The organism is Ruegeria sp. SAZD013 (genome assembly GCF_059612525.1).
Map to the genome: position 1 here is coordinate 1 of NZ_JBXWQT010000022.1, position 57,237 is coordinate 57,237.

At 58.8% G+C, this 57,237-nt stretch carries 53 protein-coding genes, 1 other RNA gene and 1 riboswitch (1 of these 55 only partly in view); of the genes, 18 read left to right on the forward strand and 36 right to left on the reverse strand.

The features are described 5' to 3' along the window. Positions 1-137: 137 nt before the first annotated feature. The 9 genes from fusA to rplJ form a co-directional block, all read right to left on the reverse strand. Positions 138-2,255, reverse strand: coding sequence for an elongation factor G (fusA, locus tag AC2FLU_RS12515; RefSeq protein WP_480474062.1), 2,118 nt, complete (start codon positions 2,253-2,255; stop codon positions 138-140). 18 nt (positions 2,256-2,273) lie between these two features. Next, positions 2,274-2,744: a 30S ribosomal protein S7 gene (gene rpsG / locus AC2FLU_RS12520; protein ID WP_093964348.1), complete on the reverse strand. Its 471-nt coding sequence runs from the start codon at positions 2,742-2,744 to the stop codon at positions 2,274-2,276. Between the two features lie 15 nt (positions 2,745-2,759). Continuing rightward, positions 2,760-3,131, reverse strand: a complete 372-nt coding sequence (gene rpsL, locus AC2FLU_RS12525) for a 30S ribosomal protein S12 (RefSeq protein ID WP_005621086.1) — start codon at positions 3,129-3,131, stop codon at positions 2,760-2,762. A gap of 434 nt (positions 3,132-3,565) precedes the next feature. Next, entirely contained in the window at positions 3,566-4,435 is an 870-nt protein-coding gene (locus tag AC2FLU_RS12530) for a DMT family transporter (RefSeq protein WP_496808157.1), read from the reverse strand. Between the two features lie 138 nt (positions 4,436-4,573). Further along, the gene (locus tag AC2FLU_RS12535; protein ID WP_496811996.1) at positions 4,574-5,353 is read right to left on the reverse strand and encodes a hypothetical protein; all 780 of its coding nucleotides are present in this window, start codon (positions 5,351-5,353) and stop codon (positions 4,574-4,576) included. A 211-nt stretch (positions 5,354-5,564) separates the two neighbouring features. After that, positions 5,565-9,806: a DNA-directed RNA polymerase subunit beta' gene (gene rpoC / locus AC2FLU_RS12540; RefSeq protein ID WP_480474064.1), complete on the reverse strand. Its 4,242-nt coding sequence runs from the start codon at positions 9,804-9,806 to the stop codon at positions 5,565-5,567. A gap of 51 nt (positions 9,807-9,857) precedes the next feature. Next, positions 9,858-13,994: a DNA-directed RNA polymerase subunit beta gene (gene rpoB, locus AC2FLU_RS12545; protein WP_480520912.1), complete on the reverse strand. Its 4,137-nt coding sequence runs from the start codon at positions 13,992-13,994 to the stop codon at positions 9,858-9,860. Between the two features lie 250 nt (positions 13,995-14,244). Beyond that, positions 14,245-14,622, reverse strand: coding sequence for a 50S ribosomal protein L7/L12 (gene rplL / locus AC2FLU_RS12550; protein WP_209507787.1), 378 nt, complete (start codon positions 14,620-14,622; stop codon positions 14,245-14,247). 79 nt (positions 14,623-14,701) lie between these two features. Next, the gene (gene rplJ, locus AC2FLU_RS12555) at positions 14,702-15,220 is read right to left on the reverse strand and encodes a 50S ribosomal protein L10 (protein ID WP_209507785.1); all 519 of its coding nucleotides are present in this window, start codon (positions 15,218-15,220) and stop codon (positions 14,702-14,704) included. Positions 15,221-15,667: 447 nt separating this feature from the next. Here rplJ and AC2FLU_RS12560 point away from each other — a divergent pair, with 447 nt between their 5' ends. After that, positions 15,668-16,438, forward strand: coding sequence for a class II glutamine amidotransferase (locus AC2FLU_RS12560; protein ID WP_480520914.1), 771 nt, complete (start codon positions 15,668-15,670; stop codon positions 16,436-16,438). Between the two features lie 57 nt (positions 16,439-16,495). Here the strand turns inward: AC2FLU_RS12560 and rplA are convergent, their stop codons facing one another. Next, complete coding sequence (rplA, locus tag AC2FLU_RS12565) at positions 16,496-17,194, reverse strand: 50S ribosomal protein L1 (RefSeq protein WP_480474068.1); 699 nt, start codon at positions 17,192-17,194, stop codon at positions 16,496-16,498. A gap of 1 nt (position 17,195) precedes the next feature. Next, positions 17,196-17,645, reverse strand: a complete 450-nt coding sequence (gene rplK / locus AC2FLU_RS12570; protein ID WP_480474069.1) for a 50S ribosomal protein L11 — start codon at positions 17,643-17,645, stop codon at positions 17,196-17,198. Between the two features lie 446 nt (positions 17,646-18,091). Here rplK and AC2FLU_RS12575 point away from each other — a divergent pair, with 446 nt between their 5' ends. Further along, the gene (locus tag AC2FLU_RS12575; protein ID WP_480474070.1) at positions 18,092-19,303 is read left to right on the forward strand and encodes a peptidoglycan-binding domain-containing protein; all 1,212 of its coding nucleotides are present in this window, start codon (positions 18,092-18,094) and stop codon (positions 19,301-19,303) included. A gap of 96 nt (positions 19,304-19,399) precedes the next feature. Here AC2FLU_RS12575 and nusG read toward each other — a convergent pair whose 3' ends face one another. The 7 genes from nusG to AC2FLU_RS12610 form a co-directional block, all read right to left on the reverse strand. Further along, positions 19,400-19,933, reverse strand: a complete 534-nt coding sequence (gene nusG / locus AC2FLU_RS12580) for a transcription termination/antitermination protein NusG (protein WP_209507773.1) — start codon at positions 19,931-19,933, stop codon at positions 19,400-19,402. 195 nt (positions 19,934-20,128) lie between these two features. After that, positions 20,129-20,326 carry a preprotein translocase subunit SecE gene (secE, locus tag AC2FLU_RS12585; protein ID WP_480474071.1) on the reverse strand — a complete coding sequence of 66 codons (198 nt, stop codon included), beginning with the start codon at positions 20,324-20,326 and terminating at the stop codon, positions 20,129-20,131. A 99-nt stretch (positions 20,327-20,425) separates the two neighbouring features. Further along, positions 20,426-20,584, reverse strand: a complete 159-nt coding sequence (gene ccoS / locus AC2FLU_RS12590) for a cbb3-type cytochrome oxidase assembly protein CcoS (protein ID WP_209507770.1) — start codon at positions 20,582-20,584, stop codon at positions 20,426-20,428. Positions 20,585-20,589: 5 nt separating this feature from the next. Continuing rightward, positions 20,590-22,767 carry a heavy metal translocating P-type ATPase gene (locus tag AC2FLU_RS12595; protein WP_480623692.1) on the reverse strand — a complete coding sequence of 726 codons (2,178 nt, stop codon included), beginning with the start codon at positions 22,765-22,767 and terminating at the stop codon, positions 20,590-20,592. A gap of 3 nt (positions 22,768-22,770) precedes the next feature. Continuing rightward, positions 22,771-23,229, reverse strand: coding sequence for a FixH family protein (locus tag AC2FLU_RS12600; protein WP_480520916.1), 459 nt, complete (start codon positions 23,227-23,229; stop codon positions 22,771-22,773). Positions 23,230-23,231: 2 nt separating this feature from the next. Next, positions 23,232-24,659: a cytochrome c oxidase accessory protein CcoG gene (gene ccoG / locus AC2FLU_RS12605; RefSeq protein ID WP_480520918.1), complete on the reverse strand. Its 1,428-nt coding sequence runs from the start codon at positions 24,657-24,659 to the stop codon at positions 23,232-23,234. A gap of 102 nt (positions 24,660-24,761) precedes the next feature. Then, entirely contained in the window at positions 24,762-25,637 is an 876-nt protein-coding gene (locus AC2FLU_RS12610; protein WP_480520920.1) for a LysR family transcriptional regulator, read from the reverse strand. A gap of 100 nt (positions 25,638-25,737) precedes the next feature. Here AC2FLU_RS12610 and AC2FLU_RS12615 point away from each other — a divergent pair, with 100 nt between their 5' ends. Next, positions 25,738-25,896 carry a hypothetical protein gene (locus AC2FLU_RS12615; RefSeq protein ID WP_480474077.1) on the forward strand — a complete coding sequence of 53 codons (159 nt, stop codon included), beginning with the start codon at positions 25,738-25,740 and terminating at the stop codon, positions 25,894-25,896. 152 nt (positions 25,897-26,048) lie between these two features. Here the strand turns inward: AC2FLU_RS12615 and ccoP are convergent, their stop codons facing one another. Genes ccoP through ccoN form a run of 4 tightly spaced genes read right to left on the reverse strand, consistent with a single transcriptional unit; the run spans position 26,049 to position 29,459 of the window. After that, complete coding sequence (gene ccoP / locus AC2FLU_RS12620) at positions 26,049-26,912, reverse strand: cytochrome-c oxidase, cbb3-type subunit III (protein WP_480474078.1); 864 nt, start codon at positions 26,910-26,912, stop codon at positions 26,049-26,051. After that, on the reverse strand, positions 26,909-27,094 hold the full coding sequence (locus tag AC2FLU_RS12625; RefSeq protein WP_496808155.1) for a cbb3-type cytochrome c oxidase subunit 3: 186 nt from the start codon (positions 27,092-27,094) through the stop codon (positions 26,909-26,911). Before AC2FLU_RS12625 ends, ccoP begins: the two co-directional genes overlap by 4 nt. 12 nt (positions 27,095-27,106) lie before the next feature. Next, positions 27,107-27,835, reverse strand: coding sequence for a cytochrome-c oxidase, cbb3-type subunit II (gene ccoO, locus AC2FLU_RS12630; RefSeq protein ID WP_480474079.1), 729 nt, complete (start codon positions 27,833-27,835; stop codon positions 27,107-27,109). Between the two features lie 16 nt (positions 27,836-27,851). Next, entirely contained in the window at positions 27,852-29,459 is a 1,608-nt protein-coding gene (ccoN, locus tag AC2FLU_RS12635; protein ID WP_496808154.1) for a cytochrome-c oxidase, cbb3-type subunit I, read from the reverse strand. A 201-nt stretch (positions 29,460-29,660) separates the two neighbouring features. Here ccoN and AC2FLU_RS12640 point away from each other — a divergent pair, with 201 nt between their 5' ends. Further along, on the forward strand, positions 29,661-30,500 hold the full coding sequence (locus AC2FLU_RS12640) for a universal stress protein (protein ID WP_480520924.1): 840 nt from the start codon (positions 29,661-29,663) through the stop codon (positions 30,498-30,500). A gap of 39 nt (positions 30,501-30,539) precedes the next feature. On the opposite strand, the gene AC2FLU_RS12645 is transcribed toward AC2FLU_RS12640, so the two are convergent. Next, on the reverse strand, positions 30,540-30,794 hold the full coding sequence (locus AC2FLU_RS12645) for a GlsB/YeaQ/YmgE family stress response membrane protein (protein ID WP_209507747.1): 255 nt from the start codon (positions 30,792-30,794) through the stop codon (positions 30,540-30,542). Between the two features lie 73 nt (positions 30,795-30,867). Then, positions 30,868-31,611 carry a transcriptional regulator FnrL gene (gene fnrL / locus AC2FLU_RS12650; RefSeq protein ID WP_496808153.1) on the reverse strand — a complete coding sequence of 248 codons (744 nt, stop codon included), beginning with the start codon at positions 31,609-31,611 and terminating at the stop codon, positions 30,868-30,870. 61 nt (positions 31,612-31,672) lie between these two features. On the opposite strand from fnrL, the gene hemN reads away from it, so the two are divergent. Continuing rightward, positions 31,673-33,028 carry an oxygen-independent coproporphyrinogen III oxidase gene (gene hemN / locus AC2FLU_RS12655; protein WP_496808152.1) on the forward strand — a complete coding sequence of 452 codons (1,356 nt, stop codon included), beginning with the start codon at positions 31,673-31,675 and terminating at the stop codon, positions 33,026-33,028. A gap of 209 nt (positions 33,029-33,237) precedes the next feature. Continuing rightward, a complete protein-coding gene (locus AC2FLU_RS12660; protein ID WP_480474084.1) occupies positions 33,238-35,166 on the forward strand; it encodes an elongation factor G in 1,929 nt (642 codons plus the stop codon). A 24-nt stretch (positions 35,167-35,190) separates the two neighbouring features. Here AC2FLU_RS12660 and AC2FLU_RS12665 read toward each other — a convergent pair whose 3' ends face one another. The 5 genes from AC2FLU_RS12665 to AC2FLU_RS12685 all read right to left on the reverse strand — a co-directional run bounded on the left by AC2FLU_RS12665 (position 35,191) and on the right by AC2FLU_RS12685 (position 41,555). Continuing rightward, complete coding sequence (locus tag AC2FLU_RS12665) at positions 35,191-36,768, reverse strand: ABC transporter ATP-binding protein (RefSeq protein WP_480474085.1); 1,578 nt, start codon at positions 36,766-36,768, stop codon at positions 35,191-35,193. After that, on the reverse strand, positions 36,765-37,871 hold the full coding sequence (locus AC2FLU_RS12670) for an ABC transporter permease (protein WP_480520930.1): 1,107 nt from the start codon (positions 37,869-37,871) through the stop codon (positions 36,765-36,767). The genes AC2FLU_RS12665 and AC2FLU_RS12670 overlap by 4 nt, the downstream gene beginning before the upstream one ends. Continuing rightward, entirely contained in the window at positions 37,872-38,966 is a 1,095-nt protein-coding gene (locus AC2FLU_RS12675; RefSeq protein ID WP_480474087.1) for a microcin C ABC transporter permease YejB, read from the reverse strand. It abuts the gene before it with no gap. Position 38,967: 1 nt separating this feature from the next. Continuing rightward, positions 38,968-40,872 (reverse strand): extracellular solute-binding protein, encoded by a 1,905-nt coding sequence (locus AC2FLU_RS12680; RefSeq protein ID WP_496808151.1) that lies wholly within the window; start codon positions 40,870-40,872, stop codon positions 38,968-38,970. Between the two features lie 170 nt (positions 40,873-41,042). Further along, on the reverse strand, positions 41,043-41,555 hold the full coding sequence (locus tag AC2FLU_RS12685; RefSeq protein ID WP_480555832.1) for a c-type cytochrome: 513 nt from the start codon (positions 41,553-41,555) through the stop codon (positions 41,043-41,045). A 120-nt stretch (positions 41,556-41,675) separates the two neighbouring features. Here AC2FLU_RS12685 and AC2FLU_RS12690 point away from each other — a divergent pair, with 120 nt between their 5' ends. After that, the gene (locus AC2FLU_RS12690; protein ID WP_480495966.1) at positions 41,676-42,509 is read left to right on the forward strand and encodes a prephenate dehydratase; all 834 of its coding nucleotides are present in this window, start codon (positions 41,676-41,678) and stop codon (positions 42,507-42,509) included. A gap of 118 nt (positions 42,510-42,627) precedes the next feature. Here AC2FLU_RS12690 and AC2FLU_RS12695 read toward each other — a convergent pair whose 3' ends face one another. The 3 genes from AC2FLU_RS12695 to nudC are packed head-to-tail and all read right to left on the reverse strand — an operon-like array spanning position 42,628 to position 44,623. Further along, a complete protein-coding gene (locus tag AC2FLU_RS12695; RefSeq protein ID WP_496715505.1) occupies positions 42,628-43,143 on the reverse strand; it encodes a GNAT family N-acetyltransferase in 516 nt (171 codons plus the stop codon). Further along, on the reverse strand, positions 43,133-43,600 hold the full coding sequence (locus AC2FLU_RS12700; RefSeq protein ID WP_480520938.1) for an SRPBCC family protein: 468 nt from the start codon (positions 43,598-43,600) through the stop codon (positions 43,133-43,135). The genes AC2FLU_RS12695 and AC2FLU_RS12700 overlap by 11 nt, the downstream gene beginning before the upstream one ends. A gap of 39 nt (positions 43,601-43,639) precedes the next feature. After that, positions 43,640-44,623 (reverse strand): NAD(+) diphosphatase, encoded by a 984-nt coding sequence (gene nudC / locus AC2FLU_RS12705; RefSeq protein ID WP_496811997.1) that lies wholly within the window; start codon positions 44,621-44,623, stop codon positions 43,640-43,642. A gap of 183 nt (positions 44,624-44,806) precedes the next feature. Between nudC and AC2FLU_RS12710 the strand changes: the two genes are divergently transcribed. From AC2FLU_RS12710 to rsgA, 3 genes are all read left to right on the forward strand, one after another. Further along, positions 44,807-46,675, forward strand: a complete 1,869-nt coding sequence (locus tag AC2FLU_RS12710) for a bifunctional 2',3'-cyclic-nucleotide 2'-phosphodiesterase/3'-nucleotidase (RefSeq protein ID WP_496808150.1) — start codon at positions 44,807-44,809, stop codon at positions 46,673-46,675. A 39-nt stretch (positions 46,676-46,714) separates the two neighbouring features. After that, an RNA gene (gene ffs / locus AC2FLU_RS12715) (signal recognition particle sRNA small type) lies at positions 46,715-46,813 on the forward strand. 158 nt (positions 46,814-46,971) lie between these two features. Then, on the forward strand, positions 46,972-48,000 hold the full coding sequence (gene rsgA, locus AC2FLU_RS12720) for a ribosome small subunit-dependent GTPase A (protein ID WP_496811998.1): 1,029 nt from the start codon (positions 46,972-46,974) through the stop codon (positions 47,998-48,000). A 36-nt stretch (positions 48,001-48,036) separates the two neighbouring features. Here rsgA and AC2FLU_RS12725 read toward each other — a convergent pair whose 3' ends face one another. After that, positions 48,037-48,894 carry an alpha/beta hydrolase family protein gene (locus AC2FLU_RS12725; RefSeq protein ID WP_496811999.1) on the reverse strand — a complete coding sequence of 286 codons (858 nt, stop codon included), beginning with the start codon at positions 48,892-48,894 and terminating at the stop codon, positions 48,037-48,039. A 133-nt stretch (positions 48,895-49,027) separates the two neighbouring features. Further along, a riboswitch (cobalamin riboswitch) is annotated at positions 49,028-49,246 on the forward strand. 91 nt (positions 49,247-49,337) lie between these two features. Here AC2FLU_RS12725 and AC2FLU_RS12730 point away from each other — a divergent pair. Further along, positions 49,338-49,745 (forward strand): hypothetical protein, encoded by a 408-nt coding sequence (locus tag AC2FLU_RS12730; protein ID WP_480520948.1) that lies wholly within the window; start codon positions 49,338-49,340, stop codon positions 49,743-49,745. Here AC2FLU_RS12730 and AC2FLU_RS12735 read toward each other — a convergent pair. After that, positions 49,737-50,249, reverse strand: a complete 513-nt coding sequence (locus AC2FLU_RS12735) for a protein-tyrosine phosphatase family protein (RefSeq protein ID WP_480488864.1) — start codon at positions 50,247-50,249, stop codon at positions 49,737-49,739. The two genes, AC2FLU_RS12730 and AC2FLU_RS12735, sit on opposite strands and share 9 nt — an antisense overlap. A 172-nt stretch (positions 50,250-50,421) precedes the next feature. Between AC2FLU_RS12735 and AC2FLU_RS12740 the strand changes: the two genes are divergently transcribed. The 5 genes from AC2FLU_RS12740 to AC2FLU_RS12760 all read left to right on the forward strand — a co-directional run bounded on the left by AC2FLU_RS12740 (position 50,422) and on the right by AC2FLU_RS12760 (position 54,654). After that, complete coding sequence (locus tag AC2FLU_RS12740; protein ID WP_480555819.1) at positions 50,422-52,185, forward strand: DNA polymerase III subunit gamma/tau; 1,764 nt, start codon at positions 50,422-50,424, stop codon at positions 52,183-52,185. Between the two features lie 189 nt (positions 52,186-52,374). Next, positions 52,375-52,728 carry a YbaB/EbfC family nucleoid-associated protein gene (locus tag AC2FLU_RS12745; protein WP_209507712.1) on the forward strand — a complete coding sequence of 118 codons (354 nt, stop codon included), beginning with the start codon at positions 52,375-52,377 and terminating at the stop codon, positions 52,726-52,728. 61 nt (positions 52,729-52,789) lie between these two features. After that, positions 52,790-53,383 (forward strand): recombination mediator RecR, encoded by a 594-nt coding sequence (recR, locus tag AC2FLU_RS12750; RefSeq protein ID WP_496808148.1) that lies wholly within the window; start codon positions 52,790-52,792, stop codon positions 53,381-53,383. Between the two features lie 81 nt (positions 53,384-53,464). Further along, a complete protein-coding gene (locus AC2FLU_RS12755; RefSeq protein ID WP_480555817.1) occupies positions 53,465-54,028 on the forward strand; it encodes a histidine phosphatase family protein in 564 nt (187 codons plus the stop codon). 137 nt (positions 54,029-54,165) lie between these two features. Further along, the gene (locus AC2FLU_RS12760) at positions 54,166-54,654 is read left to right on the forward strand and encodes a hypothetical protein (protein WP_480555816.1); all 489 of its coding nucleotides are present in this window, start codon (positions 54,166-54,168) and stop codon (positions 54,652-54,654) included. On the opposite strand, the gene AC2FLU_RS12765 is transcribed toward AC2FLU_RS12760, so the two are convergent. Further along, positions 54,651-55,280, reverse strand: a complete 630-nt coding sequence (locus tag AC2FLU_RS12765) for a ribonuclease T2 family protein (protein WP_496808147.1) — start codon at positions 55,278-55,280, stop codon at positions 54,651-54,653. The genes AC2FLU_RS12760 and AC2FLU_RS12765 overlap by 4 nt on opposite strands. A gap of 130 nt (positions 55,281-55,410) precedes the next feature. On the opposite strand from AC2FLU_RS12765, the gene AC2FLU_RS12770 reads away from it, so the two are divergent. Together AC2FLU_RS12770 and AC2FLU_RS12775 are read left to right on the forward strand one after the other, a co-directional pair. After that, positions 55,411-56,172, forward strand: coding sequence for a DUF1013 domain-containing protein (locus AC2FLU_RS12770; RefSeq protein WP_480474102.1), 762 nt, complete (start codon positions 55,411-55,413; stop codon positions 56,170-56,172). A 51-nt stretch (positions 56,173-56,223) separates the two neighbouring features. Continuing rightward, complete coding sequence (locus AC2FLU_RS12775; RefSeq protein WP_267363610.1) at positions 56,224-56,613, forward strand: hypothetical protein; 390 nt, start codon at positions 56,224-56,226, stop codon at positions 56,611-56,613. A 55-nt stretch (positions 56,614-56,668) separates the two neighbouring features. Here AC2FLU_RS12775 and AC2FLU_RS12780 read toward each other — a convergent pair whose 3' ends face one another. Continuing rightward, positions 56,669-57,237, reverse strand: partial view of a permease gene (locus AC2FLU_RS12780; protein ID WP_496808146.1) — the 3' portion only. The gene runs 463 nt beyond the window's last position; 569 of the gene's 1,032 nt are visible here — the last part of the coding sequence; its start codon lies off the right edge, out of view; its stop codon occupies positions 56,669-56,671.

Below are 57,237 nucleotides of genomic sequence, written 5' to 3' on the forward strand. Positions count from 1 at the left end.
GTCTTGCCGTGGTCAACATGCCCAATCGTGCCGATGTTGACGTGCGGTTTTGTACGCTCAAACTTTTCCTTTGCCATGATGGCCTCCTTTTTCTGTAATGAAGGGAGCCCCGGAACGGCGCTCCCTCAAATCGTCGCTTATGCGTATTTCGCCTGGATCTCGTCCGAGATGTTCTGCGGAACCGGATCGTAGTGGTCGAACTGCATGGTGAACTGGGCACGGCCCGACGACATCGAACGCAGGGTGTTGATGTAGCCGAACATGTTCGCCAGCGGAACAAACGCGTCGATCGCGATTGCGTTGCCGCGGGATTCCTGACCCGACACCTGGCCCCGACGCGAAGTCAGGTCACCGATGATACCGCCGGTGTATTCTTCCGGGGTGATCACTTCGACCTTCATGATCGGTTCCAGCAGCTTCGCGCCAGCTTTGCGCATGCCTTCACGCATACACATACGGGCCGCGATTTCGAACGCCAGAACGCTCGAGTCGACGTCGTGGAACTTACCGTCCAGCAGGGCAACCTTGAAGTCGATCACCGGGAAGCCAGCCAGAGGGCCGCTGTCCATGACCGAGTTGATGCCTTTTTCAACACCGGGGATGTATTCCTTAGGAACGGCACCACCAACGATGCGGCTTTCGAACGAGTAACCTTCGCCTGCCTCGGTGGGCTGGATCTCCAGCTTGACTTCAGCGAACTGACCCGAACCACCCGACTGTTTCTTGTGGGTGTAGGTGTGTTCGACCGGCATCGAGATGGTTTCACGATAAGCCACCTGAGGCGCACCGATGTTGGCTTCGACCTTGAACTCGCGCTTGAGACGGTCCACCAGGATGTCCAGGTGAAGTTCGCCCATGCCCTTCATGATGGTCTGACCCGATTCCAGGTCGGTTTCCACGCGGAAGGACGGGTCTTCGGCGGCCAGACGGGCCAGACCCTGAGACATCTTTTCCTGGTCGCCCTTGGTTTTGGGCTCGACCGCGATCTCGATCACAGGATCGGGGAAGGTCATGGTTTCCAGAACCACCGGATCCTTCGGATCGCAGAGGGTGTCACCGGTGGTGGTGTCTTTCAGACCCGCCAGCGCGATGATGTCGCCTGCAAACGCTTCTTCGATCTCTTCCCGGTTGTTGGAGTGCATCATCATCATACGACCGATGCGCTCTTTCTTGCCTTTGGTCGAGTTCAGGATCGAGTCGCCCTTCTGCATGGTGCCCGAGTAAACGCGGGTGAAGGTCAGCGAACCGACGAAGGGGTCGTTCATGATTTTGAACGCCAGACCCGAGAAAGCCATGTCGTCATCGGCACGACGTGCGATGTTACGAACTTCTTCCTCGTCGCCGGGTTTGAAGCCCATGTAATCAACAACGTCCAGCGGGCTGGGCAGGTAGTCGATCACAGCGTTGAGCAGCGGCTGAACGCCTTTGTTCTTGAACGCCGAGCCACCCAGAACCGGAACGAAATGCAGCGCCAGCGTACCTTTGCGCAGCAGTTTGCGCAGAGTCGGAACATCGGGCTCTTCGCCTTCCAGATAGGCCATCATCGCGTCGTCGTCTTCTTCGACGGCCGCTTCGATCATCTTGCCGCGCCATTCGTCAGCCATGTCTTTCAGGCTGTCACGGATCGGAGCTTTGACCCAGCTTGCACCAAGATCTTCGCCCTGCCACAGCCACTCTTCCATGGTGACGAGGTCAACCAGGCCTTCCAGCTCGGTTTCGGCACCGATCGGAATACCAACCGGAACAGCACGTGCGCCGGTGCGGTCTTCGATCATGCGAACGCAGTTGAAGAAGTCTGCGCCGATCTTGTCCATCTTGTTGACGAAAACCATACGCGGAACCTTGTAGCGGTCAGCCTGACGCCACACGGTTTCGGTCTGGGGTTCAACACCGGCGTTTGCGTCCAGAACGCAGACGGCACCGTCGAGAACCGCCAGCGAGCGTTCAACTTCGATGGTGAAGTCAACGTGGCCGGGGGTGTCGATGATGTTCAGGCGGTGCTTAGGCGTGTCAGCATTCTGACCGTCTTCGGTGCGTTCCCAGAAGGTGGTAGTTGCAGCCGAAGTGATGGTGATGCCGCGTTCCTGCTCCTGCTCCATCCAGTCCATGGTGGCTGCACCATCGTGCACCTCGCCGATGTTGTGGGATTTACCAGTGTAATACAGGATACGCTCCGAGCAGGTGGTCTTACCTGCGTCGATGTGCGCCATGATACCGAAGTTACGGTATAGTTCGAGCGGATATTCGCGTGCCATTTGGATAAGCCTCTGGGATTACCAACGGTAATGGCTGAAGGCTTTGTTCGCCTCGGCCATCTTGTGGGTGTCTTCGCGCTTCTTCACGGCGGTACCGCGGGACTGTACAGCGTCCAGCAGCTCACCGGCGAGGCGTTCTTCCATGGTGTTTTCATTGCGGCCGCGCGCAGCGGTGATCAGCCAGCGGATGGCCAGTGCTTCGCGGCGCTCGGGGCGGACTTCGACCGGAACCTGATAGGTTGCACCACCAACCCGGCGCGAGCGAACCTCGACCGACGGTTTGATGTTGTCGAGTGCTTCGTGGAACACTTCGACGGGCGCGCGCTTGATCTTGCTTTCGACGCGGTCAAAGGCGTTGTAGACGATGCGCTCGGCGACCGACTTCTTGCCGTCGATCATCAGGTTGTTCATGAATTTGGTCAGAACCTTATCGCCAAACTTGGCGTCAGGCAGGACTTCGCGTTTTTCGGCGGCGTGACGACGTGACATATCAGCCTCTCCTTCTTACTTGGGACGCTTCGCGCCGTATTTCGAACGGCGTTGCTTACGGTCTTTGACGCCCTGAGTATCCAGAACACCGCGCAGGATGTGGTAACGCACACCGGGAAGGTCTTTCACACGGCCGCCACGGATCAGAACAACCGAGTGTTCCTGAAGGTTGTGGCTTTCACCGGGGATGTACGAGATGACCTCGAACCCGTTGGTCAGGCGCACTTTGGCAACCTTACGCATAGCCGAGTTCGGTTTCTTCGGTGTGGTGGTGTAAACACGTGTGCAGACGCCGCGTTTCTGCGGGCACTGCTCCAGGTGCATGGACTTCGAGCGTTTTACTTTGGGCTGCCGCGGTTTGCGGATCAGCTGTTGAATAGTTGGCATTCCGGTTTCTTCCCCGTTTGCAACACACATGACATGCACGCAACTGGCGTGCGGCTAACTTCGCTGCGCTGATGCGTCCACAAGCGCAAAACCCACGAGCGTTCCCATTCCGAGGTGAACGTCGCGGTTGTTTCTCAGAGGGCGCGAACTGCAAAATTGTCCGGGCCTTGACCAGCTCATTACTGGAATCGGCTATGGGGCGGCCCCCGGCACCGAGATGACGCGCGTAATAGGGGGAGTCGGCCCGAGTGTCAACAGCACGATACCGGTTGCCCGGCAATTGGCTGATCCGGGCCGTGCCGATATGGGTGCGCAGGCTCAACCGGGTTCATAAAACCGCCCTGCACCAGAAGCGCCAATGTTGAGCTGAACCCGCAACCGGAGGCCGGGTTTCGCCTTCGGATAACCAGTGTTCAGAGCTTTGTCACGCAGGTTCACGCCGCTTCCCGACGCGCGCGTTCCCGGAACAGCGTAAACAGTCCGGCGGCCACGATCAGTGTCGCACCCAGCATGGTCAGGCCGTCGGGCCATTCATCGAATACGGCCCAGCCCAACCCCAGGGCCCAGATCAGGCTGGAATAGCGAAACGGCGCGATGAACCCGACATCGCCCTGACGCATGACCATGACGCTGAACAGATAGCCCATCAGGACGAACACGGCCGCCGCTGCAACCAAAGAACCCGCAGCGCCGGAAACCGGAACCCATCCTTCGAACACCGAAGCAATCGCGGCGGCCACCGTGATGGAAAGAGACGTCGCCAGTGTCACCACCATTGAAGGAACTTGGGGCGACATGCGTCGCGTCACCAGATCGCGAACCGTGATCGAAGCCACTGCGATCAGCGCGTAGATGGAATACAGGCTGAAGCCGTCAGGACCGGGTCTGACGATCAGAACCATGCCGCCAAAACCAATGGCAATCGCCAATATGCGCCGCCAGCCGACCTGTTCGGAAAAGACCAGCGCCGCGCCCAGCGTCACGGTCAGGGGCAGCGCCTGCAGAATGGCCGTCACATTGGCAAGCGGCATGTTCTTGAGCGCTGTCAGGAAAAAGAAGGTGGCCGACAGTTCGGTCAGGCTGCGCAGCGCAACCAGCCACCGGTCGTGGTTTGAGAAATTGAGGTGCAGCGCCCCCAGATAGCAGGCAAGACCGTAGACAAGGAAAACGGCCAGTACGCCCCGCATGGCCACCAGTTGGAACAAAGGCAGTTCCCGAAGCGCGACCTTGACCAAAGTGTCGTTCAGGGTGAAGGCCGCCATGCTGCCCATCATCAGCAAGGCACCTTTGGTGTTTGGGTTCATGTCAGATATGGCCCTGCGCAGAGTGATCGGGCCATTGGCCCAATCGGACAGCCGCCTGTCAACGCATCAAATCAGATCAGCGCGAGAATTGCCCTCCGACGCGTGCGGAGCGTTTCGAAAACGCCGACTGATCCCCTATCAGAGGCCGGATACCCGGCCGCCTCCGATACCTTCCACAGCCACCCCGGCGCTGAGCGTGTGCGTTGCAATCAACCCACCGGACATGTCCAGAACGCCAAGCTGGTTGCCGTTCTGAAGGGCGACATAAAGCTCGCGGCGTTTGGAGTTGATGCCAAGGCCAAAGCGTTCGATCTGCACCGCTGCGCCGACCGATGGATTGGTCGCGCGGATCGTCCTTAGAACCGTGCCGTTCAAATCCACCTCGGAGATCAGGCGATTGCGGATGAACAGCACATAAAGCGTGCCGGTCGTTTCATCAAAGGCCAGCCCGCCAATCGGCCCCTGTGGCTGGCTGAGGGTTATGTTGCGCACGAATTGCCCTTCGCGGGTCAGTTCCGCGATCATCACCCCGTTCGGATGGTCGAGGAAAAGATGGCCGTCGCCGCCCCGAATGGCCAGCCCGCATTCTTTTATGGGGAACTCGTCAGGTGTGATGCCACCGCATCCGGCCGGAACACGCTGTGCCGCAAAGGTACGCAGGACACGGCCATTTCGGTCAAGCTCCTGTAGCTGGGTACCGGGAAGATTGCGCAGAAAGATCCGCCTTCTCGGCTCATCATAAGCCAGCCCGACGATCGAGCCGGATATCGGGATCAAGCGCGTCGTGCCGTTCGGGATCACGATCTCACGCGATGGCTGGCCCGGCGGCATCCCCACATAGGCATAATCCGTGCAGGCGGCCATCAGGCCGAGACCGAAAACCGAAAATACGCGCGACAGCTTTGTGACAGCTCTCATCATCCACCCCCGTCACCTGTGTGAATTCGAGACGGATGGTAGCACAGTTTAGCCTAAATCAGAAAAACCCTGCTGTTATTGCAGGTCTCATACAGCAAGCGCGATATGCCAGTGGTCTGGAACTGCCCTAAGTGTGGCGCGCGTTTCAACCCTGCAAAAACAAAAGGCCCCGCGAAATCGCGGGGCCTTCCTTAACTTGTCAATCGGGCGATTACTCGCGGCTTTCGGGTGTTTCCACCAGAACATCCAGCTCATCCCCGACCAGATCATCATCCATGATCGGCGCAGCCAGGGCAGCGGCCGCTTCGGCCTCTTCCCGGCGGGCTTCGATCACCACATTGTCGCGCGACTGCGCGATGTGGCGGACGGCCTGAGTTGCCCCACCGGTACCGGCGGGGATCAAGCGACCAACGATGACGTTCTCTTTCAGGCCGACCAGCTTGTCCTTTTTGCCCTGCACGGACGCTTCGGTCAGTACGCGGGTGGTTTCCTGGAACGACGCGGCCGAGATGAACGAACGCGTTTGCAGCGAGGCCTTGGTGATCCCCAGAAGGATCGGCTCGCCCTGTGCCGGACGACCACCGCGAGCGATGGTCTTTTCGTTGGCTGCGTCGAACTCCTGCTTGTCGACATGTTCGCCTTTCAGCAGGGTGGTGTCGCCTGAATCCAGGATCTCCCACTTCTGCAGCATCTGGCGCACGATGACTTCGATGTGCTTGTCGTTGATCTTCACGCCTTGCAGACGATACACATCCTGCACTTCGTCGATCATGTAGTTCGCCAGCGCCTCGACACCCATGATGGACAGGATGTCATGCGGAGCCGGGTTACCGTCCATGATGTAGTCGCCCTTCTGTACGAAGTCGCCTTCGACAACAGGGATGTGCTTGCCCTTGGGTACCATGTACTCGATGGGCTCCAGTGACTCGTCAGCCGGTTCGATGGTGATGCGGCGCTTGTTCTTGTAGTCGCGGCCAAAGCGCACGTAACCATCGGCTTCTGCGATGATCGCGTGATCTTTCGGACGGCGGGCTTCGAACAGTTCGGCCACACGCGGCAGACCACCGGTGATGTCCTTGGTCTTGGCACCTTCACGCGGAATACGCGCAACAACGTCACCGGCTTCGATCTTCTGGCCATCTTCGACCGACAGGATCGCATCCACCGACATCGGATAGTGAACCGGGTTGCCCGCATCGTTGCGGACCGGTTCGCCATCGTCACCGACCAGAATGATCTCGGGCTTCAGGTCGCTGCCACGGGGGGCCGCGCGCCAGTCAATCACGATCTTCTGGGTCATGCCTGTTGCTTCGTCGGTCTCGTCACGGACGGCAAGGCCCGAAACCAGGTCGACGTATTTGGTGGTACCGGCTTTCTCGGCGATGATCGGCAGGGTGTAGGGATCCCATTCGAACAGCTTGTCGCCACGGGACACTTTCGCGCCTTCCTTGACGAACAGCTTGGAGCCGTAGCCCAGCTTGTGGTTGGCACGCTCTTCGCCGTGATCGTCCTTGATCACCAGCTTCATGTTCCGGCCCATGACGAGACTTTCGCCTGCGGCATTCACCAGGATCTGCGGGTTCTCGAAGGATACGTTGCCGGCTTGGCTTGCTTCCTGGAACGACTGCTGACCACCTTGCGCAACACCGCCGATGTGGAAAGTCCGCATCGTCAGCTGTGTACCGGGTTCACCGATGGACTGGGCGGCGATGATGCCGACAGCCTCACCCGTGTTCACCATGGTACCGCGAGCAAGGTCACGACCGTAACAGGTGGCACAGACGCCTTCCTCGGACTCGCAGGTCAGAGGCGAGCGGATACGGGTCGACTGAACGCCAGCCTCATCGATGATGTCCGCCATCCGTTCGTCGATCAGCTGACCCGCGGCCACGAGCACCTCTTCCGTGCCCGGACGCAGGATGTCATCGGCAGCCACGCGGCCCAGAATACGCTCGGCCAGAGAGGCGACAACTTCACCGTCGTTGACCGCAGCTTCGGCCGTGATCGCGCGTTCAGTGCCGCAGTCGATCTCGCGAACGATGCAGTCCTGTGCCACGTCCACCAGACGACGGGTCAGGTAACCCGAGTTCGCGGTTTTCAGAGCGGTATCCGACAGACCTTTACGGGCACCGTGGGTCGAGTTGAAGTATTCAAGAACGGTCAGACCTTCCTTGAAGTTCGAGATGATCGGCGTCTCGATGATGTCACCGTTCGGCTTGGCCATCAGGCCCCGCATACCGCCCAGCTGTTTCATCTGAGTGACCGAGCCCCGCGCACCGGAGTGAGCCATCATGTAAACCGAGTTCGGCTCCATGTCCGACCCGTCTTCGGCCTTGGCGACGTTCGAGATGGTGCTCATCATCGCCTCGGTCACGCGGTCGTTACACTTCGACCAGGCATCGACAACCTTGTTGTACTTTTCGCCCTGAGTGATCAGGCCGTCCATGTACTGCTGTTCGAAATCTTTCACCTGATCGCGGGTGTCATCAACGATGCCCCACTTGTCATCAGGAATGACCATGTCGTCCTTGCCGAACGAGATGCCCGCCCTGAACGCTTCTTTGAAGCCCATCGACATGATCTGGTCACAGAAGATAACCGACTCTTTCTGACCGCAGTAGCGGTAGACGGTGTCGATCACCTGCTGCACTTCTTTCTTCCGCAGCAGGCGGTTGACCAGATCGAACGGCGCCTTGTTGTTCATCGGCAGCAGGGCCCCCAGACGCAGACGGCCCGGAGTGGTTTCATAGCGCTTCTGAACTTCGTTGCCTTCTTCGTCGATCTGCGTGATCCGCGCTGTGATTTTGGTGTGCAGATGCACCTCACCCGCGTCCAGCGCGTGCTGAACTTCGTCGATCGAACCAAAGACCTTGCCTTCGCCCGGCATGCCGGCACGTTCCAGCGACACATAGTACAGGCCCAGGATCATGTCCTGCGACGGAACGATAATCGGCGCGCCGTTTGCAGGCGACAGAACGTTGTTCGTCGACATCATCAGAACGCGGGCTTCCAGCTGTGCCTCAAGGCTCAGCGGGACGTGAACGGCCATCTGGTCGCCGTCGAAGTCGGCGTTGAAGGCCGAACAGACCAGGGGGTGCAGCTGAATGGCTTTGCCTTCGATCAGAACCGGTTCGAACGCCTGAATGCCAAGACGGTGCAGCGTCGGCGCACGGTTCAGCATGACAGGGTGTTCGCGGATCACCTCGTCGAGGATATCCCACACTTCGGGACGCTCTTTCTCGACCAGCTTCTTCGCCTGTTTCACGGTCGAAGACAGACCCTTGGCTTCAAGGCGCGAGTAGATGAACGGCTTGAACAGTTCCAGCGCCATCTTCTTGGGCAGACCACACTGGTGCAGCTTGAGTTCCGGACCGGTCACGATGACCGAACGGCCCGAGAAGTCGACGCGTTTCCCCAGAAGGTTCTGACGGAAGCGGCCCTGCTTGCCTTTCAGCATGTCCGACAGCGATTTCAGCGGGCGCTTGTTGGCGCCGGTGATCACGCGGCCACGACGGCCGTTGTCAAACAGAGCGTCCACGGATTCCTGCAACATCCGCTTTTCGTTGCGGACGATGATGTCAGGCGCACGCAGTTCGATCAGACGCTTGAGGCGGTTGTTCCGGTTGATCACGCGACGATACAGATCGTTCAGATCCGAGGTCGCAAAGCGGCCACCATCCAGCGGAACCAGTGGGCGCAGTTCCGGCGGGATGACCGGGATCACGGTCATGACCATCCATTCAGGTCGGTTGCCCGACTCGAGGAAGGATTCAACAACCTTCAGACGCTTGATGATCTTCTTGGGCTTCAGTTCGCCTGTGGCTTCGGCCAGATCAGCGCGCAGCTGCTCGGCTTCGGCTTCCAGATCGATCTGGGCCAGCATCTCACGGATGGCTTCCGCACCGATATTGGCGGTGAACGCGTCCATGCCAAAGGCATCCTGCGCGTCCATGTACTCTTCTTCGGTCAGCATCTGGCCGTAGGTCAGGTCGGTCAGACCGGGCTCGATAACGACGTAGTTTTCAAAGTACAGAACGCGTTCCAGATCGCGCAGCGTCATGTCCAGCATCAGACCGATGCGGGACGGCAGCGATTTCAGGAACCAGATGTGTGCAACGGGCGCGGCCAGTTCGATGTGGCCCATACGCTCGCGGCGGACTTTTTGCAGGGTGACTTCCACGCCGCATTTTTCGCAGACAACGCCGCGATACTTCATCCGTTTATATTTGCCGCACAGACATTCGTAATCTTTGATCGGGCCAAAGATACGTGCACAGAACAGACCGTCACGTTCAGGCTTGAACGTCCGGTAGTTGATGGTTTCGGGTTTCTTGATCTCACCATAGGACCAAGACAGGATCCGTTCGGGCGACGCCAGCGAGACTTTGATTTCGTCAAAGACCTTCGGGGGCGTCAGCGGGTTGAACGGGTTGTTGGTGATTTCCTGGTTCATTTTGATACCTCAAATTTTGCGGAAGGGGGGACGGGAGGAAGGGCTGAGCCCTTACTCCTCAACCTCCGCATCCAGGAGTTCCATATTCAGGCCGAGGCCGCGGACTTCTTTCACCAGAACGTTGAACGATTCCGGTACGCCCGCTTCAAAGTTATCCTCGCCCTTGACGATCGACTCATAGACCTTGGTCCGACCGGCGACGTCATCCGATTTCACCGTCAGCATCTCTTGTAGGGTGTAGGCGGCGCCGTAAGCTTCCAGAGCCCAGACTTCCATCTCACCAAAGCGCTGGCCACCGAACTGCGCCTTACCACCCAGCGGCTGCTGGGTCACCAGGCTATAGGGCCCGGTCGAACGCGCGTGGATCTTGTCGTCCACAAGGTGGTGCAGTTTGAGCAGGTACTTGATGCCCACGGTGACCGGACGCGCAAATTGCTCACCCGTACGACCGTCGAACAGGATCGACTGACCGCTTTGCGAGAAGCCCGCACGCACCAGCGCGTCGTTGACGTCAGCCTCTTTGGCACCGTCAAAGACGGGGGTTGCGATCGGAACACCGCGGGTCACGTTGCCCGCTGCTTCGACCAGCGTCTCCTCGTCCATGCCGGTAATGCCTTCTTCGTAGACATCTTCGCCATAGGCCAGCTTCATCGCCTCGCGCACCGGGGTCAGGTCGCCGGACCGGCGGTACTCACCCAGAGCCTCATCGATGTTCAGACCCAGACCGCGCGCGGCCCAACCCATGTGGGTTTCAAGGATCTGACCAACGTTCATACGCGAAGGCACACCCAGCGGGTTCAGACAGAAGTCAACCGGCGTACCATCGGCCAGGAACGGCATGTCTTCCATCGGAACAACCTTGGAAATCACACCCTTGTTCCCGTGACGACCGGCCATCTTGTCGCCCGGCTGCAACTTGCGCTTTACGGCAATGAAGACTTTGACCATCTTCATCACACCCGGCGGCAGGTCGTCGCCACGGCGGACCTTCTCGACCTTATCCTCGAAACGGGCGTCCAGAGCGCGCTTTTGCACTTCGTACTGCTCGTTCAGGGCCTCGACGATCTGTGCGTCCTGCTCGTCTTCCAGAGCCAGCTGCCACCATTGACCACGGGTCAGGGTGTCCAGCAGCTCCTCGGTGATCACCGACCCTGCCTTGACACCTTTCGGGCCTTTGACCGCAGTTTTACCCAGGATCAGACCTTGCAGACGCGCATAGATGTTGCGGTCAAGGATCGCCAGCTCGTCGTCCCGGTCACGGGCCAGACGTTCGACTTCCTCACGCTCGATCTGCAGCGCACGCTCGTCTTTCTCGACGCCGTGACGGTTGAAGACGCGCACCTCGACGACCGTACCGTAATCGCCCGGCTTCACGCGCAGCGAGGTGTCGCGCACGTCAGATGCTTTTTCGCCAAAGATGGCGCGCAGCAGCTTTTCTTCCGGGGTCATCGGGCTTTCGCCCTTCGGAGTGATCTTGCCGACCAGAATATCGCCCGGCTCGACATCCGCACCGATGTAAACGATGCCCGCCTCGTCGAGGTTGCGCAGCGCTTCTTCACCGACGTTCGGAATGTCGCGGGTGATCTCTTCCGGGCCCAGCTTGGTGTCACGGGCGGCGACTTCGAATTCCTCGATATGGACCGAGGTAAAGACGTCATCACGCGCGATACGTTCTGAGATCAGGATCGAGTCTTCGTAGTTGTAGCCGTTCCACGGCATGAACGCGACGACCACGTTCTTGCCAAGGGCCAGTTCACCCATATCGGTCGACGGACCGTCGGCAATGACCTCGCCCTTCTGGACGGTGTCACCCACCTTTATCAGCGGACGCTGGTTGATGCAGGTGTTCTGGTTCGAACGCTGGAATTTGCGCAGACGATAGATGTCAACGCCAGCGTCGCCCAGTTCCAGATCCTCGGTGGCGCGGATAACGATACGCTGGGCATCGACCTGGTCGATGATACCGGCGCGTTTCGCCTGGATCGCAGCGCCCGAGTCGATCGCAACCTTTTCCTCGATGCCCGTCCCGACCAGCGGTGCCTCGGCCCGCAGCAGCGGAACCGCCTGACGTTGCATGTTCGAGCCCATCAGAGCGCGGTTGGCGTCGTCATTTTCAAGGAACGGGATCAGCGATGCAGCAACCGAGACCAGCTGCTTCGGCGACACGTCGATCAGGTCCACATTCTCGCGCGGGGCAAGGGTGTAGTCGCCTGCCTGACGGGTCGAAACCAGATCGTTGATGAACTTGCCGTTCTTGTCCAGTGTCGCGTTCGCCTGCGCCACGGTATGACGCATTTCCTCGGTCGCGGACATGTAGTGAACCTCATCAGTCACCTCGGCGTTCTTGACAACGCGGTAAGGTGTTTCGATGAAGCCATACTTGTTCACGCGGGCAAAGGTGGCCAGCGAGTTGATCAGACCAATATTCGGGCCTTCCGGCGTTTCAATCGGGCACATCCGTCCATAGTGGGTCGGGTGCACGTCGCGTACCTCAAAGCCCGCACGTTCACGCGTCAGACCACCGGGGCCAAGCGCCGAGAGACGGCGTTTGTGGGTGACTTCCGACAGCGGGTTGGTCTGGTCCATGAACTGCGACAGCTGCGACGAGCCGAAGAATTCGCGCACAGCAGCAGCAGCCGGTTTCGCGTTGATCAGGTCCTGCGGCATGACGGTGTCGATCTCGACCGACGACATACGCTCTTTGATCGCGCGCTCCATACGCAGCAGACCGACGCGGTACTGGTTTTCCATTAGTTCGCCGACCGAACGCACACGACGGTTGCCGAGGTGGTCGATGTCGTCCACGTCGCCCTTGCCATCGCGCAGTTCGACCAGAGCCTTGACGCAGGCCACGATGTCTTCGCGGCGCAGGGTGCGCAGGGTATCCGGTGCGTCCAGAGCCAGGCGCATGTTCATCTTCACGCGGCCAACAGCGGACAGGTCATACCGCTCGCTGTCGAAGAACAGGGTGTCGAACAGGGCCGACGCCGCTTCGACGGTGGGCGGCTCACCTGGACGCATGACGCGGTAGATATCCATGAGCGCGGTTTCACGGCCCATATTCTTATCTGCGGCCATGGTGTTGCGCATGTAGGGACCAACATTGACGTTGTCGATGTCGAGAACCGGGATATCGGTGATGCCCGCGTCGATCAGTTCCTTCGCGGTACCGCCGATCAGGTCGCCATCCTTGTCATATTCCAGCGTCAGTTCGTCACCGGCTTCGACATAGATCGCGCCGTTTTCTTCGTTGATGATGTCTTTGGCGACAAACTTGCCAACGATGTGATCGAACGGAACCAGCAGTTCGGTGACGGTGCCCTCGTCGATCAGCTTCTTGACCGCGCGCGGGGTGACTTTCTTGCCTGCCTCGGCAATCACCTCACCTGATTTTGCGTCGATCAGGTCATAGGTCGGACGGGTGCCGCGAACACGCTCGGGGAAGAACGGCGTGACCCAGCCCTTCTTCTTTTCCAGCTTGTAGGAAACGGTGTTGTAATACGCGTCCATTATCGCTTCCTGATCCATACCCAGCGCATAAAGCAGGGTTGTCACAGGCAGTTTGCGGCGGCGGTCGATACGGGCGAACACGATATCCTTGGCGTCGAACTCGAAGTCCAGCCAGCTTCCGCGATACGGGATGATGCGGCAGGCAAACAGCAGCTTGCCCGAGGAATGGGTTTTACCCTTGTCGTGATCAAAGAACACGCCGGGCGAACGGTGCATCTGGGAGACGATTACACGCTCGGTGCCGTTGACGACAAAGGTGCCGTTCGGGGTCATCAGGGGCATGTCGCCCATGAAGACATCCTGTTCTTTGATGTCTTTTACCGATTTCGCGCCGGTGTCCTCATCAACATCGAACACGATCAGGCGCAGGGTAACCTTCAGCGGTGCGCTGTAGGTCATGTCGCGCTGCATGCACTCTTCGACGTCGTATTTGGGTTTCTCCAGATCGTATTTCACGAACTCCAGAACAGAGGTTTCGTTGAAATCCTTGATCGGGAAAACCGATTGGAACACGCCTTTGATGCCTTCGCCGTCTGTGGGCTGTTCTGCATCGCCGGAGCGCAGGAAAAGATCATAAGAAGATTTCTGTACCTCAATGAGGTTCGGCATCTCCAGTACTTCGCGGATTTTGCCGTAATATTTACGAAGACGTTTCTGGCCAAGGAACGTTTGAGCCATGTCAGATGTCACCTTTCGATGTTCTCAGCGGGCAAAGACACCGTCGGGCCCCGGCATCTTGCACAATCGAGACAACACGTCCGGATCAATTCGTGGCCACCGTCCCGAAGGCGGCCTCCCGATCCGAAAACCGTGTCTTAGAAAACGCCCCATTCCGTGAGGCCCTTTCTAAGACAGGTTCGGCTGGACCCGGATTTCTCCGGATCCAGCCAAAATTTTCGGCGCATCAGCGATGCGCCTGAGACCAGGCTTAGGCCAGCTCGACTTCGGCGCCAGCTGCTTCCAGCTTGGCTTTGACGTCTTCGGCTTCGTCTTTCGACACGCCTTCTTTGATCTTGCCGCCAGCTTCGACCAGTTCCTTGGCTTCTTTCAGGCCCAGACCGGTGATGCCGCGAACTTCTTTGATCACGTTGATTTTCGAAGCGCCGGCGTTCTTCAGAACGACGTCGAATTCGGTTTTTTCTTCCTCAGCTGCGCCACCGGCGTCGCCACCAGCTGCTGCGACCATTACGGCGCCGCCAGCTGCGGGCTCGATGCCGTATTCGTCTTTGAGGATGGTTTTCAGTTCTTGTGCTTCCAGCAGGGTCAGACCCACGATGCTTTCTGCGAGTGCTTTCAGATCAGCCATTTTATCAGCTCTTTCCGTTTACAATGTGTGTTCCAACGTCAGGGTAGGTACCCTACGCAGATCATTCAGTGCCAACCGCTTACGCAGCTTCCGCCTTCTCTTCGATGGTGGAAAGGATGCTTGCGATATTGCTTGCAGGTGCGCCAATCGCGCCGGCGATGTTCGAAGCAGGTGCGCCAATGCAGCCCACGATCGAAGCAATAAGCTCCTCGCGAGACGGCATTTTCGAAACGGCTTCAACGCCTTTGCGGTCCAGAGCGTTCTCGCCCATAGCACCGCCGAGGATTTCAAATTTCTTGTTATCCTTGGCGAAGTCCTCGGCCACCTTGGCTGCTGCCACGGGGTCCTCGGAATAGGTCAGAACGGTCATCCCTGTCAGCAGGTCGGCCATGCTTGCACACGGCTTACCCTCGAGGGCGATTTTGGCGAGCCTGTTCTTGGCAACACGCACGGAGCCACCCGCGTCACGGGCACGTGCGCGAAGGTCCTGCATCTCGGCAACTGTCAGACCGGCGTAGTGAGCAACCACTACGACGCCAGAGCTTTCGAAGATTTGGCCGAGTTCCTCGACCACTTTCTCTTTCTGGGCTCTATCCACAGTTCTCTCCAAGTTAGGGGTGAGATCTCACCCCGGCTCATATTTGCCGCGGCTTGCGCCCCGGCGTTCAGGTCCGTTGTTACGGGATTGGCCAAAATTCGCCCGAGGGTGGGACCCTCAGAATTCTTTGGTCTTACCCGTCTCAGGCAGGGAATTAAGGGGCCATATGGCACCACCCACCGTCTTGGACGAAACAAAATAAAGCGCACGACGAATCGCACGCTTTATTCCGCAGGTCTACTTAGGACAGATGGCCGGGGTTTCCAAGAGGTAAATTGTGATAAATCAAACGCAACAAGGGATGACCAAAACAACAAGATCCATTGCGCTGACGAGCAATTGATTAGGTCGAATTACAGGGTTGAGCGCAAAATAGTTCGTGACATTGTTCCAACTTTAAGACTATAACCCGACAATTTTTCTCAGAAACAAGACGAAGCAGAAAAAATGTGTAGAATTGCCGCCTATTGCGGACCAAGTATTCCGCTTGAAAACATCGTCATCCGGCCCCAGCATTCATTGCTGGAGCAAAGCCAGCACGCGGCCGAGGCAAAGCTTGCCGTCAATGGCGATGGCTTCGGTATGGCATGGTACGCGGATCAGGATCGTCCCGGCCTGTACAGGGATGTCCTGCCCGCGTGGTCGGATGGTAACCTGGTCGATCTTTGCAGGATGATAAAATCCTCGCTGTTTTTGGCCCATGTCCGCGCCTCGACATTCGGCGAAGTGTCGCGCGCAAACTGCCACCCTTTTACATTTGGCAAATGGTCCTTCATGCACAATGGTCAGATCGGAGAGTTCGGGCGTTTGCGCAGACGGCTAGAATCCTCACTGCCGGACGAGCTTTATGCGGCGCGGCGCGGGTCGACGGATTCAGAGCTTCTGTTTCTGCTGCTGCTGGCCAACGGGCTGGATGATGCGCCGCAGGACGCTGTTGTCGCAACTCTGCGTCAGATCGATGCGCTTGACAGTCATCGGACGCAACCGGATCGCATGGCCGTCGCCTTTTCGGATGGACAGAGCCTGTATGCGTTTCGATATTCCAGCGACCAGCGCAGCCCGTCCCTGTATTTCGGGGAAGGGCTGGACCACGGCGGCAAGGTCATTGCATCCGAACCTCTGGACAAGGGCACAGGAAAATGGACGCCCATTGAAGACCGGAGTTTCTTTACCCTGACCGGCGAAACAGCCAGCCATACCGCGTTGCCGTTCAGCTAATCGAAAACGGGCGGTCCGATTGGACCGCCCGCAACATTGCTTTGGCGTGGATCAGGCTTATTCGCCCGAAGCTTCTGCCACATCAACGGTCACACCGGGGCCCATGGTCGAGCTCAGCGCGATTTTCTTCATGTAGGTGCCTTTGGCGCCCGACGGCTTGGCCCGGGCAACAGCCGAGACGAAGGCGCGAATGTTTTCGGCCAGCTTGGCGTCATCGAACGATGCTTTGCCAACGCCTGCGTGCACAACGCCGCCTTTTTCCGCCTTGAACTGAACTTCACCGCCTTTGGCTGCTTCCACGGCTGCTTTCACATCCATGGTCACGGTGCCAACCTTGGGGTTCGGCATCAGGTTACGGGGGCCCAGAACCTTACCCAGACGACCGACGATCGGCATCATGTCCGGGGTTGCAATGCAACGATCGAATTCGATGGTGCCGCCCTGAATGGTTTCCATCAGGTCTTCTGCGCCAACGATATCCGCGCCTGCTTCTTTCGCTTCGTCAGCCTTCGCGCCACGTGCGAACACAGCAACGCGCATGTCTTTGCCTGTGCCGTTCGGCAGGCCGACAACGCCGCGCACCATCTGGTCTGCGTGACGGGTGTCAACGCCCAGGTTCATTGCGATTTCAATGGTCTCGTCGAATTTCGAAGTTGCATTGGCTTTGACCAGAGCAACAGCTTCGTCCACCGACAGGTTTTCCTTGCCAGCGACGGCTTCGCGCGCAGCGCGGGTACGTTTACCGAGTTTTGCCATCTTACTTCACCTCGATGCCCATGGAGCGGGCCGAGCCCAGGATGATCTGCATTGCGCCTTCGATGTCGTTGGCGTTCAGATCTTTCATTTTGGCTTCGGCGATTTCACGAACCTGCTTCGAGGTCACGGTTGCGATCGTTTCACGACCGGGATTCTCCGCTCCACGAGGGCGGTTCCGCTTGCCAACCGGCTTCAGACCAGCTGCTTTTTTCAGGTAATAAGACGCCGGCGGCGTCTTGATGTCCATGGTGAAGGACTTGTCCTGATAGTAGGTGATCACGGTCGGGCACGGCGCGCCGGGCTCCATATCTGCGGTCTTGGCGTTGAACGCCTTGCAGAATTCCATGATGTTGATGCCGCGCTGACCCAGCGCCGGACCAACCGGCGGCGACGGGTTCGCCTGACCTGCAGGAACCTGCAGTTTCATTGTACCAGCAAGCTTCTTGGCCATTTGGTTTTCCTTTCAACTAAGGTGAAACGCGTCTCACCCAGATTATGTTGCGTGGTCCGGCCCGGGATCGCGATCCCGGTAACCTCCCACGAGAGAATCTCGCCCGAAGACGATGGGGCGGCGTTTACAGGGGATCATGGGGGTTGGCAAGTGGCCCGCCATTCAATTCGGGATCACCGAATCGAGTTTCAAATCGATAAACACCGGCGTCGACGCGCCATGGCGGGAAATTGCTGGTCATTCCGGTCAAACCCAGGAAATCCCAGGTGGCCTGTAAAACGAGGTTTCGCGCTATATTAAGGGTTTATTTTGCTTGAAAAAACCGGAGCGAACCCGGCGCCCGACCGACAGACTGCTGTGGCTTCGTTCCTTGCGCCGCATAAATAACCGCGCCATGCTGTGGCTGTGCTATTATCGGGGAAAACAAATTTGTTCGGAGGTTCGTCATGATTATTCGTTTATTAACTATGCTTGTCGCCGCACTGTCTTTTGCGGCGTCCGTTCCCCAGACCGCACGGGCCGATGCGGGCGACTTCATCGGCGGCGCTGTCGTTGGCGGGGTCGTCGGATACGCGATCGGCAAGGACCAGCAAAAGAAAAAGTCCCGGTCTTCAAGCCAGACCTACCGGTCAGGCATTCCGTCCACCTCGCAAGGGGCGCAGACACAGACCGCGCTCAACTATTTCGGCTATAATGCCGGGCGTGTCGATGGGCAGGTCGGGCATGGGACCCGGTCGGCGATCGAACGCTATCAGGTGTCCATGGGCTATCCTGTGAATGGCTATGACTTCCAGCCCTATCAGTATGACTTTCTGATGCAGGCCTATTACTGGGCGACAAGCGGTGGGCAGGCGGCAACCCAGCTTTCGGGTCAACCGCTTTTGATGGCCTATCGGCAACAGGTGCAAACCGGCTCTGCCTTGGCGGCGGCGCCTCAGACCCAGGCCCCGGCCATCCCGGTTATCACGCCTCAACAGGCCGAACCCGCAACAAGCGCCGCTGAAGCTACGACAGCCAGCCTGCCGAGCCTGTTTTCCGGCGGTACCGGAGGCCCATCGTTAGCCAATCGGTGCAGCGGGGTCATGCTGCAAACGTCGACCAATGGCGGCTATACGACCCTGTCGAACATGTCCGATCCTGACTTTGCGCTCAGCGAGCAATTCTGCCTTGCCCGCAGCTATGCGATGGCACAGGGTGAAGAACTGATGCAGGACATCCAGGGCCTTACACCCGATCAGGTCGCAGCCCAGTGCGCCGCCTATGGCGACATGCTGGCACCGCAAGTTGACGCGCTGTCTATCAACTCGAAATCAGAGGCTGAAACCCAGGTGCGCAAGCTTGCCTTGGATTCGGGTCTAAGCCCTGCTGATCTTGCCGCGACCAGCAAGGTCTGCCTTGCGATGGGATATCGTCAGGACAACATGGATACCGCGGTTGGCTCCGCGCTGATGCTGGTTGCCATGGGTGAACCCGCATACGGAGAACTGGTCGGTCACCACCTGCGCGAAGGCTTTGGTGTCCAGGCGCGCCGCGACCTTGCGATGCAGTGGTATGATGCAAGCCTTTCGGCGCTGGATTCCGGGTCGCAGGCGGTTTTCCTGCCATCCCAGACCGACCGCCCGCAGCTTTTGCGCGCAGCCATGGTTCAGTCGCAGTAAGCCCATTTGAAAACTGTATCGGCCCGTGTAGGGCTGAAACTGAAAACGCCGCGATGCTTTGACATCGCGGCGTTTCGAATTTCTCTGGCAGAACGCTTAGCTTTGCTTGGTGACCTGCGTGAAGTCCAGCTCGACCGGGGTTTCGCGGCCAAAAATCGACACCGAAACCTTCAGCTTTTGCGCTTCGTCGTCCACGCCTTCGACCATGCCGTCGAAATCCTCGAACGGGCCGTCGTTGACCTTGACCTTTTCGCCGATCTCGAAGGTGATCATCAGCTTGGGCGCTTCTTCGCCTTCCTGAACGCGGTTGAGGATCTGGTTCACCTCGGCGTCGCGCATCGGCATCGGGCGACCCTGCGGACCCAGAAAACCGGTGACGCGGTTGATCGAGTTGATCAGATGATAGCCCTGATCCGACATTTCCATATGCACCAGCACGTAACCCGGCATAAAGCGGCGTTCGGTGGTGACCTTCTTGCCCCGGCGCACTTCGATCACCTCTTCGGTGGGCACCAGAACTTCGTCGATATCGTTCTCAAGGCCCTGTTCAGCCACCGACGTGCGGATCTGCTCTGCGATCTTCTTTTCGAAATTCGAAAGAACGCTGACCGAGTACCACCGTTTCGCCATGAACCTGTCGTCCTTGTTTGTCTTCGGGGCATCACATCTTGCGGACACACCCGTCATTTAAATCCTGTCACGTCATCCGGAATAAAAAGCGGCGCGTGACCCGAATCGCCACACGCCCATTCCGAATATGCGTCACCTACTCTGACATCGCGCGAGGTGCAAGGGGCAGTCGTATTTGCCCCCGCCTGAACCGGCTTAGCCGAAAGCGCCCAGAACCAGCTGAAGGCCGCCCCGGATACCCAGATCGACCAAAGCAAAAAACACAGCTGTCAGCGCCGCCATGATGAAGACCATGACCGTGGTCAACAGCACTTCGCGCCGGGTCGGCCAGACGACCTTGGAAACTTCGGCACGGACTTGCTGAATGAACTGGATCGGGTTGGTGGTGGCCATTTGGCGTGTTCTCTCTGCTTGCGGATGGGCCGGACATAGCCGGGCATTGCGGCAATTTCAAGGGCGCTTGGATGAACTCTGCGCATATCGGGCGATTGGTCAGGGTTTGGGTTTGTCGTCCCACTCGTCACTCAGGATGCGGCGCGCGTCGCCATCGGGGTCTTCGTACTGATTGGAACGAACGGTATAGATAAAGGCGACCAGACCAACGCCCCCCAGAAACAGGGATATCGGGATCAGATAGGCAAGCACTTCCATCAGGGTTACCTCAGCCGCAATGCGTTCAGCGATACGGTAATTGACGAGGTCGACATCGCCAAGGCCGCGATCAGCGGTGTTGCCAGTCCGATCACGGCCAGCGGAACGGCAATCACGTTGTAAACGGTTGCGATCTGGAAGTTCTCGCGGATGCGACGGGTGGCCTTGATGGCCGTATCGCAGGCATCCGCAATGGGCAGAAGGTCATTGCCCAGAAGAACGATGTCCGAGGCAACCCGCGCCGCATCCAACGCCGAGGCCGGAGAGATCGACACATGTGCCGCCGCCAATGCAGCCGTGTCGTTCAGGCCGTCCCCCACCATCAGAACTTTGCGGCCCTGATCCCTGAGGTCCTGAATGCGCTGTGCCTTGTCCTGCGGCAAAGCCTCGGCGACCCAATCCGTTATTCCCAGCTTCTCGGCCAAAGATTGCACGGCGCCCTTCGAATCCCCCGAGATCAATAGCACATGCTTGCCTGACGCCCGCAACGCTTCCACCGCCTCGGCCGCGCCTGGGCGCAACGCGTCCGAGAAGCGGAACGCCAAGGGCGCATCGTCGCCAATTGCAAGCCAGGCAGACGTTTCCGCGCCCTGCTGTGCGCCGAGCCATGCGGCCCGGCCCAAACGAACGCGTTGACCGCGGTATTCCCCTTGGGTGCCGTATCCCGGCACTTCGGTTATGTCCCGAACATTTGCAGGCTTGATCCCGGCCTGTCGCGCGGCTTTGGCCAATGACACGGACAAGGGATGCGCAGAGGCCTCGGTCAGGGCCAGCGCAACCTCGACCTGCGCGCGGGCGTGATCGCCAAGATTGACCAGTTCCGGCGCACCCGAGGTCAGCGTGCCCGTCTTGTCGAACACCACGGTGTCGGTCTCGGACAACCGTTCGAGCGCGGTTGCGTGCTTGATCAGCATACCCTTGCGGAACAATCGGCCCGAGGCAGCGGTGGTCACTGCCGGAACAGCCAGACCCAAGGCGCAGGGACAGGTGATGATCAGAACCGCCGCGGCGATGTTCAGAGCGGTGCGCAAATCGCCCGAATAGATGTACCACCCCACAAAGCTGAGCGCCGAAAGGATGTGGACACCGGGCGCATAAAGCTTGGCGGCCTTGTCGGCCAGCGAGGTATAGCGGGACCGCCCCGATTCAGCGATGGCCACCAGATCCGCCATCCGGTGCAGCGACGTATCCTGACCCACTGCTGTGGCGCGCAGGGTTAGTGGACCTGTCAGGTTGACCTCGCCCGCGCTGACCAGCTGGCCGGCTTCGGCAAACACCGGCAGGGTTTCCCCCGTCAACAGCGAACGGTCCAGTTCGGATTGGCCAGACACAATCTGACCGTCCACCGGCATTCGGCCACCGGGGCGCACAAGGATCAGATCACCAACCTTCAGATCGGCCACCGCAACTTCGGCCTCTAGCCCGTCCACGATGCGGATGGCGCGCGGCACTTCCAGAGCGGTAAGCTCTTCTGCCGCGGATCGGGCTGCGGCGCGGGTGCGGTAGTCCAGATATCGGCCCGCCAGCAGGAAGAATGTCAGGGTCAGCGCGGCATCGAAATAGGCATGCTCTCCGCTCAGTGCGGTCTCCCACAGGGATGTGACCAGCGCCAGCAGGATCGCCAGCGTGATCGGCACATCCATGTTCAGCCGCCGCACCCGCAGGGCGCTCCAAGCGTTGGCAAAGAACGGTTGCGCCGAAAAGGCAATGGCGGGCAGCGCGATTGCAGCGGAAATCCAGTGGAACATGTCGCGCGTCGCGTCTGTTGCGCCGGACCAGACCGACACCGACAACAGCATCACGTTCATGGAAGCAAACCCGGCGACGGCCAGTCGCATCAGCAGGTCACGTCCCGCCTTGTCCGCCTGTGTTGCCGACAAAGCGCCGGTGTCAAGCTCGTGCGCTTCGAAACCTGCCCGTTCAAGCACCGGGATCAGATCGGCCGCTCGGGTTTCCGGCGCGGCTTTGATCATCGCCCGTTTCAGAGTCAGGTTGACCCGCGCGTCTTCGACACCGGGATGGGCGTTCAGTTCACGTTCGACCGTCGTGATACAGGCCGAGCAGTGGATGCCCGGCAAGGACAAGGCAATCTGCACATCTTCCGGAATCGGGCGCGCGGGTTCTGCTGGTGCTGCCAGACACCCCGGGCAGGCCGCCGTACCGGATGAAAGCTGCGCCGTCATCGGCTACCCTTTCACATACAGCGGAACGCGCTGCGAAAACTCGGCACCATTGCCGTCACGCGCGACCAGCCGGATATTCCAGTTGCCCTTGCCCAGCGTGGCCGGAGTGGCATAGGCCGCGCCGTCAAAGGTGAAATCCGGTGCGAAATCGTCCCGCACATGGGTTGCGCGGCCAACCACCGCCTGCAATTCGCTGACCTGAACCGGTGCGCCGGTCGCGTCCGTAATATGCAGGATCAGAAGACCACCTTTGGTTTCTGCCCGAACCGTCCAGCCCAATGCCTGCTGCTCTTTCAGGCGATCGTTGAACTCCTGGCTGGCAACGTAGGAATTCTTGACCTCCAGCCCCGGAAACGTCTTCACCGCATTATAAGCCAGCACGAGGTTCACCGCGATGATCACGCCAAAGGCACCGACAAACACCGCCAAAGCGTGCTTTCCGGTGAATTTACGTTCGGCCATGATCAGTTCCCCCGTCCGTTGAACGTAGTGTCTTTGTAAGCACGTTCGCCGCTGCTGAGGTCTTCGACCCAGATCCGCACTGGCGTCGCTTCTGCTGCCGCCGGACCGCTGTCACGGGATGCCACGATATATACACGGGTCAATTGTGCCGTATCCGCCGTGACATTCACAGTATCTATCTTGGTTCCCTCAATTTCCAATCGCATCGACGGATCGCCCGCCAGAGACAATTTGAACAGGCGGTCCTCACCGTGCTTGTTGCGCAGCCTGACGTCATAGGTGTTTCGAATGGTGCCATCCGACAGGGTGACAAAGGTCGGGTTGCGCACGGGTGCTACGGTCAGATCGATGTCAGAGCGAATGAACAGGGCGAACAGCAGCGCAACCCCCACCAGTGACCACAACGAGGTGTACAGGATCGTACGGGGCCGGAAGATGTGTTTCCAGACATTCTTGGGCGGTTGTCCCGAGCGTTCGCGCGGCTCGTCGCTGAGCGCCATATAATCGATCAGCCCGCGCGGTTTGCCGATCTTGGCCATCATGTCGTCACACGCGTCGATACACAGGGCACAGGTGATACATTCAAGCTGCTGGCCATCGCGGATATCGATTCCGACAGGGCAGACATTCACGCAGGCCATGCAGTCGATGCAATCCCCCAACTCGGAATCAGCTGTCCGCTTGCCTTTGCCGCGCGGCTCACCACGCCATTCGCGGTATCCCACGACCAGCGTGTCTTCATCCATCATCGCGGCCTGAATGCGCGGCCAAGGACACGCGTAGATACAAATCTGTTCGCGGGCGAACCCGCCGAAAAAGAAGGTCGTGCCAGTCAGAACCAGCATCGTCGTGTAAGCGACGGGATGCGCGTTGCCCGTCACAAGATCGCGGAGCAACGTCGGCGCATCCGCAAAATAAAACACCCAGGCACCGCCGGTGGCCAGGCCGATCAGGAACCAGGTCATCCATTTCGTCAACCGGAGCCGAGCCTTGCGGAAATCCAGCTTTTCCTGACGATGCAGGCGCAATCGGGCGTTTCTGTCGCCTTCGATCCAGCGCTCGACCAGAATGAAAAGGTCAGTCCAGACCGTTTGCGGGCAGGCATACCCGCACCAGACCCGCCCCAGCGCAGATGTGAATAGAAACAGACCCAGCCCCGCCATGATCAGCAGGCCCGCCACGAAATAGAATTCGTGCGGCCAGATTTCGATCCAGAAGAAATAGAAGCGCCGGTTTGCCAAATCCAGCAGGACGGCCTGATCCGGCAAGCTGGGGCCGCGATCCCATCTGATCCAGGGCGTTACATAGTAAATGCCCAGTGTCACGATAAGGATGATCCATTTCAGGTTCCGAAATGGCCCAGAAACGCGCCTTGGAAAGATCGGTTCTCGTGCGGCGTATAGGCTGGGGGTGGGGTTGGAATCGCTCACAGGCTGGCTCCGGTACTGGCTCTTCTGAGTGTGTGTTCTTCCAGATCACGCGCATAGCAACTTTGACATGGGTCAAAACGCGCATCGTACAGACACCTTTTATCACATTTCCCGTGCCTGACGCCTCAACCACGTCACAAAAGTTCTGACAGCTGGTCTAAGTGGCGAATTTGGCGTCACAATATGGTATCCGCGCGTATCCGGCTCTGCATAAAGCTCAACGATGCGACCGGCCTTGATGTCAGGCTCGACGAAATGTCGCACCGTGACAGTGACCCCCTGCCCGGCCCGCAGACCGTCCAGTACCAGGTTTCCCGGCAGCTCGGTCCGGCCCGCACCGCGTTCAGGACCGGCACCATGTTCGGCCAGCCAGGTCGTCGCCTCGGTGGTGCCGATTTCCTCGAGCCAGGGCAGTTGGGCCAACTCGGTCGGCGTCCATGACGTCTTTTCACCCAGCAGTTTCGGAGCGGCGACGATGACCACCGGCGACTGCAACAGCATCTCTGATTGCACACCGGTCCAACCGCCGGGGCCGTACCGAATGGCAATGTCGATCCCACCCGGTCGCAGTTCAACAACTTCGGCAGTGGGATCGAGGATCAGGTTCACCTCGGGATGGGTTTCGCGAAAAGCCGGTAGACGCGGCATCAGCCAAGAGGCCGCAAAAGAGGATGTCAGCGACACGTGGACCGGGCGGTCCTGACCAGACCGCACCAAATCCCCCACTGCCGCCTCGATCGCGCCAAACCCAAGTTGCAGGGCTCGGGCCAGATGTTCACCATCGGCGGTTAGGGTCAGGGCCTTGCCTGTTCGATCAAGCAAGGCAGCACCCAGATGGTTCTCAAGTACGCGCAACTGCTGGCTAATCGCCGCATGGCTTACGTTCAACGCAGCACCAGCTTCGACGACATTGCGTTTTTCAGCAAATGCCGCAAACGCCCTCAGCGCGGCCAATGGGGGAAGCGACAACCAATTCATATGTAACCCTGACTTACACTATGGAATGGTATTTGAGTCGCATTCAGCACTTCAAAGGTCAATCTTTATTGCAGAGATACCCTTGCAGAGGAGACCAACCATGCTGACCGTTTTTGCCAGATCTTTCATGACCGCAACCCGGATCAATGCGCCGCATATTCGCGATGTGCCAAAACCGGGTCGCCACAAACGCCGTTGGCTGCCGGAAGGTCATTGGTGGATTAAAAACCCGCGCGAGGTGGATCCGAACAACTTTTGACGCAGGTAACAGTAAACCTGAATCTGGACCACAGGTTTAAGTGGCCTTATTGTGGGAAAAAAGCACCGGCTGTTCAGGAAACGCGCGAACAGATGGAACAGCCGGTGCCCCAGCCTTCGGGCGGCGAACCGCCCGAAGGTGTTCTTTAGATCTTACTGACCGCCGCCCAACTGGTGGACATAGGCAGATACGGCGCGAATCTGCGCCTCGGTCAGGCGGGTATCCCAGTTCGGCATGACACCAAAGCGGCTGTAAGTTACGGTTTCCGTCAGCATTTCTTCACTGCCACCGTAAAGCCAGATCGCGTCAGTCAGGTTCGGCGCACCCTGGAAGATATCGCCTGTGCCATCCTCGCCGTGGCAGGCCGCACAGTTGTCTTCGAAGACAACTTTACCTGCCTGCGCTGCCGCATCGTCGGTCTGGGCATTGCTCAGCGACATGACGTACTGGACCACCTGCGTGATTTCCTCATGTTCGAGGATTTCGCCAAATGCCGGCATCTCGGAATAGCGCGCATCGGCGCTTTCTTCGTTCCGGATACCGTAGCTGACGGTGTAAACGATATCGTCCAGCGTTCCGCCCCACAGCCAGGCATCATCCAACAGGTTCGGGAAACCCGGCGCACCCTGCGCACCCGAACCATGGCATTGTGCGCACCAGGTCCGGAACACCGCACCTCCCGAGTTCACGGCATATTGCTGCAGTTCTGCATCCTTGGCGATGTCTTCCAGCGAAGTTTCCACCAGCTTGGCGTTCCAGGGCGCGTTTGCCTCTTCGAAGGCAACCATGTCCTGCTGAACGTTTTCTCGGGTTGACCATCCCAGCACACCGGCTGTCGCGCCGTGGACCAAGGGCCAGGCCGGAAACATGATCGTATAGATCACGCCCCAGAAGATGGTGGCGTAGAAGGTCCATAGCCACCAGCGCGGCATAGGATTGTCGAATTCCTCAATCCCGTCCCAGCTGTGCCCGGTTGTATTTGGATCGCCCGGCTGTTTATCAGGTGTCTTGCTCATTGCCGCGCCTCCTTGGGTGTGGCGGGTTTGTCTTGATGCCGGAAGGGGATGTTGGCAGTGTCCTTGTATTCCTTGCTGGCACCGGGGCGGAAAACCCAGATCAAGATGCCAACGAAGAAGGCAAACAACACAAGCAGCATCCAGCTATCCGCGAACTGTCGAAGAAGTGTGTATTCTTCCATCCCACCCTCCTGTTAACGGCTTGCATCCGGGGTAAAGGTCGAGAAATCGACCAGCGTACCCAGCATTTGCAGATAGGCGATCAGCGCGTCGGCTTCGGTCAGTTCAGGCTGACCATCGAAGTTGCGTACGTTGACCTTGTCACCGTACCGCTCCAGCAGACCGTCGTAGTCACTGTCCGGGTCGGCCTGCGCGCTGAAATCGGCAACCGCGTTTTCCAGCATCTCGTCGGTATAAGGGGTGCCGACAACCGCATTGGTCGCCATGATGTCACCGATATACTTGCCGTCGATCTTGCGATGTTCGAGGAAGCCGTATTTGGGCATCACCGATTCAGGCACCACAGACTGAGGGTCGCGCAGGTGGTCCATCTGCCACTGATCCGAATAGCGGCCACCGACACGCGCCAGATCAGGTCCGGTACGCTTTGATCCCCACTGGAACGGGTGGTCATACATCGATTCAGCCGCCAGCGAGTAGTGGCCATAACGTTCGACCTCGTCCCGCATCGGGCGGATCATCTGGCTGTGGCAGACATAGCAACCTTCGCGGATGTAAATTTCACGCCCTGCCATTTCGAGAGGGGTGTAAGGGCGCATGCCCTCCACCTTCTCGATGGTGTTCTCAAGATAGAACAGCGGGGTGATCTGCACCAGGCCACCGATGGTCACGACCAGAAAGCTGAAGATCAGCAGGAGGGTCGCGTTGGTCTCGAGGATCTTATGTTTGTCGAGAATTGCCATTGCTCCGGCCCTCCCTCTATTCAGCAGGGACCGCGACGGTCAGGCTGGCCTCTTTGGCCGGCGCTTTCCGCACAGTCATCCACAGGTTGTAGCACATGATCACGGCGCCAGCGACGAACAGAACGCCACCCAGAGCACGCACCACATACATCGGGAACTTGGCGGCCACGGTGTCAGCGAACGAGTTCACCAGGAAGCCATTTGCATCCACTTCACGCCACATCAGGCCTTCCATGATACCGGTGACCCACATCGACGCGGCATAAAGCACGATGCCGATCGTGGCGAGCCAGAAGTGCCAGCTGACCATCTGCAGCGAGTACAGACGCTCGCGCTTCCAAAGCACGGGCACCAGGAAGTACAGCGCGCCAAAGGTAATCATGCCGTTCCAGCCCAGCGCGCCTGAATGCACGTGACCAATGGTCCAGTCGGTGTAGTGGCTGAGGCTGTTCACAGCACGGATCGACATCATCGGACCTTCAAAGGTGGACATGCCGTAGAAGCCGACCGAGATGACCATCATGCGGATCACCGGATCGGTGCGCAGCTTGTCCCAGGCACCCGACAGCGTCATCAGACCGTTGATCATACCGCCCCAGGACGGCATCCACAGGATCACCGAGAACACCATACCCAGCGTCGACGCCCAGTCAGGCAGCGCGGTATAGTGCAGGTGGTGTGGACCGGCCCAGATATACAGGAAGATCAGCGCCCAGAAGTGGATGATCGACAGCTTGTACGAAAACACCGGGCGTTCGGCCTGTTTCGGGATGAAATAGTACATCATGCCCAGGAAACCCGCGGTCAGGAAGAAGCCCACAGCGTTGTGGCCATACCACCACTGGATCATGGCATCCTGCACACCCGACCAGACGATGACCGATTTCGAACCCCAGATGCTGACCGGGATGGTCATGTTGTTGACCAGATGCAGCATGGCGACGGTGACGATAAAGGCCAGATAGAACCAGTTGGCCACATAGATGTGGGGTTCTTTCCGCTTGATGATCGTACCCAGGTAGACCGCCAGATAGGCGACCCAAACAATGGTCAGCCACAGATCGACATACCATTCAGGTTCGGCATATTCCTTGGACTGCGTTCCGCCCAGCACATAGCCGGTTGCGGCCAGAACGATGAACAGCTGATAGCCCCAGAACACGAACCACGCGAGGTTGCCGCCCCAAAGCCGCGCCGCGCTGGTACGCTGAACCACATAGAACGAGGTTGCGATCAATGCGTTACCGCCAAATGCAAAAATGACCGCCGAAGTGTGCAACGGACGCAGACGACCAAAATTCAAATAACCCTGCGCCCATTCGAAGTTCAGTGCCGGAAACGCCAGCTGAAACGCGATAAACGTCCCGGCGAGGAACCCGATCACGCCCCAAAAGGCAGTTGCGATCACGCCATAGCGGATCACGCCATCCATGTATTCGCCCGAGCGGTCGATCTGAATATCTGGCTCGTCAGTGTTTCGAAGCGTCCAGATGAACAGGCCACCGGCGATGAGCATCACCAGCAGCGCATGTACCTGATACGCCAAATCGCGTGCATAATTGGTTCCGATCGCTGCAAACAGCGCGATCAGACCAAGCACGATCAGCTTGATGTAATTCGACATATTGCGTCCCTTTGCCATGCTCCGCGCGCTTTTGATTCTTATGACGCGCGAAACCCATTTGACTGGCTGCCGTTCTGAAGCACGGCCACCTTCATTGCTTTGATCTGTATCAAGACAGTCCAGCGTTTTCTATGACACGCATGGTAGTAGAAAAGGGCTAACAGGTCACATGAGACCAATTGCCCGAAAAATGAGGTCAAAATGGCGTACAAATCTCTTCTCACAGTCATGACCGAAACGCAGACTGCACAGGCTGCTTTGGCGCAGATTGTGGCCCTGGCCGAGGCTCAGGATGCCCATGCCGAAGTCCTGTGTCTGGGCGTCGATCGCAGTCAGACAGGTTACTATTATGCGGGTGCCAATGCTTTGATCGTTCAGGAAACGCTGAACCGGGCCAATGCCGAGGCACAGGATTTGCTGGCCTTTGCCAATGACTATCTCGGCAAATCCGGCGTGCGTTGGTCCGCCGAACACGGCGTTGCACAAATTGCCGATATCGGGCGCCACGTCGCGCACCGGGCCCGGTTTTCCGACCTTGTGATCCTGCCACATCCGTATGGTGAAGGTCGGGGGGCCGAGGCCGAGCCCATTATCGAAGCGGCCATGTTCGAAGGACATTGCCCGGTTCTTGTGGTTCCCGACAGCAGTGCGCCGTTGAAAGCGCCGGGCAACATCATGATCGCCTGGAACGAAAGCGTCGAGGCCATGTGCGCCATCCGGCGGGCCCTGCCCTTCCTCAAACGGGCCGAGATCGTCCGTATTGTGGTTATTGACCCACCACAGCATGGGCCAGACCGGTCGGACCCGGGTGGGATGCTGTCCCAGATGCTGGCCCGTCATGGTGTCAAATGCGAGATCGATGTGCTCAGCAAGACCATGACCCGCGTCTCGGATATCCTTAATCGCCACGCGACGGATACCGAATCGGACATGATTGTGATGGGCGCTTATGGCCACTCCCGCTTTCGCGAAGCCATTCTGGGCGGGGCGACCCGGAACATGCTGGAACAATCCTCGGTTCCGGTGTTCTTGGCGCACTGACCTAAACAAGCAAAAAGCCGCCTCGACAGGCGGCTTTTTTCACCCCCGACGAATGAGGCCGATCAGGAACAAAAGGATCACGGCCCCAATTGTTGCGAAAAGGATCGACGACAACAGGCCCCCGCCAACAGAAAATCCTAGCGCCGGAAAGATCATGCCCGACAGGAACGCACCGACGATGCCGACGATAATGTTGCCGATCAGGCCGAACCCACGGCCCTCCATGATCTTTCCCGACAGCCATCCGGCGATTGCGCCAATGAACAGCATTGCCAACAGACTGCTGAACCCCATGCCACACTCCTATGTTAGTTCGTGAACCGACCGGATGGTCGCGGTAAGCGAGTTCTGCCGAGCGAAAGACCGGTCAGACCAGAAACCCGCCATCGGAATCGTCGCCTGCTTCTTCCATGAGCCGGCCAAGATCGGGGATGGTCACGTGACGTTTGCCTTCCAGCAAGATCAAACCGTCCTTTTTCAGAGCTGAGATCTGGCGGCTGACCGTCTCAAGCGTAAGTCCCAGATAATCCGCCATGGCCTCTCGGGTCAGGGGCAGATCGAACACGATCGGTCCCGACAGGCCCTTTTGACCAATCGACGCATCCCGGCGGGCAATGATCGATATCAGGCTGGCGATTTTTTCGCGCGCTGTCTTGCGACCCAGAACCAGCATCCATTCACGGGCAGCATCAAGCTCGTCCAACGTCATCTGTAGCAGGCGATGCGCGATGTGTGGCGTTTCGTCCATCAGCTCTTCAAATGGTTTCTTGCGGAAACAGCACATCACGACATCCGTTGTCGCCTGCACATCGTAAGGCGCAATGTCGCGCCCCGGGCGACCGACGAAATCGCTGGGCAAGAGAAGACCAACCATCTGGGTGCGCCCGTCTTCCATCGTTTGTGTCAGCGACGCGATTCCCGCGACGACTGAACCGACAAAATTCATCTGGTCGCCCGACCAGATGATGGTCTGACCCGCTTCGAAACTGCGGTAATACTTAATGGCATCAAGCGCTTCCAGCTCGCCAGCGTCACAGCGGGCGCAGACCGCGCGATGTCGTATCGGGCAGTCTGCGCAATTTGAATGATCGAACTGTGCTTTTATTGTCATCTGCGTTTCCACTTGATCTCCGTCAAAGCACCTAAGTCGCCTGCCCCCTAAGGGTATCGTCATGATAGTGAAACCACAATTGGCAAAGCTTGGACTTTTTGACGCGAAAGTACCGCGTTACACAAGCTATCCCACAGCGCCCCATTTCAACAATGACGTGGGGGCGGACATGTTTGGCGACTGGATTTCGGGAATCGAGCCCGGCAGCGCCATATCCCTTTATATCCACGTCCCGTTCTGCCGCAGGCTGTGCTGGTTCTGCGCCTGCAGGACGCAAGGCACACAAACCGACAATCCGGTGATTGCATATGTGGATGTTCTGAAAGCCGAGCTGGACCTGCTGGCGGCGCGCCTGCCCGCGGGCGTGGTGCTGTCGCGCCTGCACTGGGGCGGCGGTACGCCAACGTTGCTGAACGCCCAGCTGATGCGTGATCTGGCACGGCACATTCTGGGGATCGTCCCCATGGGGCCGGACGCCGAGTTTTCGGTTGAAATCGATCCGAACGAGATTGACGAGGCGCGTCTGGATGCGCTGGCAGAGGCAGGCATGAACCGCGCCTCGATCGGAGTGCAGGATTTCGACGATGAAATCCAGAAGACCATTGGCCGCATTCAAAGCTACGATACAACGCGCGACGCGATCGACATGATCCGCGCACGTGGCATTGCCAGCCTGAACGCGGATATCCTTTACGGGCTGCCACACCAGACGAAGGCCCGGATGACGGAAAGCGTGCAGAAGCTTTTGTCGCTCAGCCCGGACCGCGTGGCGCTTTATGGGTACGCCCATGTGCCGTGGATGGCCAAACGGCAGCAGCTGATCCCGTCGGACGCACTGCCAACGCCCGAACAACGGCTGGAACTGTTCGACACCGCCCGCCGCCTGTTCCTGTGGGACAACTACGCCGAGATCGGCATCGACCATTTTGCCACGCAGGATGACGGGCTGACCCAGGCCCTGCGCGCGGGTCGTCTGAAGCGGAACTTCCAGGGTTATACCGACGATCAGGCCGATGTGTTGATCGGTGTCGGGGCCAGCTCGATCTCGCGCTTTCCACAAGGCTATGCGCAGAATGCCCCGGCCACATCCGCCCATACAAAAGCCATCCGCAACGGGCAGTTTTCGACATCCCGCGGGCACCTGTTCAAAGGTCAGGATATTCTGCGCGCCCGTCTGATCGAAGCGCTGATGTGCGATTTCCGGATCGATTCGGCTGAAATCCTGCGCGATCACGATATCTCGGCCGCAGCGCTGAATGAGATGTATCGTGCCGCCAACGCCTCATTCGACGGGCTGCTGCAAATCAGCGAGGAAGGGCTGTTCATCCCCCCCGAGGCGAGGGCGCTGACCCGGATGGTTGCCCGCAGCTTCGACGCATACGACCTCAGCAAAGCCGGGCACAGCTCGGCGATCTGACCTTTTTTCGGGCAACATTCAGCCCGTTGAGTACAAAACACATCGGGGGCTTGACGCACGCCTGCGGTTTTTTCCACACTCAAGCTGTGGGGTGATGTTTCGCCCTGCGGCCTGAGGCGGGCAAATTACAGACAGTCCTAGCTGACGCGACTGCGTCGGACGGCCCTTTTCGTGCAGCCATTCTGCAACCTGAAAGAGGGACAACACTCATGCGCGTATTCACCGTCCTCGGGCCCAGCCAGTCGGGCAAATCTACCCTGGTCGAGGCCATCAGCCGCCTCGACGGGCGCCCGACCACATTCGATGTTTCCGGAACCGTGCACTTGCACGGTTTTTCTTACCTGGACGAGCCCTGGTGCGCGATCGACGTGGATGGGGGTGGCGATTCCCTCGCGTATGTCGGCCCAGCCATGGCGATCTCGGATGCTGCCGTTATCGTGGTACCGCCCGATCCAAATGCCGCCGTGCTGTGTGCGCCGTATCTTCGGCTGGTGGAAGAGGCAGGCATTCCCTGTTTTCTTTTCATCAACCGCATGGACAACCCCAATGGCCGCATCCGCGACATCATCGCGGCGCTGCAAACCTACTGCACGCACCACATCGCCCTGCGTCAGGTTCCGATCCGCGAGGGCGACACGATCATCGGCGCGGTCGATCTGATCTCGGAACGGGCGTGGAAGTATCAGGAGGGCCAGCCGTCGGCCCTGATAGAGCTGCCCAAATCTGTCGAGGATCGCGAGCAGGAAGCCCGGACCGAGTTGCTTGAGACACTTTCCGATTTCGATGACCACCTGCTGGAACAGTTGATTGAAGACAAACAGCCCCCAAGCGATGAGGTTTATGAGCTGGCCGCGCAGGTTTTGCAGAATCATCAGTTGATCCCAGCCTGTCTGGGCGCCGCAAGCCACGGCAACGGGCTGACGCGCCTGATGAAAGCGCTGCGTCATGAGGCCCCCGAGTTTGATATCGCCGCCGGACGAGACGAGGCCGCCGAAAACGCCCGTGCCATCGCGGGCTTTGCGGATGTCAAAAAGCATATCGGAAAGATCATCGTTCTGCGCGGCCTTGGGGACGGGGTAAAAGCCCATGAGGCGTTGGGCGGTGAAACGGTCGGCAACCTGACAACACTGGACGCCAAGACCCAGATCGCCGCGCTGGAGGCCGGGCAGATCGGACTGGCGGTCAAATCCGATCACCTCAACCCCGGATACATTTATGACAGTTCCTCCGCGACAGAGTTGCCGGAATGGGCGTCTTCTCATCCGGTTGCGCATCGTCAAGTCGTCTCGCCCGCGCATGAGCGGGACGATGTGCGCCTGTCAAACGCCCTGAGCCGTCTGGCCGAAATCGATCCGGGCCTGCATCTGCAACAGGATGAGATGAGCGGCCATTCGATTCTGGGCTCGCAAGGTCCGCAACATATGCGCCGCGTGACCGCCAAGCTGGCAGAGGATTTCGGGATCGAGATCGAGGCGGAACAGGTGGAAACCGCCTATCGCGAAACCATCCGCGCAACGGTTGAGCATCGCCATCGCCATCGCAAGCAATCCGGCGGCGCGGGGCAATTCGCGGATGTGGTAATATCGGTCGCGCCATTGCCGCGCGGATCGGGGTTCCAGTTCGATGAGGTGGTCAAGGGCGGCGCCGTTCCCAAGAACTACATCCCGTCTGTGGAACACGGAGCCAAGGACGCATTGGAACAAGGCCCCGAAGGCTTTCCCGTAGTTGATGTCAAAGTGACCCTGAGCGATGGCAAACACCACAATGTGGACAGTTCGGATTATGCCTTCCGGACCGCAGGCAAGAACGCCGTGCGCGAGGCATTGCCGCAAGCCAAACCTGTGGTCCTGCAACCGATCCTGAGCGCCGAGATACACTTACCCTCGGCCTTTGTGGGCGATCTCGTACCAACGATCAGCACCCTTCAGGGGCAGGTTCTGGGATTTGAGGGCAACCCGAATGCAACGGGCTGGGAGATATTCAACGCCCAGTTGCCCGCCGTTGCCGAGGACGAGCTGCACCGCACCCTTGCCAGTGCCACACGTGGAACTGGGTGGGTCAAGCTGAGCTTTGATCACTATGAAGAACTGCGCGGGCCTGTGCCCCAGTCATCGGCGCGAGAAAAAGCCAGCGCCTGACTCGCGACACCGGGCGGGCTGTTCTCAGCCCGCCGCTGCGATCAATTCGCGGGTATAGTCGGTCTGGGCGTTTTCGAACAAATCCTCTGCCGCGCCCATTTCGACCACATCGCCGTTTCGCATGACGATCACGTTGTGCGACATGGCACGGACCACTTTCAGGTCATGGCTGATGAACAGATAGGCCAGCCCGTATTTCTGTTGCAGATTGCGAAGCAGATCGACGATCTGAACCTGAACGGTCATATCCAGCGCACTGGTCGGCTCGTCCAGAACCAGCAGTTTGGGACGCAGAACCATCGCGCGCGCAATGGCGATGCGCTGACGCTGACCGCCAGAAAACTCGTGCGGGTATCGATCCATCGTCGCCGGATCAAGCCCCACTTCGGTCATCACCTCGGCCACAAGTTCGCGTGGCGCGCGGTCCGGGTCGACTTTGTGAATGGCCAGACCTTCCGCAATGATCTGCTGGCAGGTCATCCGCGGGCTGAGGCTGCCAAACGGGTCCTGAAACACGATCTGCATGTCCTTGCGCAACCGGCGCAGTTCCCGCGTGGACCATTTGCGCACGTCCTGATCGCGAAAGGTGATGCCACCCTCGGACGCGATCAGCCGCATCATGGCCAGCGCCAGCGTGGTCTTGCCTGACCCGCTTTCGCCAACAATCCCCAACGTCTCACCCGCGCGCACGCTAAGGGTCGCGTCGTTCACCGCTTTCACATATCCAACCGTTCGCTTCAGAAACCCGCGCTGGATCGGAAACCAGACCTTAAGGTGGTCGGTGCGTGCGACCTCTTCCGCATCTGAGGCAACGGGTTCAGGCCGACCCGACGGCTCCGCCGCCAGAAGTTTGCGGGTATAGGGGTGCTGCGGGTTTTCGAATATCTCGGCCGTCACGCCGGTTTCGACAATCTCGCCGTCTTTCATCACACAGACCCGGTCGGCGATGCGGCGCACGATGCCCAGATCATGGGTGATAAACAGCATCCCCATGTTTTCCGATTTCTGCAATTCAGCCAGCAGTTCGAGGATCTGCGCCTGAATGGTCACATCCAGAGCCGTTGTCGGCTCATCCGCGATCAGGATGTCCGGTTTGTTGGCAAGGGCCATTGCGATCATCACCCGTTGCCGCTGACCGCCCGACAACTGATGCGGATAGCTGTCCAGCCGGTCTTGAGGATCGCGGATACCGACCTTGGTCAGCAACTCGACAATCCTGTCCCTCGCCACATCGCCCGCCACACCCTGATGCAGGGCCAGCGATTCAGCCATCTGTTTCTGGATCGTGTGCAACGGGTTCAGCGAGGTCATCGGCTCCTGAAAGATAAAGCTGATGTCGTTGCCCCGCACATCCATCAGACGCTGTTCCGAGGCGCCAATCATCTCTTGCCCGTCATAGGTGACCGAGCCGTCGACCAACGCGCTGTCGCCCAGCAGGGAAACGGTCGATAACGCCGTCACGGATTTTCCTGATCCGGATTCGCCCACCAGCGCGACGGTTTCACCCCGGTCCACAGTGAAGGACACGCCTTTGACCGCCGCGTTGACCTGCCCATCCTGACGGAACGAGACCTTGAGGTTTTTCACATCCAGCAAGCTCATGAGAAGGTCTTTCTGGGATCAAACGCATCGCGAACGCCTTCGAAGATGAAGACCAGCAGCGACAGCATGATGGCAAAGGTGAAGAAGGCGGTGAAGGCCAGCCACGGGGCCTGAAGGTTCTGCTTGGCCTGCAAGGTCAGCTCTCCCAGCGAGGGGGCCGAGGACGGCAGACCAAAGCCCAGATAATCCAGCGAAGCCAGCCCGCCGATGGTTCCGGTGACGATAAACGGCATGAAGGTCAGCGTGGCCACCATCGCATTGGGCAGCATATGACGGAACATGATCGTCATGTTGCCAACACCCAGCGCCCGCGCGGCGCGCACATATTCAAGGTTCCGCGCCCGCAGGAACTCGGCGCGGACCACTCCGACCAGCCCGGTCCAACTGAACAGGATCATCAGCGCGACCAGCAACCAGAAACTTCGCCCCAGCACCGCAAACATGATGATGATGACGTAAAGCGACGGGGTTGCGGACCAGATTTCGATGATCCGCTGAAAGATCAGGTCCAGCCACCCACCAAAGAACCCTTGTATGGCCCCGGCGAAAATCCCGATCAGGCTTGCCGCGCCCGTCACAAGCAGCGTGAACAGGATCGACAAACGAAAGCCGTAAATCACGCGGGCCAGCACGTCGCGCTTGGTATCATCGGTACCCAGCAGATTCTGGCCGTTGGGCGGCAGGGGCGCCGCGCCGGGGCGGTCCACCGAGGTATTGAAGGAATAGGGGATCAACGGCCAGAGCGACCAGCCGCGTTCAAAACCCTCAGCCTGGAACGTTCCGGCGTCGATCTGTTCGATGATGCCTTCGGGATCATCGAAACAGTCTTCCAATCCACCGCTGTCGATCAGGCACTGAACTTCGGGGTCGCGATAGATCGCTTCGGTCTGGAAATCGCCGCCAAATTCGGTTTCGGCATAGAAGTTGAAGATCGGCGTAAAGTACTCTCCCCGGTATTTCACAAGGATGGGTTTGTCGTTGGCGATAAACTCGGCAAAGAGCGACAGGCCAAACAGGATCGAGAAGATGATCAGCGACCAGAAGGCCCGTCTGTTGCGGCGGAAGTTGCTCCAGCGGCGCTGGTTCAGCGGGGACAAAGCCATTTACCCCTCCCGCTTTTCGAAATCGATGCGCGGGTCGACCAGCACATACATCAGGTCGCTGATGATGCCGACGACCAGCCCCATCAGACCGAAGATGAACAGCGTGCCGAAGATCACCGGATAATCGCGCGCAACGGCAGCCTCGAACCCTAATCGGCCCAGACCATCCAGCGAAAAGATCGTCTCGATAATGATCGACCCCCCGAAGAACACACCGATGAACACGGCCGGGAACCCTGCGATCACGATAAGCATCGCGTTGCGGAAGACATGATTATAGAGCACCTTGCGCTCGCTCAACCCTTTGGCGCGGGCTGTCATGACGTACTGTTTCTTGATCTCGTCCAGAAACGAGTTCTTGGTCAGCAGGGTCAGCGTCGCAAAGGCCGAGATCGTCAACGCAATCGTCGGCAGCGCTATGTGCCAGAAATAATCCGTGATCTTGCCAAAGAAACTCAGGCTGTCCCAATTGTCCGACGTCAGGCCACGCAGCGGGAAGATTTGCCAATATGATCCGCCAGCGAAGAGCACCAGCAGCAGGATCGCAAACAAAAAGCCCGGAATGGCATAGGCCACAATAATCGCCCCGCTTGTCCAGGTATCGAATTGCGATCCATCCTTGACCGCCTTTCGAATACCCAGCGGGATCGAGACCAGATAGGCAATCAGGGTCGACCACAGCCCCAGCGAGATCGAGACCGGCATCTTTTCAAGCACCAGATCGATCACGCTGATCGAGCGGAAATAACTCTCGCCGAAATCAAACGTCAGATAGTTGCCCATCATGATCAGGAACCGTTCAAGCGGAGGCTTGTCGAAGCCGAATTCTTTTTCCAGCTCGGCAATAAACTCGGGCGGAAGGCCGCGTGCGCCGACATATTTGTCGTCGAAGACACCGCCCGCCGGTTCGGAACCCGCTCCGGCGTCGCCCCCCCCGGCAAACCCGGCGAATACGTCACCTTGACCTTCGATTTGCGCGATGATCTGTTCGACCGGCCCACCAGGTACGAACTGGACCAGCGTGAAGTTGACGATCATGATACCCAGAAGAGTCGGAATGATCAGCAATAAGCGTCTTAGAATATAGGCGCCCATGTTATCGCAGCGCGCCTTTCGCTTTCAACGCAGCCTGTTTTTCCGGATTGATCCACCACAAATCCAGATAACCCAGCGAATAGGGCGGCAGGTTTTCCGGGTATTCGTACATATCGTAATATGCTGTCCAGTATTCTGCGATGTACCCCACGGGGATTACGAAAAACTCGTACCGCAAGGCGCGATCCAAAGCCATTAACGCCGTGTCCTGATCGGCCTGATTGTCAGTTTCAAAGGACGCCTCGATGATCGCGTCGACCAAGGGGCTGGCCAGACCTGCCGGATTGAACAGGCTAAAAGCCGCTTCTTCCGATCCGTACATCTGGCTCAGACCGCCCCCGGTAGACAAAAACGACCCGTAGCGCGTGGAATAGACCATGTCATAATCCCGCTCGCGGCTGCGCAACGTGTATTGCGCCGGGTCAACTTTCTCGGTCGAGGCATCCACCCCGATGGATTGCAGGTTTTGGACATAGGTTTCGATCATCGTTGCGGTCGAGGTCGGCAGGTTTGAAGGATATGGAATATTCACCTTCAAAGTCTGCCCTTCGGTATTGCGGCGAATATTGCCTTCGCCGACGGACCAGCCTGCCTCGTCCAATAACCTGGCAGCTTTGCGCAGGTTTTGTCGGTCATTCAGGCGTGCAGGGTTTGATTCGTGCGCCACTACAGCGGGTTCCGTCAGGACATCTTCGGGAACGACGTCGCCCAACGCCTGCAGGAACGCCAGCTCAGCCCCTTCGGGCAGGCCTTGCGCCTCGATCGGGGTTCCTTGCGTGAAAGAATTCCGCGGCGTGTTCAGGCCGAACAACAATGACTCGTTCGTCCATTCGAAATTGAAGGCCAAGGCCAGGCCCTTGCGGACATTCTTGTCGGCGAATTGCGGTTTCCCAAGGTTGAAGACAAAGCCCGAAGGTGTCGGCGGGCTGCCATCTGCGATCTCATCCCGAATAACGGTGCCTTCATCCAGCTTCGGGAAATCATACCCGGTCGCCCAAAGCTTGGGATCACTTTCAATCCGAAATGTATATTCACCCGCCTTGAAACCTTCGAACGCTGCCGTCTGATCGGCGAAATACTCGACCCGAATTGTATCGAAGTTGTTGCGTCCGACATTGAAAGGCAGGTCCTTGCCCCAATAATCGTCCCGGCGTTTGTAAACGATGCGGCGATTGATGTCGTAGCTGTCGAGCTTGTAGGGGCCAGAGCCCACCGCCACTTCCAGCCGTGGTTCATCCAGGCGCCGTGTCTCATCTGCCTCAAACCATGCTTTTGAGAAAACAGGAGTTGAGCCGACGGTTTCGATCAGGCTGCGGCGAGTGACTTCGGGATTGAATGTAAATTTTACGGTATGGTCATCCAACGCCTCGGCTCCTGTCACCATACGGCCAACGGCCTGCGCGTAAGATGGCAGGCCCTGTTCGATGAACAAACGGTGGCTGTAGACAACATCTTCCGCCGTGACAGGCGTGCCATCCCAAAAAGTTGCTTCGGGGCGCAAATGGAAAATGACGTAATTGCGCCCTTCGTCATATTCCAGACTTTCCGCAACTACGCCGTAATACTGCCCGACACTGTCTTCGGCACTTTCAAACAGACGGTCATATTGCAATGTGGTCAGCGCACCGGCACGCCCCTTTCGCGAATAGGGGTTGAGGGAATCGAACGTTCCCGAAGCTGCCAGCGAAAGCTCGCCGCCTTTGGGGGCGTCGGGATTCACATAATTCAGATGCGCATAGTCCGCCGGGTAATCCAGATTTCCGAAATACGAATACCCGTGGCTGCGGGTGACCCCCTCATCCAGCGCCTGGGCTGTATGCGGAGCAATCAGCGCGGCACAGAGCCCCAAAATGCCAACCCATGGCCTTACCTCGAGATCACGTGCAGCAGGCATCAGGGATTTCATGTGGCTCATCCTCTCGGTCATTGTCACCGTCAATGTCGTAACCGCTAGCTAAAGTGCCAGCACGTGCAGATTCAAGTTTAGAATGCGTGAGCACTTTGTGAAGGTTTCTTCAGACAAAAAAGCCGCTGCGTTGCGGCAGCGGCTTTGAATGGTTCTGATCGCTCAGGCAATCAGTTGCCGATTGTCTGCAGATAGGCAATCACGTCGGCGCGATCCTGCGGCTTTTTCAGGCCGGCAAAGCTCATCGAAGTGCCCGAGATATAATTGCCCGGCTTGGTCAGGAAGGCATCCAGCGCTTCGGGTGTCCAGTTGCCGCCATGCGCCTGCATACTGGCCGAGTACCCGGTGAAACCGTTGGCCGAGGCGACCGGGCGATTAACCACACCGTACAGGTAGGGGCCGGTGCCGTTTGCGCCGTCTTCCAGCTTGTGGCACGCGGTGCATTTGCGGAACACTTTTGCGCCGCTCTCGACGTCTGCGGCGGCCAGCAGGTCTTCGAAGACCACTTCTTCACCGTCGGCGCTTTCGCCCGAGCTTTCGGTTTCGATAATGTAGGCGGCCTCAGCCGAGCCATGGCCACCGGAAGAATAGAGGACATCTGCCCCCCACTTGGCCAGAAGCAGCACCAGGAATGTGCCGAACAGGCCTGCGGCGGCCTTGGTTACTGTCATCGTGTCGAACATTGATCGCGAGTCCATTTCAGCTGTCTGGGCAGCTGTCTAAGGCTTCCCCTTGCGAGAGGCAAGGTATAGACACCGCGACGAAACGACCAAATCGCGAACTTGTTGCATGGAATCGACCAAATGACCAATCGCATTGCCTTTCAGGGGGAACCCGGCGCCTACAGTCACGAGGCTTGCCGCAACGCTCGGCCAGATATGGAAGCCCTGCCCTGCCGCACTTTCGAGGATGTGATCGAATCGGTCCGCTCGGGTGCTGCGGATCTGGCAATGCTTCCGGTCGAGAACACGACCTATGGACGGGTGGCCGATATTCACCGGCTGTTACCTCACAGCGGGCTGCATATCATCGATGAGGCCTTTGTCCGTGTGCACATCAACCTTCTTGCCGTACCGGGTGCAAAACTGGAAGACATCACCGAGGCGCATTCGCATCTGGTACTGCTGCCGCAATGCGCGGGCTTTCTGAAGGAACACGGCATTCGCGGCCGCGTCAGCCCCGATAACGCCCGCGCCGCCCGCGAAGTGGCTGAGGAAGGCAATCCGCATTCAGCCGCGCTGGCCAGCGAGCTGGCCGCTGAGATCTATAACCTGAACGTTCTGGCCCGCCATATCGAGGATAATGACGACAACACGACCCGCTTTCTTGTCATGTCGCGCGAAACGGATTTGTCCCGCCGGGGCGATCATGGGATGATCACCAGCTTTGTGTTTCAGGTCCGCAACATCCCCGCCGCGCTTTACAAAGCGATGGGCGGGTTTGCCACCAATGGGATCAACATGACCAAGCTGGAAAGCTATATGGTCGACGGCTCCTTCACCGCGACGCAGTTTTACGCGGATATTGTCGGGCATCCCGAAGACCGCAACGTGCAGCTGGCCATGGACGAGCTTGAGCATTTCACGACCAATGTCGAGGTTCTGGGCGTCTATCCGGCAGCACATCCGCGCGGATAATCACGGTTCGCCATGGCATTCCTTTGAGCTTGTTTCGTTGTTGCCCATTTTTTCGAAGCTGTTTGCAATGCCGGTGGCCCCCCATGTCTCGTGCCGCTGCGCCTGGAATCGTCGCTCTCTAGCGGTTAATCCGGTAGACCTTTGACACAGACCCATCTTGTGTGCGGTACGTCCGGAAACCCATGGCTTCGTAATAGGCCAGACCTTCAGTATTGCCTGCGCCAATTGTTGCATCGATAGCAGGGAGACCGCGCGCAAGGGCCGCGTCCAGAGTGTGCGCGAAAAGTGCGCGCCCGATCCCAAGCAGGGCGGCTGATGGTCGGATATGGGTTCCAATCACGCCCCACCCCACTGACACGCCGTAGGGGTTGTTTTCGACCGCATCTTTCAGGGATTGGAACCCGAGCACGTGACCATTCGGGTCCGTGGCGATTGTACATCGTAATTGATCCGGATGGCGAATATAGTGCCTTAGGGCAAAATCGACATCGTGGGCTTTGCGCCGCTTGCCAGCCAGGACCAGATCGTGAAGGACGCCAGCGACCCCTTCGGCATCGGTTTCGGATGCGGGTTTAAAACTCAGGTGGTCCGATCCCTTCACACCTGCAGTGCGATCTTGTGTCTTACCCGCCATGCAGGTGCCTCTGCTCCAACTCGCGTGCGAATTCGCTGAGACGCACCTGAAACCGCTTGCGAAACCTCGACTGCCCCAGCTTCATGGATTGCAACAGCAACCGTGCCGGCAGGGACTTGGCGGCCAGGGACATCTCGATGCTCAGGCGTGTCCGGCGCGGGGACAGGGCCAGAAAATCCACGGTCGTGAACCCGGTAATGCCCTTGCTGGCAGCGTCAAATCGCATTTGCGAAGGCCTGTCGAAATCTGTCATAACCACTGACATCTGACGCGGCTTTCCGCGCAGTTTGAACTCCGTATTCCACTCGGTTCCGGCAGTCACCGCTGCGCCACCGCCCAAACGGCGCACATCGATGCCGCGGCGCATTGCCATACGCTCGAACCGTTCGAAATCCGACACCATGTCGAATACCGATTGGATGGGGGCTTCGATATCTTCGCGCGCTGAAAACTGCATACTGACCTTTGCTGTCGTAATTACTGAGCCAATGTTTCCTCAGTCCAGAGTATCTGCAAGCCAGTTCTGAAGCAGAAAATGAGCGACTGCCCCCTTGCGCGCTGGCAATAGCCTAGGATGATCGCCTGCAAAGGCCTGCATCATTTCGGATTTGCTGACCCACATCGCCTCTTCTATTTCGACCGGATCGATCACGATGTTGCGTGACAACGCCTCACCTGCACACCCAAACATCAATGAGGCCGGAAACGGCCAGGGCTGGCTGGACAGGTACGAAACCGCACCCACCGGCACGCCCGCCTCTTCCATCACTTCGCGGCGCACTGCTGCCTCAAGCGTTTCGCCGGGCTCAACAAATCCCGCCAGCAAGGAGAACATCCCGTCAGGCCAGCCCGGAGACCGGCCCATCAGCACGCTGTCACCATGCGTGATCAACATGATCACAACCGGATCGGTGCGCGGAAAGTGCTGCCCGCCACAGGATGGGCAACTGCGCTGCCATCCCCCTTGCGACACCTCGCTGGCGGCACCGCATCGTGCGCAATATCGATGTGTTTCATGCCAGCCGATTATTGCCTTAGACGTGGCCGCCAGTTCCGCGTCGCGTGCCGACAGCCGTGTCATGATCCGGCGCAGTTCGGCAAACACGTGGCCTTGCGGTAAATCCGGGTGTTGTTGTTCGGACTTGTCCACGAAGGCGCCCAGACTGGTCAGATCCAGCCCCTCGGCTGCCCATGCGGAAATATCAACGGCAAACACGGGGGCGCTGTCAGCGCTCAGACCCAAAAACACCGGGGATTCAATGACGCCACCGGGACCACTGCTGATCAGCGGATGCGTCATCGGGATCATGGCAAGCTGGTCCAACCCCTCACCCTGTACCAGCAGCTTTCCACGCCACAGCAAGACACAGCGGGCGGCCGGGTTGTGCATCGCCTCGGCCAGCTTGTCCGCATCTCCGCGATACTGCGCCGCCCGATCAAGGCCCGAACCCCCGAAGGTTACCTGCTCTGCGTTTTTCATTGGATTTCCTTTTGGTCTTGCGCACAGGGCTGCCACGTCTCGGCCCGTGTTGCAATGGCTATTCAGGGATAGAAAATCCACCTCCCTGCCGCTGAAAAGCCGCATGGTGGCCTCGGAAAAATCATTTAGAGTGAATTTTGATGGATTTAATCAATACCCACATTCAATAGCAGAATACTCAAAGTGAAGATCCCCTCCTCGACGCAGGTACAGCCCATTGGTGACATTGGGAAAATTCGCATTCTGGCCACAACCGACCTGCATATGAACCTGACCGGTTTTGACTATTACACCGACACGCCAGACCAGACGGTTGGATTGACGCGCACCGCCAGCCTGATCCGCGCTGCCCGGCAAGAGGCCGAACGCGCGCTGGTGCTGATGTTTGACAACGGGGATTCGTTGCAGGGAACCCCAATGGGCGATTGGGCCGCCAAAAGTGGCACTGCCCATCCGATGATGACGGCGTTCGAAGCCCTGGATTATGACGCGATCGGGCTGGGCAACCATGATTTCGGGTTTGGGCTGGCGACATTGGGCAACATCCTGACGCAAGCCCCCTGCCCAGTTATTTGTAGCAACCTGTATCGCACGCGCGGACCTCAGCCCTGGCAGCGGCACATCGTTTTGGACCGCACCGTGTCTTTGAACGGTGAAGACATTCCCGTTCGCATCGGCATCTTCTCGGTTCTTCCGCCGCAAACGGCCTGTTGGGAGGCGCATAATCTGGATGACGATATCGTCGTCGAGGATATCCTGCTTGCGGCTAAATCCCGGACGCAGACATTGCGCGACGAGGGTTGTGATATCATCGTGGCGCTTGCCCATTCCGGCCTTGGGGGCAGCGAGCCGGTAGCGGGGATGGAAAACGCCGTGATACCCTTGGCCGCGATCAAAGGCATCGATGCCGTTGTGGCCGGGCACACCCACCTGACACTTCCAGGAGAGAGCCACGCCAATACCCCGATGGTCGATCACCTGACGGGGCTGGTACATGGGACGCCCGTTGTCATGCCGGGATCAGCGGGCTCTTACCTGGGGGTTATCGATTTGGCCGTGACCGCCGGGCCGGACGGCAAAGTGCGAATCCGGGATAGCCGCGTCGAACTGCGCCCGGTTATCAGCAACGGCACAGCCGTCGGGGAAGACCGTGAAATTGCGGGTCTGTGTGAGGTGGCGCATCCTATGACCCGTCAATCCGTTGCGGCACCGGTGGCACATATCCCGGATACATTGCACAGCTATTTCAGTTGCTGTGCGCCGGATCGCGGGCTGAACCTTGTAGCTGCGGCGCAAGCCGCCGCACTGCGCCCGCTTTTGCAGGGAACAGACCTGGCGGATCTGCCGATTCTGTCGGTTGTTTCGCCTGCCAAATCCGGCGGGCGCTCAGGCCCCCGCCATTATACCGAGGTACCCGCCGGAGAAATATGTTTGCGCCATGTCGCGGATCTGCATGTGTTTCCCAACGAGCTGCGCGCAATCCGGATCAGCGGCGCGCATCTGCTGGACTGGTTGGAGATGTCGGCCAGCGTATTCAACCAGTTAAAGCCCGGTTCCGAGCCCGAACTGATCAACCCTGAACGGGCCGGGTACAATTTCGACATCGTGTTTGGACTGTCTTATCAGATCGACCCCACTCAGCCGCCTCGATACGATGCGCAGGGGAAAATGATCCATCCAGACCACAGGCGGATCAGCGATCTGACATATGCAGGCCGCCCCGTACGACCGGAGCAGATGTTCGTTATGGCGCTGAACAATTACCGCGCCAGCGGAGGCGGGCATTTCCCGCATGCGACAACGTCTGAGTTCATCAGCCTGCCACCGCTGAGCATCAAGGACCTTGTGCGGGATTACCTGGCGCAGCACCTTCCGCCCGATCCGATCGTCACGCAGCCCTACCCGTTCTCGCTGATGCCGCAGCGGGGCGTGACAACAATTCTTCGAACAGGTCCGGGCGCCCCGAAATATTTGGATGAGTTGCGCAGGTTCGATCCCGTGTTGCTGGGCTCGGATGGCAGGGGATTTGAACGCATCCGCCTGACGCTCTGACGGGTTGTCTTTTCCCGTTGCCTTCCCTATATCCGGACTCGAGAGGTTGGCGCGGGCGAGCGCCTCGCCAACCTGGTCAGGTCCGGAAGGAAGCAGCCACAACGAGCCCCGCTTGGGTCGATGTCCAACCTCTCACTTCGTGAACCACAGCCACAGGAGGGCTTTATGATTGTAGTGAAAACCCTTCGGGCAGACTGGTTCTGATTCACCGGAATCACCGGACTGCCTGAACACACGACCTGCGGATGCGCGCTTGCCATCCGTTGGCATTGCTGTTTCTGAAAACAGGCAGATAAATGTCTTATACGCTTTCGGACCTGGGATGGTCCTCTTACTTTGCCGCGCAGCATGCGGTTTTTCCTTCTGACACGCCCTTTCGTATCGCATCGGTACATCGGGACCGTCTGATCGGGCTGAGCCCGGATGGTGATATCCCTTTGCTGACACCGGATAATCCGACCGGTTCATATGCCGTTGGAGATTGGGTCCTCGCCGACGCCGAAAACCGCGTGCGTCACATTCTGGACCGGCGCAGCCTGCTGCAACGCAGGGCTGCCGGTACAGGTGCCGCAACACAACTGATAGCAGCCAATGTCGATGTGTTGTTCATCGTCAGCTCGTGCAACGCCGATTTCAACCTGCCCCGGCTGGAACGTTATCTGGCGCTGGCACATCAGGCCGGATGTTATCCTGTCGTTGTCCTGACGAAAGCTGACCAGTCGGATGACCCCGGCAGTTTCTCGGGACAAGTGCAATCTCTGGACCCTTTTTTGTCGGTAATGGCGATCAATGCGCTGGACCCGGCAGATATCGAAAAGGTTCTGGCATGGTGCCCCAAAGGCCAGACCGGCGCGCTGGTCGGGTCGTCGGGCGTGGGTAAAACGACGCTCAGCAACGCCATGACGGATCAAAACCTCGCCACCTCTGGAATTCGCGAAGACGACGCACGGGGCAGGCACACGACAACGGTGCGCGCGTTGCACCGGATGGGTAACGGTGGCTGGCTGATTGACACGCCGGGAATGCGCGCATTGCGTTTGTTGGACGCTCAGGACGGGATCGACAACGTGTTCTCGGACATCACAGAGCTTGGCCAAAGCTGCCGCTTTTCGGATTGTCAGCACGAGACCGAGCCCGGCTGTGCCGTGCAGAACGCAATAGGCAAGGGCGTTCTTGATCCGGCGCGGCTGGACCGTTGGCGCAAGCTGCGGCGCGAAGATCAGCGAAACTCGGAAACCGTTGCGCAATCGCGGGCGCGGGACAAGGCGTTCGGCAAGATGGTCCGCGGTGTCATGCAGGACAAGAAGCTTCGCAAACGGCCATAGCTGCAAGGTGTTATGGAAAACCTGCGTCGCGTCTGATCAGGCGATCAGGCGCGGCCAGACCGCTGCATTGCGCCGGGCAAATGCGCCTATGTGACCAATCTCCGGCAGCCCAAATTCGGCAGGCTTCAGAAGGTGGCGTCTGGCCCCGGGGCCATACAGATCGGCAAGGCGCCAAACCGCCTCGGGCGGAACCATCTGGTCGTCTTCGAACGTGAACAGATCCACAGCTGTTCCAGAACTGCCCCAATGCGCATCAGGCAAATTCTGCCCGATCTCGGGAACGTAGCTAAGAGGAGCTGTGCACCATTTGCGCCATTGCCAGTATACCGAGGCTGGCAGGTCCGAGCCAAACCCGATTGCTTTGCCAGGCAGATAGCCAAGCGCCCGCACCATCAGCGGTGCATGGCCATACCAGAACAGCCCCGCCAACCCCCGATAGGGCCATGGGTGATCTTTCAAAGTCACCAGCCCCGAACACACACAGATCATACGGTCGATCTGGTTGATATCCGGCTGCACCGGCCCCAGCATCGCACCGACCGAATGGCCAATGGTCCAGTGCTGCGCCTTAGGAAATCGCCTGCGCAATTCGGCCCGTGCCGCTGGCATGTCGATCAATGCCCAATCCGCCATTGTTGCAGTTGCGTCTTTCAGGCGACCGACCAAAGAAAGCCCGTAGTCCCGATAGTCATAGGTCAGGCAAGCTATCCCCCGCTCGGTAGCCAGCCATCGCGCGAAGTGTTGATAATAGTCACGCGGCACGCCTGTGGCACTGTTCAGCACGACAACGGTTTCCGGCTCACCCACTGGCCGATGCAACCGCGCCGACAAGGTCACGGACCCTGACGGAAAGCGGAAATCTTCGATCAACACCGTCTGTTCCGTATCCAACATGATTCCCGGCTTTCGCTGAAACAATCGGTTTGCCTGCCTTCGATGCTGACGACACTAGGCCGGAACGTAAACCGCATCCAGCATGACCAAACGTCCGGCCTAAAGATCGGCTTGACTCGGAACGCGATCAGACGCTAGCGGTTGTGTGATGGTTTCCGGCCCCCACAAGAGGTCGGGATGAAAAGGGAACACGGTGCGGTTTGTCTGGTCACGCAGGCATCAACCAAGTCCGCGACTGCCCCCGCAACTGTAAGCGTTAAGCAATGCCGAAATACCACTGGCCTATGGGCTGGGAAGGTCGGCAGAGCAATGACCCGCAAGTCAGGAGACCTGCCATCGGAACTGAAACCGAAACTCGGGCGGGGTGTCCGGGCAGGTCCTGACGGCGAAATGCTGTCCCACCTGCCCCAATATTCCAGCCCACCACGCGCGGAGGGCGCAGGATGATCTGGAAGACAAAGTCACACGAATACAGCGCAACAGTGTGCCAGCGGACGGGCAAAACCTGCCCGGCTTTGGCGCGACTGGCCCGCTCGATTTCCGAAGCCATGGCGCAGGCGGTTTCGGCCACCAGCGAGGATTTCGAATTTGAAGGCAGCAGCGCGCTATCACATTGCGCGGAAGGGTGCATGGCAACGATCCGAGCGCGATCCGACAGCGTTCGCGTTTTCTGCGGGGCGCACCCTGATACGGCAATTCGGGACCTTGATGCCTATGCCGATTTGATCTTCGGACCTACATTCAGCACGCTGCCCTCGGGCATTGTCGCGAACCCGCCTTGCGCCATGATCGAGGTTTCAACGATCCGGCCTCGGAAAACCGGCTACGCACCCCAGCAGCTGTCAGCTTGATCCCACTTCCACCTGTGCCGGGGTGATCCGGGACGCCCAGGCCAGCTGCGCATCGGTTTCGACAGCGCAGGGGCGCACGGCCCGCAGGCGGTCCAGTGCGTCGCTGGCGCGTTCACCGCATTCAACCATCAGTCGCAGAACAATCATCCCGGATCTGCCGCACCCCCCACGGCAATGCACAAGAACCCGGCCACCGCCCGACAGCGCATGTCGGGCCGTGGCGCTGACCTCTGGCCAGGCCTTCTGAACCGCCTGCGTCGGTGCTCCAAAATCTTCGATCGGCAGGTGAACCCACCGGCTGGCACGGCTTTGGATGTCGCTGCCAAAGTGCTGCGCGCCATCCTGAAGCATTTCAACATCCGTCGTCATTGAAATCACAAGGCCCGGTTTCCACGCCGCAATCATATCCAGATCGCCGACGTAATCCCCGCCACGCCCGGGCATTGAAGTAAGGGCAAGCGTTCCGCCTCCGACCTGCAGAGCAAAAATGACCAGCTGCGACATGAAGTGCGTCCTCCCCCAAGGTACTCTTTAAGAAATGAGCCATTAAATCCGCTGGACCAGTTTAGTTGGAAACCAGCCCGTTTCTGAAACAAAAAATCATCACGCCCCACAGTGGACGCGGACTGCCGCCGCCACTACGCTGTGCCGAAGCACCGAATCCGAGCGAGTAGACATGACAGACACGCCCAGCCCCGCCTATCAGGTTCTCGCCCGCAAATACCGCCCGGAAACCTTTGCCGACCTGGTGGGTCAGGATGCCATGGTGCGCACCCTGAAAAACGCTTTTGAAGCCGACCGGATTGCGCAGGCCTTTGTCATGACCGGCATTCGCGGAACGGGTAAAACCACCACGGCACGGATCATCGCCAAGGGCATGAACTGTATCGGACCGGATGGAACCGGAGGGCCGACAACAGAGCCTTGCGGTCAGTGCGAGCATTGCATCGCGATCATGGAAGGCCGCCATGTCGATGTGATGGAAATGGATGCCGCCAGCCGTACCGGCGTCAACGATATCCGCGAGATCATCGACAGTGTCCGCTATCGCGCGGCCAGCGCGCGCTACAAGATCTACATCGTCGACGAGGTTCACATGCTCTCGACCAGCGCATTCAACGCGCTGCTCAAGACGCTCGAGGAACCGCCCGCACATGTGAAATTCATCTTCGCGACCACCGAGATTCGCAAAGTGCCGGTCACGGTTCTGTCGCGGTGTCAGCGCTTTGACCTGCGCCGGATCGAGCCCGAAGACATGATCGGCCTGCTGCGCAAGATCGCCGGGGCCGAGAGCGCGCAGATCGCCGACGATGCGCTGGCGCTGATCACCCGCGCTGCAGAAGGGTCGGCCCGGGACGCGACCTCACTGCTGGATCAGGCGATTTCACACGGGGCTGGCGAGACGACCGCCGATCAGGTCCGTGCGATGCTGGGTCTGGCGGATCGTGGTCGTGTTCTGGACCTGATGGACATGATCCTGCGCGGTGACGCGGCAGGGGCGCTCACTGAACTGAGCGGACAATATGCGGAAGGCGCGGACCCTCTGGCCGTGCTGCGCGATCTGGCCGAAATCACGCATTGGGTGTCCGTCGTAAAGATCACACCTGACGCGGCCCAGGACCCGACGGTTTCCCCCGACGAACGCACACGGGGCCAGCACATGGCCGAGGCCTTGCCGATGCGGGTTCTGACCCGGATGTGGCAAATGCTGCTGCAGGCGCTGGAGGAAGTCTCTGCCGCGCCCAACGCGATGATGGCCGCCGAAATGGCTGTTATCCGACTGACGCATGTCGCCGATTTGCCCAGCCCCGAAGAGCTGATCAAACGGCTGCAAGACGCCCCACCTTCGCCACCCGGCGGGCCGGGCGGGGGCATGTCAATGTCCCGGCAGGCCCCGGTGGCAACGCAATCCAACGCGACCCCGCCGCCTGCCTATGCATCGCCCCCGCGCGGCGCGGGTGGCGCACCGGTTGCCGCGCTGGCGCAGGATGCCCAGACGGCCCTGGCCCGCTATCCAACCTTCGGGCATGTGGTGGAACTGATCCGCACAAACCGCGATGTGAAACTGCTTGTCGAGGTGGAAAGCGGCATGCGCCTTGTGTCGTACCAGCCCGGCCGGATCGAATTCACCCCGACGCCTCAGGCACCGTCGGATCTGGCGTCGCGATTGGGCTCTGCCCTGCAACGCTGGACTGGCAATCGGTGGGCCGTCTCCATTGTCTCGGACGGGGATGCCGCGACCATCGCGGAAGTGCGGGACCGGGCCGAACTGGCCCTGAAAGCCGAGGCCGAAGAACACCCGCTGGTTCAGGCCGTGCTGACGCAGTTCCCCAAGGCGAGGATCATAAGGATCGAAACACCTGAACAGCGTGCCGCCAAGGTTGAGACTGAGGCCCTTCCCGAAGTCGAAGATGAATGGGACCCCTTCGAAGAGGATTAGCCCTAAGCTTGTGGGTCCAAGTTTCAAGAAACCGGCATACTCACGCCCCTCCACGATACAACTGAGGGTGGGAATGCAGGCGCATGACTGATCGGTCGGCGACGCTCTGATCAGGACAGGCGGGAGACCTCTTGTGCCGCCTGCCTGCGGTCCGTATTTAGAACCAAACAGAAACACAGGAGACGACTGATGCTGAAAGGACTCGGCGGGCTTGGCGGACTGGGCGACATGGCCAAGATGATGAAATCCGCACAAGACCTGCAAACCAAGATGACCGAAATGCAGGAAGAGCTGAACAACATGATGGTTGTCGGCGAATCCGGTGCGGGGCTGGTCAAGGCAACGGCCACAGCCAAGGGTGAACTCAAGGGGCTGGACATCGATCCGTCGATATTCAACGGCGACGACAAGGAAGTGGTCGAAGACCTGATCCTGGCCGCCATCAAGGACGCTCAGGCTAAAGCTGCCGAACGTTCACAGGAAGAAATGGGCAAGCTGACCGAAAGCATGGGCCTGCCGAAGGACATCAAGCTACCGTTCTGAGCTTCATCTTTTCCCAAATACTCCCGCCGGAGGCTCCCTCCGGTGCAAAGCAGGGCAGGCCATGGGCACGAACAGCGAAATCGACAATCTGATCGACCTGATGGCCAAACTGCCGGGGCTCGGCCCGCGCTCGGCCCGCCGTGCGGTGCTGCATCTGATCCGCAAACGCGCTCTGCTTCTGACGCCCCTGTCAGGCGCCATGCAGCAAGTGGCCATCACCGCCCGCGAATGCCTGAATTGCGGCAACGTGGGCACCACGGATATCTGTGACATCTGCAATAGCGAGGCCCGAGCGACCGGCGAACTCTGCGTGGTCGAGGACGTCGCCGACCTCTGGGCGATGGAGCGGTCAGGGGTCTTCAAAGGCCGCTATCACGTGCTGGGTGGCACGCTGTCCGCACTGGACGGCATCGGCCCCGACGAACTGCGCATTCCCCGCCTCAGGGATCGGGTTCTGGCCGAAGGGATCACCGAAGTGATCCTTGCCTTGAACGCCACTGTCGACGGTCAGACCACCGCCCATTACATCGCGGACCAGCTGGAAGGTCAGGTGCGCCTGACCTCACTGGCGCAAGGCGTGCCCATCGGCGGAGAGTTGGATTATCTGGATGATGGGACGATTACGGCGGCGCTCAGGGCGCGTAAGGAAATTTAGGTCAGCATTTATAAATCAACGTCCCTAAAAAAGAGTCAGCAAGAACGGCGTCTCCAACGGTATTCAATTCAGGTACATATATTGCACAAATATCCAGATCTTATTGTACTGCGACATGGCGAAACGGAATGGAACACATTCGGGAAGTTCCAAGGGCGCATGAATTCCCCGTTGACGGAAATTGGCAAGTCTCAGGCCCGGAAGCAAAATGAGATACTCAGGCGAATACCGAATGCACCTTCGCGCGTTTTCGTCAGCCCGCAAGAGAGAGCAGTGCATACCGCCCGCTTAGCAACGACGCCTCATCATGAGTTGATATATGATGAACGGCTTATGGAAATCGCGTTTGGGCAATGGGAAGGCGCAACGCGTGATTTCATCCGAGAGCAAATCGATTGTTCCTATGAAAGCTATCATTGGTTCTTCCGCAGCCCGGGTGGGGAAAGCTTCGATGATATCTACGATAGAGTACACTCATTTCTGAAGGAACAAGATGAGCCTTCGATCATAGTAACCCACGGCGTCACGTCTTTGGTGCTAAGAGGGCTTTGGTTGGGTCTCGATCTGGACAATTTGCTACAGCTACCGCGAACTCAGGGTTGCGTGTTTCATCTTTCAAACGGAGTTGAAACCATAGTGACCTGAGCAAATGGTTTGGGTTCGGAACTCATGTTGCACTCATCATCGTTGCCAGAACAGTCACGGTGATAAAAAAGCGACTTTGGATGACCATCGAACTACTCTAAGGATGGGTAAATTCAGCGATTTATTTGGAGCCGCCCATGACCCGCCTTCTCGCCTTTACCTTCGCCGCCTTCACCGCAACCGCTGCCCTGTCGCAGGAACTGGTCGACAAGGGCTTTGTCGAAGGCTGGAACATCATGATGGACCCCGCGCTTGGGAACGGGTGTCTGATCCAGACGGTCTATCAGGACCTCTCGGTCGTGCGGCTGGGCTATGACGCATTGGATAATCGCGGGTACTTCGCCGTTTACAACAAGGCCTGGGGCAATATTGAACAGGGTAAAAGCTATCCCATCCGGTTCGAACTGGACGGCAAGAGCTTTGATGCAACCGCTATCGGGTTCAATGAACGCAAAGTGCCCGGTGCGACGGTTTTTTTCACCGACCGGAATTTCGTCACCGCGATTGCCCAGAACAAGACGATGACGGTTTACAATCCCGCAGGTGAGGTGGTGATGGCGATTGATCTGAAAGGCACCGCCAAGGCGCTGGACTATGCGCGGGACTGCCAGAACAAAAAACTTTAACGAATCGGATCGAACAGCGCGTCCTTGGCGGTGCAGTCGCGGATCACATTGCGGCCGCATGGCACCGGATCAAGGTCGCGCGACAGGCACAGGCGGACCTCTTCGATATAGCCCTGTTTGCAGGTGACCGTGATCATATCGCGCTCAAGCCCCGGATTGGCCGTCAAAAACGCATCCTCAACCACCGAAGCCGGCAGTTTGACGGATGCGTCCAGCTTGCGGAAGACCTGCGGGCGTTCTACCGCATCATAGGCACGCCGGGACAGGGCGAAATAGTCGGGCGCAGAAAGCCCCGAACAGGTGCCGTGTTTCTTCCACTGATGCCATGCAAGGCCAGCACTACCCTGAATATCTTCCATTTCCCGCGTCATGCGGCGCGATGGCGGCGCCTCGGGTGAGCGGCAGAAGGATGGCCAGCCCTGATCAAATTGCGGCCAGAGCCCGTGCAGGATCCATCCGTGGTCGTGTCGGTCGTCGCATTGGTCTGACCCGCGCGCGTCCCCTTCCCGGGCGCACCAGTTGGGCGACCAGCTAAGCGACAAGACGTAATAGTCGAACTCACCCGCTTTTTCACCATCGGCCAGCGCTGCCATCGCGCTGAAAACCCACAATACGACCCAGCGCATTCGCCTCTTCCCTTCTTGCTGCGTGGCGACTATATACGGGCCAAGTTCCCCGACAACGGAAACCTGCCCCAAGACCAAGGGGCCGCCGAATTCCGGCGACGGGAAAGATGTATGTATAGGAGACGGGCTGATGGCAAAACCGCTTATGGCCAAGGCAACCGCCGTATGGCTGGTGGACAACACCACGATCAGCTTCAAGCAGATCGCGGATTTCGTAGGGATGCACGAACTGGAAGTGCAGGGCATCGCCGATGGTGATGTGGCCGCAGGCGTAAAGGGCTTTGACCCAATCGCAAACAACCAGCTGACCCAGGATGAGATCGACGCCGCGCAGAACAACCACCTGCACAAGCTGAAGCTCAAGTTCAACCCGGCGGCATCTGGCGAAGAAAAGCGCCGTGGCCCGCGTTATACCCCGCTGTCCAAGCGTCAGGACCGTCCGAACTCGATCCTGTGGCTGGTCAAGTTCCACCCCGAACTCAGCGACGGCCAGATCGCCAAGCTGGTCGGCACCACCAAGCCGACCATCCAGTCGATCCGCGAGCGCACGCACTGGAACATCTCGAACATGCAGCCGATCGACCCGGTTGCGTTGGGCCTGTGCAAACAGTCCGAACTGGATGCGATCGTGCAGAAGGCAGCTGCCAAGAAAGCGGCCGAAGGCGGCGTGATGAGCGATGACGAGCGTCGCAAGCTGGTTTCGACCGAGCAGTCGCTGGAAATGGACGCTGCGCCGAAAATCCCGACCGCGATCGAAGGTCTGGAAACCTTCTCGCTGTCCGATGATCGGTCGGATGACAAAGACGACGAGCCTATCATCGACGCCGACAGTTTCTTCAACCTGCCCAAAGGCGGGGCGGATGATGAAGACGAGGATGATCCTCGTTTGTAACAGACAATCAGCCCCGGTCGGAACGGCTGGGGCTTTTTTGACGGACTTGTCATGCTGAGCATTCTTTCCGCGATTTTCGGTCCGCACCGCGCCGTAACGATCTATGCCTTTCTCAGGACATGGGGGCTGGGTCTGGCGGGTGGTGTTGTCATGATCGCCATCGTCACCACCTTGTTTCTGCTGGGGGACGAAGGCGAACATGAGCACGAGGCTTTTTTGATCGTACCGGTTCTGTCCGCAACCCCGGTGAACGGGGACCTGAAGAACGGCGTCGTAGCCTCGGTTCGCCTGCCCGATGGATCGGCCACGTCGATCACGTCGACCGAATCGCAGATTTCACAAACCGTAGGAACGACGGCCTGCGTGGAAAAACGCATCTACGTGAAAAGCGGTGAAGCCCGGTATCGGTTCAAACTGCCCCGTCTCTGCGAGTCCGGTTGATCAAGATTCCAGACCAAACAAAGCCGCCTATGATGACGCCGGGCGGCTTTTTCGTTCATACGACCTGAAAGATGATACCTGCGATTATTGCGCCCCCCACACCAAGGCTCAGGTAGGTGACAAACACGCGTGGTTTGACCAATGACCAGACTGCGGCCATCGCCGGAATGGAACTGACGGCACCCGCAACCATGAACGACATCGCAGCCCCTGCGGTCATGCCCTGTTCGATCAGACCTGCCAGCAGCGGCGGCGCGACATAGGAATTCAGATAGGCTGGCATCCCCACCAGTGCGGCAACGATGATCGGCAGCACGCCTTCTCCGCCAACGACGCCAGCGATGAGGTCCGCAGGCACATAGTTGACCAAAAGCGCCTCGAGCACATAGGCCAGTGCCAGCCACTTGAGCAGGAACAGCCCGTTGTGTACGAAATCCGAACGGAACCGAACCCGGCGTTCGGGCTCTTGCCAGAACTTCCAGACCGGCTTGTCATCCGCTTTCGGACCACATCCGCAGCACCCTGCAGGCTTGTATTCGCGCAAGGGCTGAGCAAATGCCCCCTGCTGCATCAGCAACCGAACCGCGAACCCGCCGAACAGGCCAAGCGCAACGGCTGCAACCG

Coding starts and splice junctions, on each gene's coding strand:
- fusA (WP_480474062.1), bottom strand. CDS start 2,255: ATGGCACGCGAATATCCGCTCGAACTATACCGTAACTTCGGTATCATG.
- rpsG (WP_093964348.1), bottom strand. CDS start 2,744: ATGTCACGTCGTCACGCCGCCGAAAAACGCGAAGTCCTGCCTGACGCC.
- rpsL (WP_005621086.1), bottom strand. CDS start 3,131: ATGCCAACTATTCAACAGCTGATCCGCAAACCGCGGCAGCCCAAAGTA.
- AC2FLU_RS12530 (WP_496808157.1), bottom strand. CDS start 4,435: ATGAACCCAAACACCAAAGGTGCCTTGCTGATGATGGGCAGCATGGCG.
- AC2FLU_RS12535 (WP_496811996.1), bottom strand. CDS start 5,353: ATGAGAGCTGTCACAAAGCTGTCGCGCGTATTTTCGGTTTTCGGTCTC.
- rpoC (WP_480474064.1), bottom strand. CDS start 9,806: ATGAACCAGGAAATCACCAACAACCCGTTCAACCCGCTGACGCCCCCG.
- rpoB (WP_480520912.1), bottom strand. CDS start 13,994: ATGGCTCAAACGTTCCTTGGCCAGAAACGTCTTCGTAAATATTACGGC.
- rplL (WP_209507787.1), bottom strand. CDS start 14,622: ATGGCTGATCTGAAAGCACTCGCAGAAAGCATCGTGGGTCTGACCCTG.
- AC2FLU_RS12560 (WP_480520914.1), top strand. CDS start 15,668: ATGTGTAGAATTGCCGCCTATTGCGGACCAAGTATTCCGCTTGAAAAC.
- rplA (WP_480474068.1), bottom strand. CDS start 17,194: ATGGCAAAACTCGGTAAACGTACCCGCGCTGCGCGCGAAGCCGTCGCT.
- rplK (WP_480474069.1), bottom strand. CDS start 17,645: ATGGCCAAGAAGCTTGCTGGTACAATGAAACTGCAGGTTCCTGCAGGT.
- AC2FLU_RS12575 (WP_480474070.1), top strand. CDS start 18,092: ATGATTATTCGTTTATTAACTATGCTTGTCGCCGCACTGTCTTTTGCG.
- nusG (WP_209507773.1), bottom strand. CDS start 19,933: ATGGCGAAACGGTGGTACTCGGTCAGCGTTCTTTCGAATTTCGAAAAG.
- secE (WP_480474071.1), bottom strand. CDS start 20,326: ATGGCCACCACCAACCCGATCCAGTTCATTCAGCAAGTCCGTGCCGAA.
- ccoS (WP_209507770.1), bottom strand. CDS start 20,584: ATGGAAGTGCTTGCCTATCTGATCCCGATATCCCTGTTTCTGGGGGGC.
- AC2FLU_RS12595 (WP_480623692.1), bottom strand. CDS start 22,767: ATGACGGCGCAGCTTTCATCCGGTACGGCGGCCTGCCCGGGGTGTCTG.
- AC2FLU_RS12600 (WP_480520916.1), bottom strand. CDS start 23,229: ATGGCCGAACGTAAATTCACCGGAAAGCACGCTTTGGCGGTGTTTGTC.
- AC2FLU_RS12610 (WP_480520920.1), bottom strand. CDS start 25,637: ATGAATTGGTTGTCGCTTCCCCCATTGGCCGCGCTGAGGGCGTTTGCG.
- AC2FLU_RS12615 (WP_480474077.1), top strand. CDS start 25,738: ATGCTGACCGTTTTTGCCAGATCTTTCATGACCGCAACCCGGATCAAT.
- ccoP (WP_480474078.1), bottom strand. CDS start 26,912: ATGAGCAAGACACCTGATAAACAGCCGGGCGATCCAAATACAACCGGG.
- AC2FLU_RS12625 (WP_496808155.1), bottom strand. CDS start 27,094: ATGGAAGAATACACACTTCTTCGACAGTTCGCGGATAGCTGGATGCTG.
- ccoO (WP_480474079.1), bottom strand. CDS start 27,835: ATGGCAATTCTCGACAAACATAAGATCCTCGAGACCAACGCGACCCTC.
- ccoN (WP_496808154.1), bottom strand. CDS start 29,459: ATGTCGAATTACATCAAGCTGATCGTGCTTGGTCTGATCGCGCTGTTT.
- AC2FLU_RS12640 (WP_480520924.1), top strand. CDS start 29,661: ATGGCGTACAAATCTCTTCTCACAGTCATGACCGAAACGCAGACTGCA.
- AC2FLU_RS12645 (WP_209507747.1), bottom strand. CDS start 30,794: ATGGGGTTCAGCAGTCTGTTGGCAATGCTGTTCATTGGCGCAATCGCC.
- fnrL (WP_496808153.1), bottom strand. CDS start 31,611: ATGACAATAAAAGCACAGTTCGATCATTCAAATTGCGCAGACTGCCCG.
- hemN (WP_496808152.1), top strand. CDS start 31,673: ATGATAGTGAAACCACAATTGGCAAAGCTTGGACTTTTTGACGCGAAA.
- AC2FLU_RS12660 (WP_480474084.1), top strand. CDS start 33,238: ATGCGCGTATTCACCGTCCTCGGGCCCAGCCAGTCGGGCAAATCTACC.
- AC2FLU_RS12665 (WP_480474085.1), bottom strand. CDS start 36,768: ATGAGCTTGCTGGATGTGAAAAACCTCAAGGTCTCGTTCCGTCAGGAT.
- AC2FLU_RS12670 (WP_480520930.1), bottom strand. CDS start 37,871: ATGGCTTTGTCCCCGCTGAACCAGCGCCGCTGGAGCAACTTCCGCCGC.
- AC2FLU_RS12675 (WP_480474087.1), bottom strand. CDS start 38,966: ATGGGCGCCTATATTCTAAGACGCTTATTGCTGATCATTCCGACTCTT.
- AC2FLU_RS12680 (WP_496808151.1), bottom strand. CDS start 40,872: ATGAAATCCCTGATGCCTGCTGCACGTGATCTCGAGGTAAGGCCATGG.
- AC2FLU_RS12685 (WP_480555832.1), bottom strand. CDS start 41,555: ATGTTCGACACGATGACAGTAACCAAGGCCGCCGCAGGCCTGTTCGGC.
- AC2FLU_RS12690 (WP_480495966.1), top strand. CDS start 41,676: ATGACCAATCGCATTGCCTTTCAGGGGGAACCCGGCGCCTACAGTCAC.
- AC2FLU_RS12695 (WP_496715505.1), bottom strand. CDS start 43,143: ATGGCGGGTAAGACACAAGATCGCACTGCAGGTGTGAAGGGATCGGAC.
- AC2FLU_RS12700 (WP_480520938.1), bottom strand. CDS start 43,600: ATGCAGTTTTCAGCGCGCGAAGATATCGAAGCCCCCATCCAATCGGTA.
- nudC (WP_496811997.1), bottom strand. CDS start 44,623: ATGAAAAACGCAGAGCAGGTAACCTTCGGGGGTTCGGGCCTTGATCGG.
- rsgA (WP_496811998.1), top strand. CDS start 46,972: ATGTCTTATACGCTTTCGGACCTGGGATGGTCCTCTTACTTTGCCGCG.
- AC2FLU_RS12725 (WP_496811999.1), bottom strand. CDS start 48,894: ATGTTGGATACGGAACAGACGGTGTTGATCGAAGATTTCCGCTTTCCG.
- AC2FLU_RS12730 (WP_480520948.1), top strand. CDS start 49,338: ATGATCTGGAAGACAAAGTCACACGAATACAGCGCAACAGTGTGCCAG.
- AC2FLU_RS12735 (WP_480488864.1), bottom strand. CDS start 50,249: ATGTCGCAGCTGGTCATTTTTGCTCTGCAGGTCGGAGGCGGAACGCTT.
- AC2FLU_RS12740 (WP_480555819.1), top strand. CDS start 50,422: ATGACAGACACGCCCAGCCCCGCCTATCAGGTTCTCGCCCGCAAATAC.
- AC2FLU_RS12745 (WP_209507712.1), top strand. CDS start 52,375: ATGCTGAAAGGACTCGGCGGGCTTGGCGGACTGGGCGACATGGCCAAG.
- recR (WP_496808148.1), top strand. CDS start 52,790: ATGGGCACGAACAGCGAAATCGACAATCTGATCGACCTGATGGCCAAA.
- AC2FLU_RS12760 (WP_480555816.1), top strand. CDS start 54,166: ATGACCCGCCTTCTCGCCTTTACCTTCGCCGCCTTCACCGCAACCGCT.
- AC2FLU_RS12765 (WP_496808147.1), bottom strand. CDS start 55,280: ATGCGCTGGGTCGTATTGTGGGTTTTCAGCGCGATGGCAGCGCTGGCC.
- AC2FLU_RS12770 (WP_480474102.1), top strand. CDS start 55,411: ATGGCAAAACCGCTTATGGCCAAGGCAACCGCCGTATGGCTGGTGGAC.
- AC2FLU_RS12775 (WP_267363610.1), top strand. CDS start 56,224: ATGCTGAGCATTCTTTCCGCGATTTTCGGTCCGCACCGCGCCGTAACG.